63 protein-coding genes (2 of these 63 cut by a window edge) are annotated in these 57,098 nt (G+C 51.2%); 5 read left to right on the top strand and 58 right to left on the bottom strand.

From position 1 onward, the window contains the following. On the top strand, positions 1–1,233 hold the 3' portion of the coding sequence (ilvA, locus tag I8U19_RS08665) for a threonine ammonia-lyase IlvA (RefSeq protein ID WP_198055699.1). 15 nt of this gene lie to the left of the window's left edge; 1,233 of the gene's 1,248 nt are visible here — the last part of the coding sequence; its start codon lies beyond the left edge, outside the window; it ends in the stop codon at positions 1,231–1,233. A 161-nt stretch (positions 1,234–1,394) separates the two neighbouring features. On the opposite strand, the gene I8U19_RS08660 is transcribed toward ilvA, so the two are convergent. The 28 genes from I8U19_RS08660 to I8U19_RS08525 all read right to left on the bottom strand — a co-directional run bounded on the left by I8U19_RS08660 (position 1,395) and on the right by I8U19_RS08525 (position 24,506). Beyond that, entirely contained in the window at positions 1,395–1,868 is a 474-nt protein-coding gene (locus tag I8U19_RS08660; RefSeq protein WP_198055698.1) for an Hsp20/alpha crystallin family protein, read from the bottom strand. Positions 1,869–2,119: 251 nt separating this feature from the next. Next, positions 2,120–2,482 carry a YraN family protein gene (locus I8U19_RS08655; RefSeq protein ID WP_033099748.1) on the bottom strand — a complete coding sequence of 121 codons (363 nt, stop codon included), beginning with the start codon at positions 2,480–2,482 and terminating at the stop codon, positions 2,120–2,122. Further along, positions 2,479–3,288: a ribonuclease HII gene (locus I8U19_RS08650; RefSeq protein ID WP_198055697.1), complete on the bottom strand. Its 810-nt coding sequence runs from the start codon at positions 3,286–3,288 to the stop codon at positions 2,479–2,481. The genes I8U19_RS08655 and I8U19_RS08650 overlap by 4 nt, the downstream gene beginning before the upstream one ends. Beyond that, entirely contained in the window at positions 3,263–4,159 is an 897-nt protein-coding gene (gene ylqF / locus I8U19_RS08645; protein ID WP_198055696.1) for a ribosome biogenesis GTPase YlqF, read from the bottom strand. Before ylqF ends, I8U19_RS08650 begins: the two co-directional genes overlap by 26 nt. Positions 4,160–4,299: 140 nt before the next feature. Next, the gene (gene lepB / locus I8U19_RS08640) at positions 4,300–4,857 is read right to left on the bottom strand and encodes a signal peptidase I (RefSeq protein ID WP_198055695.1); all 558 of its coding nucleotides are present in this window, start codon (positions 4,855–4,857) and stop codon (positions 4,300–4,302) included. An 84-nt stretch (positions 4,858–4,941) separates the two neighbouring features. Next, positions 4,942–5,286 (bottom strand): 50S ribosomal protein L19, encoded by a 345-nt coding sequence (rplS, locus tag I8U19_RS08635; protein WP_033099751.1) that lies wholly within the window; start codon positions 5,284–5,286, stop codon positions 4,942–4,944. Between the two features lie 107 nt (positions 5,287–5,393). Further along, complete coding sequence (gene trmD / locus I8U19_RS08630) at positions 5,394–6,140, bottom strand: tRNA (guanosine(37)-N1)-methyltransferase TrmD (protein WP_033099781.1); 747 nt, start codon at positions 6,138–6,140, stop codon at positions 5,394–5,396. A 10-nt stretch (positions 6,141–6,150) separates the two neighbouring features. Next, complete coding sequence (gene rimM / locus I8U19_RS08625) at positions 6,151–6,717, bottom strand: ribosome maturation factor RimM (protein ID WP_052153968.1); 567 nt, start codon at positions 6,715–6,717, stop codon at positions 6,151–6,153. Further along, positions 6,699–6,926 (bottom strand): KH domain-containing protein, encoded by a 228-nt coding sequence (locus I8U19_RS08620; protein ID WP_198055694.1) that lies wholly within the window; start codon positions 6,924–6,926, stop codon positions 6,699–6,701. The genes rimM and I8U19_RS08620 overlap by 19 nt, the downstream gene beginning before the upstream one ends. A 33-nt stretch (positions 6,927–6,959) precedes the next feature. Continuing rightward, on the bottom strand, positions 6,960–7,232 hold the full coding sequence (gene rpsP, locus I8U19_RS08615; RefSeq protein ID WP_033099753.1) for a 30S ribosomal protein S16: 273 nt from the start codon (positions 7,230–7,232) through the stop codon (positions 6,960–6,962). Between the two features lie 29 nt (positions 7,233–7,261). Further along, entirely contained in the window at positions 7,262–8,611 is a 1,350-nt protein-coding gene (gene ffh, locus I8U19_RS08610) for a signal recognition particle protein (RefSeq protein WP_198055693.1), read from the bottom strand. A 24-nt stretch (positions 8,612–8,635) separates the two neighbouring features. Next, positions 8,636–8,968: a YlxM family DNA-binding protein gene (gene ylxM / locus I8U19_RS08605; protein ID WP_033099755.1), complete on the bottom strand. Its 333-nt coding sequence runs from the start codon at positions 8,966–8,968 to the stop codon at positions 8,636–8,638. Positions 8,969–9,145: 177 nt separating this feature from the next. Beyond that, positions 9,146–10,138 carry a signal recognition particle-docking protein FtsY gene (gene ftsY / locus I8U19_RS08600; protein ID WP_033099756.1) on the bottom strand — a complete coding sequence of 331 codons (993 nt, stop codon included), beginning with the start codon at positions 10,136–10,138 and terminating at the stop codon, positions 9,146–9,148. 10 nt (positions 10,139–10,148) lie between these two features. After that, complete coding sequence (gene smc, locus I8U19_RS08595; RefSeq protein WP_198055692.1) at positions 10,149–13,739, bottom strand: chromosome segregation protein SMC; 3,591 nt, start codon at positions 13,737–13,739, stop codon at positions 10,149–10,151. Positions 13,740–13,932: 193 nt separating this feature from the next. After that, positions 13,933–14,271, bottom strand: coding sequence for a tRNA-binding protein (locus tag I8U19_RS08590; protein WP_033099758.1), 339 nt, complete (start codon positions 14,269–14,271; stop codon positions 13,933–13,935). 333 nt (positions 14,272–14,604) lie between these two features. Continuing rightward, positions 14,605–14,811 (bottom strand): hypothetical protein, encoded by a 207-nt coding sequence (locus tag I8U19_RS08585; RefSeq protein WP_033099759.1) that lies wholly within the window; start codon positions 14,809–14,811, stop codon positions 14,605–14,607. Positions 14,812–15,039: 228 nt separating this feature from the next. After that, entirely contained in the window at positions 15,040–15,765 is a 726-nt protein-coding gene (gene rnc / locus I8U19_RS08580) for a ribonuclease III (protein ID WP_033099760.1), read from the bottom strand. Next, positions 15,752–16,996, bottom strand: coding sequence for a beta-ketoacyl-ACP synthase II (gene fabF, locus I8U19_RS08575; RefSeq protein WP_198055691.1), 1,245 nt, complete (start codon positions 16,994–16,996; stop codon positions 15,752–15,754). Before fabF ends, rnc begins: the two co-directional genes overlap by 14 nt. Positions 16,997–17,091: 95 nt before the next feature. After that, a complete protein-coding gene (gene acpP, locus I8U19_RS08570) occupies positions 17,092–17,325 on the bottom strand; it encodes an acyl carrier protein (protein WP_033099762.1) in 234 nt (77 codons plus the stop codon). 64 nt (positions 17,326–17,389) lie between these two features. Next, positions 17,390–18,133, bottom strand: coding sequence for a 3-oxoacyl-ACP reductase FabG (gene fabG / locus I8U19_RS08565; RefSeq protein ID WP_198055690.1), 744 nt, complete (start codon positions 18,131–18,133; stop codon positions 17,390–17,392). Positions 18,134–18,151: 18 nt separating this feature from the next. Next, positions 18,152–19,099 (bottom strand): ACP S-malonyltransferase, encoded by a 948-nt coding sequence (gene fabD, locus I8U19_RS08560; RefSeq protein ID WP_033099764.1) that lies wholly within the window; start codon positions 19,097–19,099, stop codon positions 18,152–18,154. 23 nt (positions 19,100–19,122) lie between these two features. Continuing rightward, positions 19,123–20,112 carry a beta-ketoacyl-ACP synthase III gene (locus I8U19_RS08555; RefSeq protein WP_033099765.1) on the bottom strand — a complete coding sequence of 330 codons (990 nt, stop codon included), beginning with the start codon at positions 20,110–20,112 and terminating at the stop codon, positions 19,123–19,125. A gap of 15 nt (positions 20,113–20,127) precedes the next feature. Beyond that, complete coding sequence (gene plsX, locus I8U19_RS08550; protein WP_033099766.1) at positions 20,128–21,105, bottom strand: phosphate acyltransferase PlsX; 978 nt, start codon at positions 21,103–21,105, stop codon at positions 20,128–20,130. After that, a complete protein-coding gene (gene fapR, locus I8U19_RS08545; RefSeq protein WP_198055689.1) occupies positions 21,105–21,686 on the bottom strand; it encodes a transcription factor FapR in 582 nt (193 codons plus the stop codon). The genes plsX and fapR overlap by 1 nt, the downstream gene beginning before the upstream one ends. Positions 21,687–21,834: 148 nt before the next feature. Then, entirely contained in the window at positions 21,835–22,017 is a 183-nt protein-coding gene (gene rpmF, locus I8U19_RS08540; protein WP_033099767.1) for a 50S ribosomal protein L32, read from the bottom strand. 53 nt (positions 22,018–22,070) lie between these two features. Continuing rightward, positions 22,071–22,589, bottom strand: coding sequence for a YceD family protein (locus I8U19_RS08535; RefSeq protein ID WP_052153969.1), 519 nt, complete (start codon positions 22,587–22,589; stop codon positions 22,071–22,073). Between the two features lie 77 nt (positions 22,590–22,666). Further along, on the bottom strand, positions 22,667–23,719 hold the full coding sequence (locus tag I8U19_RS08530; RefSeq protein ID WP_052153970.1) for a SepM family pheromone-processing serine protease: 1,053 nt from the start codon (positions 23,717–23,719) through the stop codon (positions 22,667–22,669). Continuing rightward, positions 23,709–24,506 carry a patatin-like phospholipase family protein gene (locus I8U19_RS08525; protein WP_198055688.1) on the bottom strand — a complete coding sequence of 266 codons (798 nt, stop codon included), beginning with the start codon at positions 24,504–24,506 and terminating at the stop codon, positions 23,709–23,711. The genes I8U19_RS08530 and I8U19_RS08525 overlap by 11 nt, the downstream gene beginning before the upstream one ends. Positions 24,507–24,611: 105 nt before the next feature. Between I8U19_RS08525 and ylbJ the strand changes: the two genes are divergently transcribed. Continuing rightward, positions 24,612–25,853, top strand: coding sequence for a sporulation integral membrane protein YlbJ (gene ylbJ, locus I8U19_RS08520; RefSeq protein ID WP_052153971.1), 1,242 nt, complete (start codon positions 24,612–24,614; stop codon positions 25,851–25,853). A gap of 75 nt (positions 25,854–25,928) precedes the next feature. Here ylbJ and coaD read toward each other — a convergent pair whose 3' ends face one another. The 4 genes from coaD to I8U19_RS08500 all read right to left on the bottom strand — a co-directional run bounded on the left by coaD (position 25,929) and on the right by I8U19_RS08500 (position 28,304). Next, positions 25,929–26,408, bottom strand: coding sequence for a pantetheine-phosphate adenylyltransferase (gene coaD / locus I8U19_RS08515; protein ID WP_033099769.1), 480 nt, complete (start codon positions 26,406–26,408; stop codon positions 25,929–25,931). A 15-nt stretch (positions 26,409–26,423) separates the two neighbouring features. Beyond that, positions 26,424–26,981, bottom strand: coding sequence for a 16S rRNA (guanine(966)-N(2))-methyltransferase RsmD (gene rsmD, locus I8U19_RS08510; protein ID WP_198055687.1), 558 nt, complete (start codon positions 26,979–26,981; stop codon positions 26,424–26,426). 299 nt (positions 26,982–27,280) lie between these two features. Beyond that, the gene (locus I8U19_RS08505) at positions 27,281–27,868 is read right to left on the bottom strand and encodes a hypothetical protein (protein WP_198055686.1); all 588 of its coding nucleotides are present in this window, start codon (positions 27,866–27,868) and stop codon (positions 27,281–27,283) included. Between the two features lie 88 nt (positions 27,869–27,956). After that, positions 27,957–28,304 carry a hypothetical protein gene (locus I8U19_RS08500; RefSeq protein ID WP_033099772.1) on the bottom strand — a complete coding sequence of 116 codons (348 nt, stop codon included), beginning with the start codon at positions 28,302–28,304 and terminating at the stop codon, positions 27,957–27,959. Between the two features lie 191 nt (positions 28,305–28,495). On the opposite strand from I8U19_RS08500, the gene I8U19_RS08495 reads away from it, so the two are divergent. Both I8U19_RS08495 and I8U19_RS08490 read left to right on the top strand, forming a co-directional pair. Then, positions 28,496–29,149 (top strand): YiiX/YebB-like N1pC/P60 family cysteine hydrolase, encoded by a 654-nt coding sequence (locus I8U19_RS08495; RefSeq protein ID WP_198055685.1) that lies wholly within the window; start codon positions 28,496–28,498, stop codon positions 29,147–29,149. A 76-nt stretch (positions 29,150–29,225) separates the two neighbouring features. Next, on the top strand, positions 29,226–30,212 hold the full coding sequence (locus I8U19_RS08490) for a hypothetical protein (protein ID WP_198055684.1): 987 nt from the start codon (positions 29,226–29,228) through the stop codon (positions 30,210–30,212). Positions 30,213–30,294: 82 nt separating this feature from the next. Here the strand turns inward: I8U19_RS08490 and recG are convergent, their stop codons facing one another. The 6 genes from recG to I8U19_RS08460 form a co-directional block, all read right to left on the bottom strand. Then, positions 30,295–32,343: an ATP-dependent DNA helicase RecG gene (gene recG, locus I8U19_RS08485; RefSeq protein ID WP_033099774.1), complete on the bottom strand. Its 2,049-nt coding sequence runs from the start codon at positions 32,341–32,343 to the stop codon at positions 30,295–30,297. Positions 32,344–32,349: 6 nt separating this feature from the next. Then, positions 32,350–33,234 carry an L-serine ammonia-lyase, iron-sulfur-dependent, subunit alpha gene (sdaAA, locus tag I8U19_RS08480; protein WP_033099775.1) on the bottom strand — a complete coding sequence of 295 codons (885 nt, stop codon included), beginning with the start codon at positions 33,232–33,234 and terminating at the stop codon, positions 32,350–32,352. 70 nt (positions 33,235–33,304) lie between these two features. After that, positions 33,305–33,961, bottom strand: a complete 657-nt coding sequence (gene sdaAB / locus I8U19_RS08475) for an L-serine ammonia-lyase, iron-sulfur-dependent subunit beta (protein WP_198055683.1) — start codon at positions 33,959–33,961, stop codon at positions 33,305–33,307. Between the two features lie 35 nt (positions 33,962–33,996). After that, positions 33,997–34,866, bottom strand: coding sequence for a DegV family protein (locus I8U19_RS08470; RefSeq protein ID WP_033099777.1), 870 nt, complete (start codon positions 34,864–34,866; stop codon positions 33,997–33,999). 17 nt (positions 34,867–34,883) lie between these two features. Further along, complete coding sequence (locus I8U19_RS08465; RefSeq protein ID WP_370589366.1) at positions 34,884–36,575, bottom strand: DAK2 domain-containing protein; 1,692 nt, start codon at positions 36,573–36,575, stop codon at positions 34,884–34,886. Positions 36,576–36,584: 9 nt separating this feature from the next. Further along, positions 36,585–36,950 carry an Asp23/Gls24 family envelope stress response protein gene (locus I8U19_RS08460; RefSeq protein WP_033099778.1) on the bottom strand — a complete coding sequence of 122 codons (366 nt, stop codon included), beginning with the start codon at positions 36,948–36,950 and terminating at the stop codon, positions 36,585–36,587. A 262-nt stretch (positions 36,951–37,212) separates the two neighbouring features. On the opposite strand from I8U19_RS08460, the gene rpmB reads away from it, so the two are divergent. Further along, entirely contained in the window at positions 37,213–37,401 is a 189-nt protein-coding gene (rpmB, locus tag I8U19_RS08455; RefSeq protein ID WP_033099779.1) for a 50S ribosomal protein L28, read from the top strand. Between the two features lie 47 nt (positions 37,402–37,448). Here the strand turns inward: rpmB and spoVM are convergent, their stop codons facing one another. The 20 genes from spoVM to I8U19_RS08355 form a co-directional block, all read right to left on the bottom strand. After that, on the bottom strand, positions 37,449–37,529 hold the full coding sequence (gene spoVM, locus I8U19_RS08450; RefSeq protein WP_033100295.1) for a stage V sporulation protein SpoVM: 81 nt from the start codon (positions 37,527–37,529) through the stop codon (positions 37,449–37,451). A gap of 130 nt (positions 37,530–37,659) precedes the next feature. After that, positions 37,660–38,313 carry a thiamine diphosphokinase gene (locus I8U19_RS08445; protein ID WP_198059130.1) on the bottom strand — a complete coding sequence of 218 codons (654 nt, stop codon included), beginning with the start codon at positions 38,311–38,313 and terminating at the stop codon, positions 37,660–37,662. An 18-nt stretch (positions 38,314–38,331) separates the two neighbouring features. Beyond that, positions 38,332–38,883: an energy-coupled thiamine transporter ThiT gene (gene thiT / locus I8U19_RS08440; RefSeq protein WP_198055681.1), complete on the bottom strand. Its 552-nt coding sequence runs from the start codon at positions 38,881–38,883 to the stop codon at positions 38,332–38,334. Between the two features lie 23 nt (positions 38,884–38,906). Beyond that, positions 38,907–39,572, bottom strand: coding sequence for a ribulose-phosphate 3-epimerase (rpe, locus tag I8U19_RS08435; RefSeq protein WP_198055680.1), 666 nt, complete (start codon positions 39,570–39,572; stop codon positions 38,907–38,909). Between the two features lies 1 nt (position 39,573). Beyond that, positions 39,574–40,464, bottom strand: a complete 891-nt coding sequence (gene rsgA / locus I8U19_RS08430) for a ribosome small subunit-dependent GTPase A (RefSeq protein ID WP_033100292.1) — start codon at positions 40,462–40,464, stop codon at positions 39,574–39,576. Positions 40,465–40,490: 26 nt separating this feature from the next. Continuing rightward, positions 40,491–42,200 carry a Stk1 family PASTA domain-containing Ser/Thr kinase gene (pknB, locus tag I8U19_RS08425; protein ID WP_232330929.1) on the bottom strand — a complete coding sequence of 570 codons (1,710 nt, stop codon included), beginning with the start codon at positions 42,198–42,200 and terminating at the stop codon, positions 40,491–40,493. A gap of 32 nt (positions 42,201–42,232) precedes the next feature. Beyond that, on the bottom strand, positions 42,233–42,985 hold the full coding sequence (locus I8U19_RS08420) for a Stp1/IreP family PP2C-type Ser/Thr phosphatase (RefSeq protein WP_033100291.1): 753 nt from the start codon (positions 42,983–42,985) through the stop codon (positions 42,233–42,235). Positions 42,986–43,170: 185 nt separating this feature from the next. After that, complete coding sequence (gene rlmN / locus I8U19_RS08415; RefSeq protein WP_033100290.1) at positions 43,171–44,214, bottom strand: dual-specificity RNA methyltransferase RlmN; 1,044 nt, start codon at positions 44,212–44,214, stop codon at positions 43,171–43,173. Positions 44,215–44,372: 158 nt separating this feature from the next. Next, entirely contained in the window at positions 44,373–45,503 is a 1,131-nt protein-coding gene (locus I8U19_RS08410; protein ID WP_198055679.1) for a Ger(x)C family spore germination protein, read from the bottom strand. Continuing rightward, a complete protein-coding gene (locus I8U19_RS08405; RefSeq protein ID WP_198055678.1) occupies positions 45,481–46,644 on the bottom strand; it encodes a GerAB/ArcD/ProY family transporter in 1,164 nt (387 codons plus the stop codon). Before I8U19_RS08405 ends, I8U19_RS08410 begins: the two co-directional genes overlap by 23 nt. Then, on the bottom strand, positions 46,641–48,221 hold the full coding sequence (locus I8U19_RS08400) for a spore germination protein (RefSeq protein WP_198055677.1): 1,581 nt from the start codon (positions 48,219–48,221) through the stop codon (positions 46,641–46,643). Before I8U19_RS08400 ends, I8U19_RS08405 begins: the two co-directional genes overlap by 4 nt. A 210-nt stretch (positions 48,222–48,431) precedes the next feature. Then, positions 48,432–49,796: a 16S rRNA (cytosine(967)-C(5))-methyltransferase RsmB gene (rsmB, locus tag I8U19_RS08395; protein WP_198055676.1), complete on the bottom strand. Its 1,365-nt coding sequence runs from the start codon at positions 49,794–49,796 to the stop codon at positions 48,432–48,434. After that, positions 49,793–50,716, bottom strand: coding sequence for a methionyl-tRNA formyltransferase (fmt, locus tag I8U19_RS08390; RefSeq protein ID WP_198055728.1), 924 nt, complete (start codon positions 50,714–50,716; stop codon positions 49,793–49,795). The genes rsmB and fmt overlap by 4 nt, the downstream gene beginning before the upstream one ends. 23 nt (positions 50,717–50,739) lie before the next feature. After that, complete coding sequence (gene def / locus I8U19_RS08385; RefSeq protein ID WP_033100286.1) at positions 50,740–51,216, bottom strand: peptide deformylase; 477 nt, start codon at positions 51,214–51,216, stop codon at positions 50,740–50,742. Next, positions 51,203–53,683 carry a primosomal protein N' gene (gene priA / locus I8U19_RS08380; RefSeq protein ID WP_198055675.1) on the bottom strand — a complete coding sequence of 827 codons (2,481 nt, stop codon included), beginning with the start codon at positions 53,681–53,683 and terminating at the stop codon, positions 51,203–51,205. The genes def and priA overlap by 14 nt, the downstream gene beginning before the upstream one ends. Next, positions 53,673–54,872 (bottom strand): bifunctional phosphopantothenoylcysteine decarboxylase/phosphopantothenate--cysteine ligase CoaBC, encoded by a 1,200-nt coding sequence (coaBC, locus tag I8U19_RS08375; protein ID WP_033100285.1) that lies wholly within the window; start codon positions 54,870–54,872, stop codon positions 53,673–53,675. The genes priA and coaBC overlap by 11 nt, the downstream gene beginning before the upstream one ends. Before the next feature lie 201 nt (positions 54,873–55,073). Continuing rightward, positions 55,074–55,274, bottom strand: a complete 201-nt coding sequence (gene rpoZ, locus I8U19_RS08370) for a DNA-directed RNA polymerase subunit omega (RefSeq protein ID WP_033100284.1) — start codon at positions 55,272–55,274, stop codon at positions 55,074–55,076. A gap of 15 nt (positions 55,275–55,289) precedes the next feature. Next, a complete protein-coding gene (gene gmk, locus I8U19_RS08365; protein WP_033100283.1) occupies positions 55,290–55,892 on the bottom strand; it encodes a guanylate kinase in 603 nt (200 codons plus the stop codon). 14 nt (positions 55,893–55,906) lie between these two features. Next, positions 55,907–56,173, bottom strand: a complete 267-nt coding sequence (gene remA / locus I8U19_RS08360) for an extracellular matrix/biofilm regulator RemA (RefSeq protein WP_033100282.1) — start codon at positions 56,171–56,173, stop codon at positions 55,907–55,909. Positions 56,174–56,357: 184 nt separating this feature from the next. After that, positions 56,358–57,098: the 3' portion of a YicC/YloC family endoribonuclease gene (locus tag I8U19_RS08355; RefSeq protein ID WP_052154070.1), read on the bottom strand. It continues 171 nt past the right edge of the window; 741 of the gene's 912 nt are visible here — the last part of the coding sequence; its start codon lies beyond the right edge, outside the window — the gene reads right to left on this strand; the stop codon is at positions 56,358–56,360.

The raw sequence follows: 57,098 nt of genomic DNA, 5'->3' as shown, positions 1-57,098 counted from the left end.
ATTGAGGATATTATTATTGCCCATCAAACATTGAAAGAAGTGTTAAATAAAACACCTCTGGAGAAAAACACGTTACTCTCGGAGCAATATGGCTGCAATCTTTACCTGAAACGGGAAGATCAGCAAGTGATTCGCTCCTTTAAAATCCGCGGCGCTTATCATACGATTTGCCGCTTGTCCAGCGAGGAGCTGGGACGGGGCGTTGTCTGTGCCAGTGCAGGCAATCATGCACAAGGGGTGGCCTATTCCTGCCACATGCTGAAAATCAGGGGCAAAATATTTATGCCGACGACGACACCCAGACAGAAGATTTCCCAGGTTAAACATTACGGAGGTGAATATGTCGAGATCATTTTGACGGGAGACACCTTTGATGACTCTTTTAACCAGGCGGTCGCGTTCGCCACAGAGGAAAATATGGCCTTTATTCACCCGTTTGACGATTACCGGACGATTGTGGGGCAGGGCACGATCGGGATTGAAATTTTGAACGACATGAATCAGCCTCCCGATTATGTGTTTGTGGCGATAGGCGGTGGCGGACTTGCGGCGGGGGTCAGTTCCTACATAAAAAGCGTAAATCCGGATACAAAAGTGATCGGGGTCGAACCGGAAGGGGCCGCCGGAATGAAGCAATCCTTTGCAGCGGGCGAAGTGGTTCCGCTGGCACAGATCAACCCGTTCGTCGATGGGGCAGCCGTGCAAAAGGTCGGCAATTTAACTTTTAAAATTTGCCAGGAACATGTGGATGACATTGTCGCGGTCCCTGAAGGAAAGGTATGTAGCACCATCCTTCATCTTTACAACCGCCATGCGATTGTGGCAGAACCTGCGGGTGCATTATCCATTGCCGCACTCGATTTTTATAAAGATAAAATCCGGGGAAAAAACGTGGTCTGCATTGTCAGCGGTGGCAATAATGATATCGAACGCATGCAGGAGATCAAAGAACGCTCCTTGATCTATGAAGGGCTCAAGCATTATTTCATCATCAATTTTCCGCAGCGCGCCGGTGCATTACGCGAATTTTTAGATGATGTGCTGGGGGAGAACGATGATATTACCCGCTTTGAGTACACGAAGAAAAATAACAAAGATAACGGCCCGGCCCTGGTGGGAATCGAATTGAAACATCGGGAAGATTATGCCCCTTTGATTGAACGGATGAATAACAAGGGAATCTCCTATCTGGAGATCAATAAAGACGAACAATTGTTCCACCTGTTGATCTGAAAAAGAGCACCTCAAACGCAGAGGTGCTTCAGCTTGTTTCCTTCTTGCCGCTTGTTCCCGGCTCCTTCGTCGCAAAAATTCCGGCAGAAAAACACCCATCCTCTTCACCAGAGTACGGCGTTTCCGATTTCCGCCCGCTTTCCGAATTGGAAGTGATTCTGTCATGAGCGCCGGTTGCGGTTGATTCTGATCTTCCTCGGCTCTTTTCCCGGAACTTTTGGAACCGTGATCATCAAGACGCCGTTTTCATAATCGGCCGTGATGTGATCGAGATTGGCATCTTCCGGAAGTGTCACCGTCCGGTGGAAAGAACCGTATCTTCGTTCGGAGATGTACATTCGTTCGCCTTGTTTTCTCTCTTCCTGTGTACGTTCCCCTTTAATCGTCAGTTGACGTCCATGTACTTCAATCTCAACGTCCTTTTCCTCAATTCCGGGCATTTCCGCCTCAATTTGATATTGGTTCCCGTCATCTTTCATATTGATCGCCGGCATCATCGCCATGGGATGCGTCCAGGCAGGGTTCTCAAAAAAGCGTTCAAACGCCCGGTTTATTTCGGAATGGATCTGTGCCAACGGATAAGCGAACGGATCGGGGAAACCTCCACGGTCTCCGTAGCGCTCAAGTTTTCCCATCCTTTTTCCCTCCTTACATCCTTGATCTTCTCTATATTCATAGTGTGCAATTTCTGTAAAAAAGTTATTCCCAAAAAAGGGATTAAACAAAAACAAACATCACCTTTCGGGGCGAGGGAAGAAAAACCAAATCAATTCAGGAGCGGAGACCAGCAGGAACCCGGGAGAGTCAGGTGAGCGCCGTCATGCTGCGGCAAAACACTTTCACAAAAAAAGACAACCTCTCCTGCCGGAAAAGAGGTTGTCTTCCTTCAAAAAGCTCCTTCAATATGATCGATTTGCAGCGGCAACAACTCCCGGTTCAACAGGACGGAGACGACGTCAAAACGCACCGGCATGTGCCCCAGCTGCTTCCGTTGAATGTACTGAATGGCCAAACGCCGCACTTTCTGTTGCTTGCGCACATCTACCGACTGAAAACCGTAACCGTATTTTCCGCCACAAGTCGTGCGAACTTCCACGATCACCAATTGTCCGTCCTTTTGCGTGATCAAATCCAATTCCCCAAGGCGGCTGGCCCAATTGCGCTCCACAATCTCATATCCTTTATCCCGCAACATGTCCGCAGCCAGCTTTTCCCCCATCCGCCCTACTTCCTTGCGCCGGTCTTTCATCTTTCCTCCCCGGCCATGGCCAGCGTCATCTCATTTTCCGTAAACCATTCACGAACCGGGGCAAAACTGCGGCGATGTAACGGAGTCGGTCCCCATTTCCTGAGTGCCTCCAGATGCTCCGGGGTTCCATACCCCATGTTTTGGTCAAAACCGTATTCCGGATATTTTCGGGCCGCTTCAATCATCCATTCATCCCTGGTCGTTTTGGCAATGACGGAGGCGGCGGCAATCGAATGGCTGAGAGCGTCTCCCTTGACAATTCTCTGCTGATTGATGGAAATGCTGGGAATGGTCACGGCATCGGCCAAAATTATTTCCGGCACCGGTTCCAATTGCCGAATCGCCGTCCGCATCGCTTCATATGTCGCCTGCAAAATATTATGCCGGTCTATGTACGCGACATCGACCAACCCGATGCCGATTGCAATCGCTTTCTGCTCGATCCGTTGTTTTAACACATTTCGTTCTTTTGCCGTCAGCTGTTTTGAATCATTTAAACCTTCCACGGGAAAATCGGCCGGCAAAATCACGGCAGCGGCAACAACCGGACCAGCCAACGGTCCCCTGCCCGCTTCATCCACCCCGGCAATCCATTTTATCCCCCGGGCGCGGCATTCGCGCTCATATTTCCACATCGCATCCAACCGTGCGCGTTCTTTTTCTCTTCGTTCTTGTTCTTTTATGTAGGAACGAGCGAGTTGACGCACACCCGCCCGTGAATCTTGCAACAGGGCTTCAAGCTCCGCTCCGGAAATCGTCTCTTGGGATTTCAGCCAAGCCTTAATCTCCGCTATCGTTCCCTTCATCCGTTTCCTCCTTTTTCTGCAGGTCTTCCGGCAACTCCAACGTAATCTGCCCAAGCCGTCCCGAACGCAGGTCATTCAGGAGAATCTCCGCTACTTTTTCATAGTCGATCTCTCCTCCGCGAATCAGACAACCCCGTTTCCTTCCGATCATCTCCATCAGTTGGACGCCATCCGCAGCGGAAACTTCGTTCAGGTTATAACGTTTGCGCAGTGCTTCCGGATAACGCTCTTTTAAAAAGCGGATGGTATAAAGTGCGACATCTTCCAGAGGCAAGATCTCCTCTTTGATCGCACCGCTGGCGGCCAGGCGGTAACCCACTTCGGGATCATCGAACTTGGGCCACAAAATCCCCGGGGTATCGAGTAATTCCAAGGTTTTTCCCACCCGAATCCATTGTTGCGCCTTGGTTACTCCGGGGCGGTCGCCCGTCACCGTCGCAGTTCGCCTGGCCAGACGATTAATCAGCGAAGATTTGCCGACATTGGGAATCCCCACCACCATCGCACGAAATTTTCGCGACTGAATTCCTTTTTTCTCCCTCTGCGCAAACAGGGGCGCCAGCAGACGCTCACTGGCGGGAATGATTTGCTTCACCCCTTTTCCCGTCTGTGCGTCAATCGGCAAAACAGTCAAACCCCGCTCCCGAAAATAATCGATCCAGCGCCCGGTCGCCTTCTCATCCGCCAAATCGCTTTTTGTGAACAGAATTAGCCGCGGTTTTTGTTTGAGAATCTCATCCATCATCGGGTTTCGGCTCGAGAGAGGCAAGCGGCCGTCCAATAATTCGAAGACGATATCCACCAGCTTCAATTTTTCTTCCACTTGCCTGCGCGCTTTCGCCATATGCCCCGGAAACCATTGAATCGTCAACTGTCAGTCACCTTCTTCATTCTACAGACCCGATATTCCCGCTGCATGAACCAGGTTTTCGTAAAGGAGAAAAGAGCTTGATATCACAATCCGGAGCGGATGGTTTCAAGCTCTTTCTGCAGCAGTCTGTTATTTGATTTTTACCATAAAAACTGGATGTGATCAAATGGATAGTAAACAAACTCCGCCCGACCGACGATCTTCGAGATCGGAACAGGGCCGATATCCCTGCTGTCCTTGCTGTTGATGCGATTGTCTCCCATCACAAACACATCGCCGGGAGGCACTTTTACCTGATCAAAATCAAGTGTCCGGTTATCTTCGGATATGTAGGGTTCATTGATCATTTTGCCGTTAATGAAAATTTTATTGTTCTTTGCCTCGATTGTCTCTCCTGGCAGGGCGATCACGCGTTTGATAAAATCCTGCTGTTCCGGGGCGTGAAACACAACCACCTCACCCCGGTGCGGTTCACGAAAGTCGTAGATCAATTTATCCACCATCACCAAATCGCCCGTAAACAAGGTATCCTGCATGGAAGGGCCGGAAACATTAAACGGTTCAAACACAAACATGCGAATGAGAACGGCTAAAATCAGCGCCAGCAAAATTGCTTTTGCCCAATCCAATATTTTCTTTTTGCCGTTTTTCTGATCCGGTTGCAGGGACTGTTCTGAACGAGGGACAAATTCATCCATTTGCTTCCCTCCACTTGGCAGAAACATAGATAGATGCGAAGAAAGGGCTTGAACCCGTCCAAGCCCTTCAAACCCAATGGTATATTAGTGAATTTCCTTAATGCGCGCTGCTTTACCGCGAAGTTTACGCAGATAGTACAGTTTCGCACGGCGAACTTTACCGCGGCGGATCACTTCGATTTTTTCAATGCGCGGCGAATGCAACGGGAATGTACGTTCAACCCCTACACCATAGGAAATCTTGCGCACGGTAAACGTCTCGGAAATGCCCCCGCCACGACGTTGGATCACAACGCCTTCAAATACCTGAATACGTTCGCGTTGTCCCTCTTTTACTCTCACGTGCACACGAAGAGTGTCCCCGGCACGGAATTGGGGGATATCTTTTTTCAATTGTTCTTCCGTAATTTCACGAATGATCGGACGCATGCCTCACAAACCCCCTTTCTCATCAAGAATCTTCAACTCCGCATTTCTCCGCACTTCACGGGCGGATAGACGGAGAATATTGTAACACACGACCTGATTGAATACAATTACTGTTCATGGGAATACTTACGCTCCAATTCCCGCAAAAATGCGCGATCCTCTTCCGTCAGAGCCGCCGTTCTCAACAGATCCGGCCGCCGCTGCCATGTGCGAAGCAAGGATTGCTCACGCCGCCATTGTTCAATCCGGGCATGATGGCCGGATAACAGAACATCCGGTACTTTCATTCCCCGAAATTCAGGCGGGCGGGTATATTGCGGATATTCGAGCAAACCGCTGGAAAAGGAATCATCCACAGCCGAGGATTCATTGCCCAGCACACCGGAAATCAAGCGGCTGACGCTGTCCATGAGCACCATGGCCGGCAATTCGCCGCCAGTCAGAACATAATCGCCAATCGAGATCTCATCCGTCACCAGGTGTTGGCGGATCCGCTCATCATAACCTTCGTAATGGCCGCAGAGCAGAACGAGATGAGAATGGCGTGCCAGCTCCTCCGCCTTTGCCTGGGTGAAAGGCACACCCTGTGGCGACATCAGGATTACAGGTGGACGTTCATCAACTTGTGCGAGAATATCATCAACGGCAGCAAACAGCGGTTCCGGCTTCAACACCATCCCCCCGCCGCCCCCGTAAGGGGTATCATCAACCGTGCGGTGTTTATCGGTTGCATATTCCCGGAAGTTGATGAGATTGGTTGCGATCAATCCTTTTTCATGTGCTCGTTTGATGATGCTCGATTGCAAGAAGCCGGTAAACATCTCCGGAAAAAGGGTGAGCACGTCAAAACGGATCTTTGCCACATTAATCCAATCCTTCCATCCACTGAATAGTAATCTGTTGCCGCTGGAGGTCTACATCCTTCACGATCGGCTCAATATAGGGGAGCAAAATCTCCTTATCCTGATCATCAGAACGAACAACCCACACATCGTTGGCCGGCAGAGGCAAAATTTCTTTAACCTTGCCGATCTTCCTGCCTTCCGTGGTGATTACCTCACATCCGATGATCTGGTGAAAGTAGAACTCGCCTTCCTCTTCGTTGAGCGGAGCCAAGTCCTCTTTTGGAACGACCAGCCGGCTGTTTTTGTAAACTTCAGCCTCGTTAATGCTGTTCCACTCCTGAAACTTCACCAGCAGTGCGGATTTATGCGGACGGCTTTTTTCCACAGTCAGCGGCAAAGGCTCATTAAGATCAGACCGGAGGAGCAACAGCCGATTCCCTGGAGCAAAACGCAGCTCGGGAAAGTCGGTATCGCACAGAACGCGAACTTCACCGCGAATACCGTGGGTTCCGACGATACGGCCCACATTCAAGTACCCGGAGCCGAAATCCCCGCCTTTTCTGTGATTCAAACGATTTTCACCCATACGCGTTGCTTCTCCTTCCATGCTGTTGCCCTTACAACCGTGCGAATCGCTCTGATCACCCGGCCTTGTCGCCCGATCACTTTACCCAAATCCTCTTTCGCCACCGACAGCTCGTAAACGATGCCGTCTTCGGTTGTTCGTTCACTGACGTTTACTTGCTTCGGATTATCCACCAGCGCCGTCACCATGTATTCAATCAGTTCTTTCATCGCTTATAATCCTCCAGGGTATGCCCAGAAGTCTTATTTTTGATGTTTTTGCTCATGCACTTTTTGCAAAATGCCTTCCTGGCGGAACAAGCTGCGTACCGTATCGGAAGGTTGTGCACCGTTAGCGAGCCATTTCAGGGCTTTTTCCTCGTCAATTTTCACCGTGGCCGGTTGAGTTGTCGGATTGTAGTATCCGATCTCATCAATGGAACGGCCATCGCGCGGTGCACGAGAGTCAGCCACAACGACGCGGTAAAACGGGGCTTTTTTTGCTCCCATGCGTCTTAAACGGATTTTCACTGCCATCTTTTTTCACCTCCTGCACAAGGTTTCATCTATTGCATAAACGGAAAACGGAAGCCTCGTTTTTTCCTTTTTCCGCCTTTGCTCATCTGCGAAAATTGTTTCATCATTTTTTTCATGTCATTAAATTGCTTCAACAGGCGGTTGACATCCTGAACCGTCGTGCCGCTGCCGTTGGCAATCCGTTTTCGCCGGCTGGCATTGATGATTTCAGGATTCTCTTTTTCCTGCGGGGTCATCGAGCGGATAATCGCTTCGACCCTGGAAAGCTGCTTCTCATCGACTTGCAGGTTTTTCAACCCTTTGATCTGGCCGGCTCCCGGCAGCATGGCAAGCATGTCTTCCAGCGGGCCCATCTTGCGAACCTGCTGCAGCTGATCCAAAAAATCGTCAAACGTAAATGAGAGCGTGCGCATCTTTCGTTCAAGCTCTTTTGCTTTCTCAGCATCAACTGCTGCCTGCGCTTTTTCAATCAGGGTGAGCACGTCGCCCATGCCCAGGATGCGGGAAGCCATGCGATCCGGATAAAAAGGTTCAAGGGCATCGGTTTTTTCGCCCAAGCCGACAAATTTGATCGGGCACTGGGTAACCGCTTTGACGGAAAGGGCTGCACCCCCGCGAGTATCACCGTCCAACTTGGTCAAAACCACCCCGGTGAGCCCCAGTTCGCTGTGGAACGTTTCTGCCACATTGACGGCATCCTGACCGGTCATCGCATCGACGACCAGCAAAATCTCATCGGGCTCCACCTGCTCACGAATCCGCTTCAACTCGTCCATCATTTCCTGATCGACGTGAAGGCGGCCCGCAGTGTCGATGATTACGTAATCCAAATTTTCTTCTTTCGCCTTGGCGACACCGCGCTGTGCGATGACAACGGGATCCTCTTTATCCCCAAGGGAAAAAACGGGTGTATTTAAATCCGCGCCCAAAATTTCCAACTGCCTGATCGCCGCAGGGCGGTAGACGTCTGCAGCCACCAGGAGAGCGCGGCGGTTTTGCTTTTGCAGATAACGTACCAATTTGCCAGAAGTGGTCGTTTTACCGGCACCTTGGAGACCGACCATCATGATCTTCGTCGGCGGCTTTGCGGATTGAACCAGTTTGCTTTGTTCCCCGCCCATCAGCGCAGTCAACTCTTCATTGACCACCTTGATGACTTGCTGTCCGGGGGTTAAGCTTTTCAGCACTTCCTGTCCGATCGCCCGTTCTTTGACGCGGTCGATGAAACTTTTGACAACTTTAAAGTTGACATCTGCTTCCAACAGCGCCAGACGGACTTCCCGCATCGCTTCTTTCAAATCCGCTTCCGTCACTTTTCCTTTGCCGCGCAACTTGCGCATGACCGATTGCAGTCTCTCTGACAATCCTTCAAATGCCATGGGTGCCCCCTCCTCACAAGGCCCTTAATCAAGATCGACCATTTTCTTAATGAGCGGTTCAATTCGCGAACGCGCTTCTGGCTCATCATCCAGGCGCCGCAAAATTTCCTCTGCAATCTGTTGTCGCTCTGTGTGCTTGTGCAAAAGCCCCAGCTTGTTTTCCAAATCCAACATGGTCGCTTGCGCCCGCTTGATCGCCTCAAATACCGCTTGCCGGGAAACACCTTGATGTTCGGCTATTTCTCCGAGTGACCAATCCAACGCATAATACATCTCAAGCAGGGCCCGTTGCTTTTCGGTCAACAGCGAACCATAAAAGTCGTACAACAGATTCATTTCCGTTGTCTGGTCTAGCACGGGAGACACCTCCGCGCACCGTCAAGGCGCTAACCTTTACAGGTGTATACTATACCCCAGGAAAATAATCATGTCAAGGCTTTTTCCTTGATCAATACCCAAAAGGAAGCGGGGGAATGAAAAACCCCCTCTCCCCTCATGCCCGATCGCTCATCCATGCCTGTTGCAAAAAGCCGATTACTCCGCCTGCATCTCTTCTTCCATCGCTTCTTTGAACAAGGCGTGCAAAAACTGATCGGCATCAAAGTCCTGAAGGTCATCCGCTTTTTCACCGAGTCCGACCAGTTTGACCGGCAGGTTTAACTCGTGATTGATGGCGATCACAATTCCGCCTTTGGCCGTGCCGTCCAATTTTGTCAGGACGATGCCCGATACATTGACAGCTTCGCCAAATTGCTTCGCCTGGATCAGGGCATTTTGTCCCGTGGTGGCATCAAGCACCAGAAGCACTTCATGCGGGCCGTCAGGCACTTCCCGTTTCACGACGCGGTATACTTTTTTCAGTTCTTCCATCAGGTTCACCTTGTTTTGCAGGCGGCCTGCCGTATCACAGAGCAGAATATCCGCCTTGCGCGCGCGGGCGGCCTGAATGCCGTCGTAGATCACTGCCGCGGGATCAGCACCTGCCTGATGCTTGATCACATCAACTCCCACACGTTCTCCCCAGGTTTCCAGCTGTTCAATCGCCCCGGCGCGGAACGTGTCCCCGGCCGCCAGCACCACTTTTTTGCCTTCGCTTTTAAAGCGGTGGGCCAGTTTGCCGATCGTGGTCGTTTTTCCGACCCCGTTCACTCCCACAAACAAAATAACGGTTAATCCATCTTCATTCAGGTTTAACTTGCTCTCCCTCTGTTTATCCGACAGCATTTCACTGATCAGTTCCATCAGGAGCGGCTGCAATTCCGAAGGCTCTTTGATTTTTCTCTCCTTCACTTCCGAACGGAGACGCTCCGTCAATTCCATTGTCGTTGTCACCCCGACATCTGCACCGATCAGAATCTCTTCCAGTTCCTCATAGAGGTCCTCGTCGATCTTGCTGCGACCGGCGAACAGGTCGGATATGGCCCCGACAAACTGCGTACTCGTCTTCTTCAGTCCGGTCATAAATTTTTGTGTGACCGAATCGGTTTTTTTGGAAACACTCTCTTTTAATTTCCTGAAAAAACTCATCTTGTTCCTCCTAGCTCTGGCTACTGGCAACTTCCATACTTCCATCATACTCTTCCAGCTTCACTGATACCAGTTTGGACACACCCGATTCCTGCATGGTAATTCCATACAGCACATCCGCTCCTTCCATGGTGTGCTTGCGGTGGGTGATGATGATAAACTGCGTTTTGCCGGAAAACTCTTTCATGTAATGGGTATAGCGGGTCAGATTGGCTTCATCGAGCGCTGCGTCCACTTCATCCAAAACGCAGAACGGCACCGGTTTGATGCGAAGAACGGCAAAAAGAAGCGCCAGCGCGGCCAACGCTCTTTCCCCGCCCGACAGGAGATTGAGGTTTTGCAGTTTTTTTCCGGGCGGTTGGGCGACGATGTCAATTCCCGTTTCCAGCAGATTGTCCGGTTCGCTCAGTTGCAAATCAGCGCGTCCGCCGCCGAACATCTTCACAAATACATCTTGAAATTCGGTGCGGATCATTTCAAAACTCTCGAGAAAACGCCGCCCCATCTCCTCCGTCAACTGGCGGATGATTTCATAGAGTTTCTCCTTGGCTTCGAGGAGATCCGCTTCCTGGGTCTTCAGGAAATCGAGTCGTTCCATCAGACGGTTGTGCTCTTCAATCGCTCCCAGGTTTACATCCCCCAACGATGTGATCTGCGATTTGAGAGAGCGAACCCTCCGCTCCGCTTTGGCAGGTTCGGCAGGGACCTCATATTCTTGTTTGGCCCGTTCGTAACTGATCTCATATTCTTCGGCCAACTTTTGCAAAAGATGATTTAACTCCACATCAAGGCGGTTCACGCGCACTTCCTGCTCATGGAGCCGGTTCTCCTGCTTGCGGTAGGATTGGCTCAAGGTGCGCACCTCTTTTTCTTGCTGTTCGCGACGCTGCAAGGTTTCTTCGCGCAACTGTCTCGTTTCGGCCAGCTGGGACTGAATCTTTTCCTTCTGCTGCCGAAGGTCGTTGATCCTCTGCTCCAGTTGGCCCATTTCCTGCTGATTGAATTCCTGCTGAGAGCCCAAAGACTCCCACTCTTTTTTGGCGATGCCCAGCTGCTTGGACGAACGCTTGTAGTCTTCAGCCAGCCGGCGCCCGATTTCCTCCAGGTTGGCCAGTTCCTGCCTTAGCTGCGCCACAGTGACACGAAGTTCGGTCATCCGCTCTCCGGCTTCTTCTTTATCACTGGCCGCTTGTTTGGCCAGATCTTCCGCTTCGCGGATCATTTGCTCCAAGCGGGTTTGTTCCCTGCGTAGTTGCTCGATCTCCTGCTCCAGTCTTTGAAAATGGCGGGTGAGTTGCTCATTTTTCGCCAACGCCTGTTTCCGCTCGGCGGCGATGCTTTTCAGTTGCTCTTCCACCGCCCGTTTTTGCACGGCGAGTTCACGCTCCCGTCCATGCAGTTCCTGTTCCTTGACGCGTCTCTCCTCCCCGCGCAGGCGAACCCGTTCCCAATCCTGTTCCAGCTTCTGCTTCCGTTCTCTCAAGGCAGCAAATTGCTGTTGGATTTTTTCACTAACCCGTTCCGCCTCTTTTATCTGTTTCTCCAATTCCTCCAACTGACGGGAACGCCCGAGCAGATTGCTTTTGCTTTGTTGCCTGCTCCCCCCCGTCATTGAACCGCCCGGGTTTACCACATCACCGTCCAACGTGACAATGCGATAGCGGTAAGAAAGCGTCCGCGCCATCTGGTTTGCCTGCTCCAGCGTTTTCGTGACGACGACCAGCCCAAGCAAATTTTGCATCAAGGCGCGATAACGCTCATCCGTCCGGATCAGGTCGGCCGCGATTCCGACAAACCCGGGGACTGACCGGCACCGCTCCAATTCGGCCGCGGAGAGCGAGCGAGCTCTCATGACATCGAGCGGTAAAAAAGTGGCCCGCCCCAGCCGCTTTTCTTTTAAGTAAACTATCCCGCTGCGCGCTGTCGCCTCATCATCCACGACGATATGTTGCAACGCTCCGCCCAACGCTGTTTCCATCGCTGCTTCCATCTCTGCCGGAACCTGGATCAGCTCGGCCACGGCGCCGTGAACTCCTTTAAGGGCCGGAATTCCGCGGTCCCGGGCGCGCAAAACCTCTTTAACCCCCTGCATAAAGCCCTGATGTTCCGCCTCCATCTCTTTCATCCACTCCCATTTGGAACGGAGGCGGTTTAATTGTTGCTCCGCTTGGCGGCTTTGCAGGGTGAGAGCCTTCTCTTCCTGCTCCATCTCGGTGCGCTCCCCGGCCAACGTGCGCACTTCCTGTGCCGCCTGCTTCAGATCCTCTTCCACTTCTTTGAGCTGAACGGACAATTTTTCAGCCTGTTTGTCTTGCTCCTGCCTCTCCTGCACGTACTGCTTCTCCTGCGCCTCCAAGGCGTTAATCCGTTCACTCAGTTCTTCCCGCTGCTCGGATACATATTGTTTTTCACTGGTTAGGGCCGCCAGTTTCTGCCCTTGCAGGTTGTGCTTTTCGGTCAGTTCCAACAGCCTCTTGGCCACATCATCGCTGGAGAGGGAAAGTTGCTGTTTTAAAACGGCCAGCTGGTCTTCCGCATGCCGGAGCGCTTCTTTCTTTTCCTTCAGCCGCTCCTTGACCTTGTTTTCTTCCTCGCGCAGCCGGGTGCATTCGCTTTCCAAAACCCGAATCTGCTCCTGAAGGTGTTGCTGCGTTTCGGTTCGGTTACGGACGCGCTCCATGCGCACTTCTTTCTGGCCTTCCGCTTTCTCCAGTTCTTCGCTGACGGAAAGCAGTTGCGTCTGGACTTCCTCCCATCGCTGTTCCTGCTCCTGCAATTTTCCCTTTAATTCCTCGAGCGCAGCTTCTTTGGTGCTCACTTCCGCGGCCAGCGAAACCTGGTTCTCTTTCAGCTGTTTAACCTCCTGTGCCGCTTGCTGCCACTCGTTATGAATCGCCTCAATTTTATGTACGTATAACCCGATTTCCACATTTTGCAATTCTGTTTTTAATTCTTTAAACCGCTGGGCTTTCTCCGCCTGTTCCGCAAGCGGTTCCACCTGCGTCTCCAGCTCATGGATCAGGTCGTGAATGCGGGCCAGATTTTGCTCCGTGTTATCCAGCTTCTTTTCCGCTTCTTTCTTGCGCGTTTTATATTTGCTGATCCCTGCCGCTTCCTCAAAGATAATGCGGCGGTCTTCCGACTTGGAACTGAGGATCTCATCGATTTTTCCCTGCCCGATCATCGAGTAGGCATCCTTGCCAATTCCCGTATCGAGAAACAGTTCGTGAATATCCTTCAGCCGGCAGCTCTGCCGGTTCAGCAAATATTCGCTCTCACCCGAACGATAAACCCGCCGTGTCACCGTTACTTCCGCATAGTCCAGCGGCAGGCGCCGGTCACTGTTGTCAAAGGTGATGGATACTTCACAATAGCCGACGGGCTTTCGGGTATCGCTCCCGGCAAAAATCACATCCTCCATCTTGTTTCCCCGCAGCGATTTGGCGCTTTGTTCCCCCAGAACCCAGCGAATTCCGTCCGTCACATTGCTCTTCCCGCTGCCATTTGGCCCCACGACCGCGGTGATGCCGGGAACAAATTCCAACTCCGTGCGATCGGCAAACGATTTAAAACCGCTCATCTCCAATCGTTTCAGATACATGAACCACCCTCCTCTCACTTAATCGAGGCCTTTTGCTGATTTTTCCATTTCTGCTTCAGCAACAGCCTGTACAAAATCCGGGGAACTGATTTATTTTAGCATAAAAAGAGAAAAATCGTTTTTCTATAAAAAAGGAAGCCAGTTCTCGTTGAAAGAAGGCTCCCTTACCGTTTTTGAAATCAATTGGTACGGCTTAGTAAACCCGTGTTCCAAGCGGAGCCTGATGATCCGCCCGGAGCAAGGTAACGCCGCCTTCGGTTGAATCAACCCCCAAAACCAAGACTTCCGACATAAAGTCAGCCACCTGTTTGGGCGGAAAATTAACGACCGCGACAACCCGTTTGCCCACCAATTCTTCAATTGAATACAAATGGGTGATTTGTGCACTCGATTTTTTGGTTCCAATTTCTTCTCCAAAGTCGATCCACAACTTATAGGCGGGTTTGCGCGCTTTGGGAAACGGTTCGGCGCGCACCACCTCCCCGATCCGCATTTCCACTTTTAAAAAATCATCATACGAACAAAATTTCATCCATCCTTCTCTCCCTTCCCAAGCTCAAACCCTTCTTATTCATTCACCCCTGGAGGCTTAATACCTTTCTTTCAGCAATAAACGAACAGTCACCATATTTTCCCGCGACAGCAACAAACGCGGGGAAACAGGCAGGAACTTCTTCGGGAGATTACATTGAAACGCACTCGGATAAAGCAGGCAGTCCATCGACACTGGAACGACAGCATTTTCCCACAGCACGCCTCCGGGCGCAAAGGGGCTGTTTCAAATCATCTCCTGAATGATTCGTTCTCCGCCGCTCCGTGATCGCCTTCATACCACGGATTCCTCCGTATGATCATTGCGGTGCCGTCAAGTTTCATCGCTTCCCTGTTCCTTCTTTTGTCCCCGCTCTTTCCATTCGACAAGCCGGCTCAAAGACTGGCTGATTCTCTCAAGCGATTTCATGATGCGCCATAAAATGACCAGGGCAAGGACTCCGCCGGCAACCGGCAGAATGATCGCAAGCAGCGAAAATAACTGAAACAAATAGGGAGCGATATAACTAAAAAATCGCAAAATTCCCTTCAGCCCCTTTTTGTAGTTTTCATTTTATTTTAAAATAACATATCCCAAAAGCAACAAAAACATTTTGCTGTCCATGCAACGAATTTGTTTCAAAGTGCGTCTGTATACGTGGAAGGGTTTGCCGGACACTTCATGTTCCAATCCGAAAAAACAAAAATCACCCCTTAAAAGAAACGGTAACCAGTCTGGATTTTCCCGCTCCGATTTAAGGGGTGTGTTTCATTTCTGTTTGGCTTGCCAATTTTTCAATGCTTCCATTGCAGCATGTTGTTCCGCTTCTTTTTTCGATCGTCCCGAGCCCCGGCCAAGCGGCTGGTTATCCAAATACACCTCAGCCACAAAATGCCGGTCATGGGCCGGTCCTTGCATATCGACAATTCGATAGGCAAGGGTTCCGAGCCGTTCATGCTGCACGAACTCCTGCAATTGGCTTTTCGCATCCAACATGCTGGCAAGCCATTCTTCATTTATCTTCGGGAACATGAACGTATGCAAAAAGTTTTTGGCACCGTCCAGTCCCTGATCAAGAAACAAGGCGCCAATAAAAGCTTCAAACAAGTCGGCCAAAAGGGAGGGACGGTTGCGCCCTCCCGTCATCTCCTCCCCTTTTCCGAGGCGCACGTAATTGCCAAACCCCAATTCACGCGCAAAAGAAGCCAATGAAGGTTCACAGACAATCCGGGCCCGCATCCGTGTCAGTTCCCCTTCGCTCATCTTCGGATAGCGTTGAAACAGGTACTCGGAGACAACCAGTTCGAGAACGGCATCACCTAAAAATTCCAACCGTTCATTGTCTGCATGGGTGCCGTTCTTCCGTTCGTGTGCAAAAGATGTATGGGTGAATGCCTGCTGAAACAGTTTTCGATTTTTAAATGCAAAGCCTGTCAATTCTTCCAGGCGCGAAAAATCCATCTCATTCACCCTTTTGCCATTACTTTTCTTCATATTCTTTCAACAAGATCGTAGCGTTGTGTCCCCCGAAGCCAAGCGAATTGGACAGTGCAGTGCGAACGCGTGTTTTGCGCGCTTCATTTGGAACATAATCCAGATCGCACTCCGGATCAGGATTTTCCAGGTTGATCGTCGGCGGGAGAATTTGTTCTTTGATTGCCAGAGCACTGATGATGGTTTCCACGCCGCCTGCGGCTCCAAGCAAGTGACCGAGCATGGACTTGGTGGAGCTGACAGCCAGTTTATAGGCGTGATCCTTGAACGCACCTTTGATGGCCATCGTTTCAAACTTGTCGTTGTATTCGGTCGAAGTGCCGTGCGCATTGATATAATCAATCTCTTCAGGGGCAAGTCCAGCATCCCGCATCGCCATCTCCATGGCCCGTTTTGCCCCTTCCCCTTCCGGAGCCGGGCTGGTTAAGTGATAAGCATCTGCGGTCATCCCGTAACCAACCACTTCGGCGATAATGTTAGCTCCGCGTTTTAAGGCGTGATCCAGCGTCTCCAGCACGAGAACCCCGGCTCCTTCCCCCATGACAAAGCCATCACGGTCTTTGTCAAACGGGCGGCTCGCTTTTTCCGGTTCGTCATTGCGGGTGGACAGAGCCGTCATCGCAGAAAAACCGGCAACTGCCAACGGCACGATCGTTGCTTCGGCTCCACCGGCCAACATCACGTCCGCTTCCCCGCGCTGAAGAATTCTGAATGCATCCCCGACACAATGGGTACCGGTCGAACAAGCGGAAATGGCTGCGCTGTTCGGCCCCTTGGCGCCCAACTGAATCGATACGATACCGGAAGCCATATTGGCGATCATCATCGGGACAAAGAACGGACTGACCCGGCGCGGACCGCGATCCATCAAAACACGATGCTGTTTTTCCAATGTGGCGAGACCGCCGATGCCCGATCCGATGTAGACGCCGACCCGTTCCGCATTCCGGTCATCGATGTTCAGACCGGCATGGCTGACAGCCATCTTGGCAGCGGCGACAGCGAATTGAGCAAAGCGATCCATCCGGCGTGTTTCTTTTTTATCAATAAAATTCAAGGGATCAAAGTCTTTTACCTCTGAGGCAATTTTTACTGCATAATCGCTGGTGTCAAACTGGGTGATATGGCTGATTCCCGACTTCCCTTGAATGAGATTATTCCAGAATGTATCAATATCATTGCCAAGAGAAGAAATGACTCCAAGACCAGTAATCACAACTCGATTTTTCAATCTGGTCCACCGCCTTTCCTCACAATACTGTAGAAAAATGATGTGTATAAAGTCCCGCAAAACACGGGACTTTATCGTAAGTACGGATGGAAAATTTATTTATGTTTGTTGATGTAATCCACTACATCTCCAACCGTCGAAATTTTCTCCGCTTCTTCATCGGAGATCTCCATGTCGAACTCATCTTCCAATTCCATGATGAGGTCGACTACATCGAGGGAGTCTGCGCCCAAATCGTCTTTGATAGATGCCTCCATCGTTACTTCGGACGGATCAACGTTCAGGCGTTCTACAACGATTTTCTTTACGCGTTCCAACGTATCTGCCATATCTCTCACCTCCCTTTCGTATTATACGGAATCGTCAATTGACAAGCAACGAAATTATCCAAAACTAGCTCATCACCATGCCGCCATCCACATGAATCGTCTGTCCCGTGATGTATCTGGCGGAATCCGAGGCCAAAAACTTCACCGTTTCCGCCACATCTTTCGGCTCACCGAAAAAGCCCAGCGGAATGTGGTTGAGCATCTGCTTCTTCAATTCTTCATCCAATACGGATGTCATATCCGTATCGATGAAACCGGGCGCAATCGCATTGACCGTGATCCCGCGGCCAGCCAGTTCTTTGGCCGTTGATTTGGTCAAGCCGATCACTCCGGCTTTGGCAGCCACATAGTTGGCTTGCCCCGGATTGCCCATGACCCCCACGACAGAACTAATGTTGATGATCCGGCCGCTGCGCTGTTTCATCATCGGACGAACTACCGCTTTGGTGGCAAGGAACACACCTTTGAGATTGGTGTTGATCACTTGATCCCACTCTTCCTCTTTCAGGCGCATCAAAAGGTTATCGCGGGTGATCCCGGCGTTATTGACCAGAATATCAATTTTGCCGAAAGTGGACAGCACTTGCTTGATCGCGGCGTCGACTTGCCCGCTGTCGGCCACGTCCACCTGGAGGGACATCCCTTCTTGCCCGGTCTCCTTGATCTTGGCAACCGTCTCTTCTGCTGCGGCGTGATTTCCCGCATAGAAAATGGCCACATTCGCCCCAGCTTCAGCCAAAGTGATGGCGACTGCGCGTCCAATTCCCCGGGAACCGCCCGTCACTACAGCTACTTTCCCTGCAAGCATCGTTCGACTCTCCTTTGTCTATGCGAATACCTTCAATTTTTCGACGGCCTGTTTCAAGCTTTCTTCGTCCTGGATCGAAAGGGTATCTACACGGCGGTTTATTTTTTTCACCAACCCGCACAAGACATTCCCCGGTCCGATCTCAACAAATGTATCCACACCCTGCTCCAGCATATAACGGACGCTGTCCTCCCACAATACCGGGGAAGCCACTTGCTCGACCAGTAGACGGCCGATCTCCGCCGGTTCGGCCACCGGTCTTGCCGTCACGTTGGCAATAACCGGAATCTGCGCAGGGGAGATTTGGATGGATTGCAAATGTGCGGCTAATTGCTCCGCAGCAGGCTTCATCAGAGACGAGTGGAACGGTCCGCTTACGGAAAGCGGAATCACTCTTCTGGCTCCGGCGGCAACCGCCTTTTCTCCGGCATCTTCCACAGCAGCCCGGTGACCCGAAATCACAATCTGTCCGGGACAATTGTAATTTGCCGGCTCTACTACATGATTTTCCTTACTTACCTCTTTACATACCTGATCAAGCAAATCGCGTTGCAAATTCATCACGGCTGACATCGCCCCGCGCCCGGCAGGAACGGCTTGTTCCATATAGGTTCCACGCTTATGTACGGTAAGAACCGCATCAGCAAATGAAAGAGCATTTGCCGCAACCAAAGCCGAGTACTCTCCCAAACTGTGCCCCGCCACAAAATCGGGGACGAGATCCACTTCTTCTCTCAGCATGCTCAACAATGCCACACTGGTGGTCAGGATCGCCGGCTGTGTGTTGGCCGTCAGGCGCAACTCTTCCTCCGGCCCTGCAAAACAGAGGCGGGAAAGCGAAAACCCGAGTACTTCATCGGCCTCGGCAAAGATTTGCTTCGCCCGGGCATTATTTTGGTAGATATCCAAACCCATGCCCACTTTTTGCGATCCTTGGCCAGGAAAGAGAAAAGCGATTTTGCCCATTTGAAAAAACCTCCTTCATACGGTTAGTCAAGCGCCCACTTAAGCACTGTTGCCCCCCAGGTGAGTCCGCCGCCAAAACCGCAGAGAACCAGAGTATCCCCTTTTTTGACTCTTCCTTCTTTCACTGCTTCATCGAGAGCCACCGGAATTGAGGCGGAAGACATGTTTCCGTAGCGGTCGAGGTTGATCACCACTTTATCTTCCGTCAATCCAAAGCGCTTGATCGCCGAGTCGATGATGCGGATATTGGCTTGGTGCGGAACGAGCAGATCGATATCCTCTTTGCTCAATCCGGCTTTTACGAGCGCTTCATCGGTTGCGTTCCCCAAAACGCGAACGGCGAACTTAAACACTTCGCGTCCGGCCATGGAGATGGTGTGCAGCTTTTGCTGAACCGTTTCAACCGATGCCGGCTGCCGGGAACCGCCTGCTTCAAGTTTCAGCAATTCGCCGCCGGAACCGTCTCCACCCAATTCAAAAGAAAGGAAGCCGTAACCTTCTTCAACCGGGCCCAATACAGCCGCTCCGGCACCGTCACCAAACAACACACAGGTATTGCGGTCTGTCCAATCCGTGATTCTGGACAAACACTCCACCCCGATCACGAGCGCATACTTGTAAACTCCGGTTGCAATAAACTGGGAGGCTGTTGCCACACCGTACATAAAACCGGTACATGCTGCAGAAAGATCAAAAGTGGCCGCTTTTTCTGCTTTCAACCGATCCTGAACGAGGCAGGCTGTCGCTGGAAAAGCCATGTCAGGCGTTACGGTCGCCACAATGATCAGATCAATGTCAGCGGCACTGATCCCGGCAGCCTCCAGCGCCTTTTCCGCCGCTTTGACCGCCAAGTCGGAGCTGGCCTCTTCCGGAGCAGCAATCCGCCGCTCACGAATTCCTGTCCGGCTGACGATCCATTCGTCACTGGTATCAACCATTTTCTCCAGATCCGCATTGGTCAGTACTTTCTCCGGAACATAGGCCCCTGTCCCTAAAATCCCTACTGCTCTCATCCTTCCACTCCCCTTTTAATGAGACAGTTCTTCTTCAATTCTCTGGATGACGCCATTTTCGACAAACAGGTGTGCTTGGCGAATCGCATTGTAAAAAGCTTTTTCATCCGAAGAGCCATGGGCTTTAATCACGGGACCCGAGAGACCCAGGAGCGGTGCTCCTCCGTGCTCCTTGTAATCCATATCCCGGGCAAACCGCTTCAGACCCGGCTTCAGGATCGCAGCGGCCAACTTGTTCAGCAGGCTGGCGGTCAGTTCCTGTTTAAAACGTTCGAAAATGGCTTTAGCGACACCTTCCATGTTTTTCAGCAAAATGTTTCCACTGAATCCGTCGCAAACCAGCACATCGCAGGGACGGTAAAGGATGTCCCGCGCTTCCACATTTCCGATGAAAGAAATGGATCTTTCTTGTTCCAAAAGGGAAAATGCTTCCTTGGTCAGCTCTGTTCCTTTGCATGCTTCGGTTCCGATATTGAGAAGTCCGATTTTCGGCTCCTTGAATCCGAGCACCTTATTTGCGTAAATACTTCCCATCTGCGCGTATTGGCGCAAATGTTCCGGTCTGGCTTCGGGATTTGCCCCCACATCCAGCACCAGAATCCCTTTGCCGGTCAGAGTGGGAAAAACGGGAGCCAATGCCGGACGGTCCACACCTCTCATCCGCCCGGTATGGAAAAGACCGGCTGCCATCAGAGCGCCTGTATTTCCTCCGCTGATAAACGCATCCGCTTCCCGGTTTTTCACCATCTGACATCCGACGACGATGGAAGAATCCTTTTTGCGCCGTACCGCTTTGACCGGCTCATCATCAGGTTCAATTTGTTCGCTGACCTGGACAAATTGGAGATTGCCAAATGCTTCAGGCAATAGTTTTTCATCCCGACCGATCAAGATAAAGGTGGTATCCGGCCATTGGGAAGCAGCAAGCCGCAATGAATTCACTACCGCTGTCGGAGCATGGTCTCCTCCATGCGCATCAATCGCAATTCGCATCAATGCTCCTCCTCATTCGCTGGAACAAGTTCATCGTCTTCTAGGCGATAAACGTCAAAAATTCCTTGAAAAACGACTTCTCCATTGATTTTCGTTTTTACATCCACCTGTAAACGGGATGCCTTTTTTTTGATTACCGTGGCATGGGCAATGCACTTTTCCCCCAACCTGGCCGGTCGGATAAACCGGATCTCGGCTGAACCGGTAAGTGCCACTTCCGAGTTCACCAGCGCAACGGCCAGTGAATTGGCCTGTGCAAACAGGATGTGTCCGCGGGCGATTTGATTTCGTGCAAAAACATGTTCCTTCTTGATCTCCAAAACGGAAACACCGCTGTGATCCAATTGCAGATCTACGATATCCCCGATCACTTCTTCCACCAATAATGACCGGACACGGTCAAAATGATTCTCCGCCATGTGTTTGATACGCTCGCGCAATTCCGGAATGCCAAGCTCCAAACGATCCAGCCTGATTGTTTGTATGCTGACCTTGCATCGCTTTGCCATCTCTTCATCCGTCAGAAATGGATCGTCCATAAAAGCTTGTTTGATTCGGCGCTGTCTTTCTCTCTTGGACATGCGCACAGCGGAGCCACCACCTTTTTTATTACCATGTATTAATACCAGGTACTAAATCAGTATATAAAAAAAGGGCGTATTGGCAATATGAAAAAACAAGAGCCAGACCAAGATGCCGGCTCTTGCTTTTACGGCTCCGGCAAATCCATTATTCGTTTGCAACGCCTTCCACTTCAGAGCCTTTGTAATAACCGCACTCTTTGCAGACACGGTGAGAGAGTTTGGGCGCTCCGCATTGCGGGCATTTCACCAAACCTGGCACAGCCAGTTTAAAATGGGTGCGACGTTTGCGTTTGCGTGTTTTCGATGTACGTCTAAAAGGTACTGCCATGCTGTTTCACCCCCTCTAAGAATGTAACACAAGTCGGGGAAGTTTTCATACACCTAAGATTTGTCCTCGAACCAATCCTGCAATGCCGCCAACCGGGGATCGATTTTTTCAATCTGGCAGTTGCAGGTTTCCACATTTTTGTTCGTTCCGCATTTGGGACATAGACCTTTGCAATCTTCCCGACATACTGGAATGTAAGGAAACTGGAGCAGAACTGCCTCCCGGATCATGGGGTCAAGATCCAGCACATTTCCATCAATCAAATGGATCTCTTGCTCCTCTGTTTCTACCGCCCGGTGTGCTTCATCCGTAAAATATTCCTTCCATTTCACATGAATTGGAAGGGTGAATTCCGACAAGCACTTGGAACAGGAAAATGTCGCTTCGGTCGACTGCTCCGTATCGGCTTCGATCAGATGCGGATCCAGGAGCGACACACGGGCTTTTACTTGAACGGGCTCAAGCCGAACCAACCCTGGAACTTCGCCCGGCAAAGCATCCAGCGTTACGGTCTCACGCAAGTCAAGTTGCCCGGCTTTGGCTTGATTTAACTTGTGCAGGGAAATCTGCATGATTCCACTCCTTGTGTAAAAACAGGGTTATTATAAGACACGATTGCAATCCCTGTCAACGTTTTTGACTTGAAAGTCTATGCGGCGGCTTCGGGCAACCGCTGAAGATATTGAACGGCATCGGCCAGAGATTTGACCGGCACCAGCTTCAGATGCAGGCCTTCCTTTTTGATCGTTTCTTTGGCAATTTTTTCATTCTGATCCCCCGGCATCACATCTTCCGGGCAAAAGAAGATTTGGGCATGTGCCCGTTCAGCGGCAACGAGTTTGTGCTGAATCCCTCCGATTTGCCCGACGGTTCCGTCAGCGGAAATCGTTCCCGTACCGGCAATGCGGTGTCCATGAGTCAGATCTTCGGGCACCAACCGGTTTAAAACTTCAAGTGTAAACATCAACCCAGCCGACGGTCCGCCGATCTCGTCGGCTTCAATCCGGACGGGCGGGGAGGTGATCACCTGGATCCGCGGAACCGGAACAATGCCCAGTCCGACATGCGGCTTTTCCCCCGGCTGTGCGGGCAAAGTGTACAGGCTCAGCTTAAGGGTTTGTGCTTTTCTGTCCCGAAGGAGGCTGACGACAACGGTGTCCCCCGCTTTTTTGGCGCTCAGGTATTGAACGAGCTGATCGACGGACTCAACCGGCCGCCCGTCCACCTTTTGAATAATATCCCCTTCCCGCAGTCCTTGCGGCTGTTTTCGGAGCAGCTGAAATACTTCAATTCCGGTCATTTGGACGCGAACCGGCTTTTTGGCATAGCGAAAAGCAGCGATAATCGCCTGATTTTGTGAGGCAGTCATATTTTCCGCCTCTCTTCTCTGATACTCCTCTTCCGATTCATTCTGCGCCAAAATCTCCGTTTCATGCACCAATTCACCGTGCCCGGTCAGTTTCACATAAGCATAATCAAACAGATTTCCGTCTTTTAAGGAAACGGTGGTCAGCATAAATGACCCTTTTTCATGCGGCCTGATCCCGCCAACATGCACCATTGGCGACACATCCTGGGCCGAGCCGGGCGCCATGACAAAATAAGGTATACGGACGAGAAAGAGAACCCCGATTATGATAAAAATCAGTGATATAACAACAACTCCGACGATTCTCTTTCCATTCGAGTCTCTATATCCCATCCCATACTTCCTCTCCTTGCCAGTTTCGGATCAGTTCTTTCAGTTTTTTCACTTTGGCTCTCGCTTCTTCTTCTCCTTTTTGAATACATTCCTCCGCCCTCATAAACGCGGTGGGTCCGATATGGCCGACATCGGGATGAAAAACGAAATCGGCCGCCACAATCCGCTGGCTGGTAATCTCTTTCTCCATGATAACTAAAGTTTGTGCAATCACATCAAAAATATTTTCGATCTTCGCTTGATTCACCCGCGGAATCACATCAACGGCTATAACCAGATCGGCCCCCATCTCCCGCACGACGGAAACCGGAACCCGGTCGATCACCCCTCCGTCCACCAACAGTTGGTTTCCGAGGCGAACCGGTTCAAAAATCCCCGGTATCGAGATGCTCGCTCTTACCGCCAGATCTGCAGGTCCTTCCGTGAACACCACGGGTTCCCCTCTTGTCAAATCCGTCGCGATCACCGCTGTCGGGATCGCCAGTTGCTCCAATCTCTTGTTGTGCGTGAGCAGGCGAATCAATTCTCTCACCTTGTTCCCGATGACAAAGCCCATTTTCGGAATCGTCAGATCGAGCCAATGCTTCCGTTTCAGGGAGATCGCCACTTGCTCGCACATTTCCAGATCCAGCTGATTCGCCAGCAGAACCGCGACAATGCTCCCCATGCTGCTCCCGGCAACAAAATCAATTTCAATTCCTTCCTCTTTCAGGACTTTCAATACACCCAAGTGAGCAAAACCGCGCGCTCCGCCAGAGCTGAGGGCCAAACCGATCTTCGGGTGCAAACAGCATTCGCTCCTTTCGTTTCACTGGACAAACCACCGGCATATATTTCCTCCCCCAAGCGTAGACATGTTATTGATGCTGTTGTCCATGAGGAGAGAATGAATATGATCCGACCCTTTCTCCGAAGTCAATTTAAAACGCTGGCACTTGCTTCTTTCGCTTTTTTTATTGCCATCCTGCTCGTCTTGTATCCTGAACAGGCTGTTAAATCATCGCTTAGGGGGTTGACGATTTGGTGGGATGTCGTCTTTCCTGCTTTATTGCCTTTTTTCATAACAGCCGAAATGATGATGGGCTTCGGAGTCGTCCATTTCCTGGGAGTCCTCCTGGAACCATTGATGCGCCCGATCTTTCGCGTTCCCGGGGCGGGCGCGTTTGTCATGGCCGTCGGCTTGATCTCCGGAAATCCCATGGGGGCAAAACTGACGGCCCGTCTGCGCGAACAGGACCTCATCTCCCGCGAGGAAGGGGAACGCCTTGTCGCTTTTACCAGCACTGCCGGCCCCTTATTCCTGTTTGGCGCGGTGGCAGTCGGTTTTTTTGAAAATGAATCGCTCGGCATGATCCTTGCCACCGCTCATTATGCCAGTGCTTTCCTCGTTGGATTTTTGATGCGTTTTCACGAACCGAAAGCCCCGCCCTCCAATCCAAAAGGAAAAAAAACCGGCCTCATCTTCATTCGCGCCCTGAGAGCCATGCACCGGGCAAGGATTCAGGATGGACGCACACTCGGACAATTGATCGGTCAATCGGTGACTTCCGCTGTGCAAACCTTGCTGCTGATTGGCGGTTTTATCATGATGTTTTCCGTTTTAACCCACCTGATCAACTATGTAGGCATAACCAGGCCCCTGGTGCACGGAATCTCCTGGCTTCTCCACCTTTGTTCCCTGTCCGGGGACCTGGCCAATCCAATTTTAGCCGGATTGTTTGAAATCACTTTGGGCTCCCAGCTGGCCAGTGCCGTCGGTCCCACCGTGCCGCTGATCTATAAATTGGCCATGGTCGGCTTTGTCGTCGGGTGGAACGGATTATCGATCCACGCCCAGGTCGCCAGTATGATCAGCCGGACGGATATTCGTTATTTCCCTTACTTTTTGGCGAAAATCCTGCATGGCGTGCTGGCGGCGGTCATCACAGTCGCTATATTCCCGCTTTTCCGGCCGCGGCTGGATGTCGTCGCCGTGAACAGTTCCCTTCTCGGGGAATCGGTTATTCACTCCCCTCTCTGGCAGACATTGAAAGGGATATCGATTATTATAGCGCTATTCTGGGTTTTCTTTCTATTGTTTGCTGAAATCAAAGATCGCTTGCCGTATAATAAAAACCCGCTCAAACGTCAGTGACAAAACGTAGCGGGCAAAAAAATCGGCCAGAGGGGGGAATTTCCCTTTTTATGTGAGCATCATCCGGGGCACGGATCAAGCTTCAAACTTTTCCTGCAAGGCCTTGGCAACATGTTCCGGAACCAAGTCTTTCACATCCGCCCCATAGCGGGCGACTTCCTTGACCATTGCCGAACTGATAAAAGAATACTGATTGCTCGTCATTAAAAAGAATGTCTCCACTTCTTCATCCAGCTTGCGGTTGGTTGATGCGATTTGCAGTTCGTACTCAAAATCGGAGATGGCCCGGAGACCGCGCAGGATAACATTGGCCTCCCGTTTATGCAAATAGTCGACCAGCAACCCGCCAAAGCTGTCCACTTCGACGACGGGCATATTTTTGGTCGCTTCCCTGATCAGCTCTTTTCTTTCTTCAACCGTGAACAAGGGGTTTTTAGAGGAATTTGTCAGCACGGCCACAATAATTTTGTCAAACACTTTGGCCCCGCGCTTGATAATGTCCAGATGACCATATGTAATCGGGTCAAAACTTCCCGGATAGACGGCGATTTTCATCTCGTCTCCTCCTTCTTACTCGTTTATCTTTTGGTAGAGAGTGATCCCGGTGTCCCCATAAGCGAGACGACGAATTTGAACAAGCGATCCCAATTCTGCCTCCAATTCCTGATCATTCGGGTGCTCCGCGACGACAATGCCGTCTTTTCCAAGCAACTCCGTCCCGACGATCTCCTTCAGCACGGGGAGCAACAAATTTTTATGATAAGGTGGATCCAGCAGAATCAGCTCAAACCGCCAGCCTTTTCCCTGCAGCATCTTCAGTGCCGCTCTCGCATCCCGCCGGTAGATTTCCACCCGGTCCGCCAGTTTCGCCGCTTCTGCATTCATGCGAACAATATCACAGCTTGTCCGTGATTGGTCAACAAAAACTCCCCGGTCAAAGCCCCGGCTTAACGCTTCCAAGCCAAGCGCACCTGTCCCGGCAAATAAATCAAGCACATTTCCCCCGGCAAAAAAAGGGCCGATTACTTGAAACAGGGATTCTTTGACTCGGTCTGCAGTCGGACGCACATGTTTTCCCGGAACCATTTTCAGGCGCGTCCCTTTTGCCGATCCAGCAATGATACGCATAATGGACACCTATCTCTTCTGTCATTTATTAATAAAATAAAACACGTTTAATCCTACCATAAAGAACAGGCAAATGAAAACGCAAAAAAAAACCAAATGCAAGGTATAAAAAATCAAAAGGAGGAAAACATAATAGATGACAGCGTCGATTATGATGTTGTCGAACCGCGGAGAAGACTTACGTTTCCCCATAAGCTCTTCCTCCGGTTTCTCCTCTCCCATTTAGTATTTTTCACAACTCGATTGTGAAAGATACATTGAGGCTCGCGTAACAAGGCGCGAGCCATTTTTTTACTTTCTTATCTGGATCCTCGGCGTGGAATTCTCCTTCTCCTCACGCCATCCAGGGAAACTGTTTCATCGTATGCCGGCGGCCACTCCTCCATGCTCTCTCTGCGATTCTGCCGGGATGTCGCTTCCCTTCTCATCCGGTCCCTCTGTTCTCCCCAGGTATCGCGAAACTCCATCGATTCCGAAAATCTCTCCATCTCCGGATGCGGAGGTCTCCAGGCGGGAGAATACGGGACGTTTCTCCGCCCTTGTCTCTCCTCAGGCGGCCACTCGTCCGGCCTCGGAAACGGCAGGGCATCAGGATGAGGACCCGGTCCAAAAAATCCTCTCGGATCCATCGGGCCCTGCCTCCGCATCGGACCGGGAACAGGCCCGAACAACCAATCATCTTCCCACTCGCTTCTCATCATGCGAGGCGGCATCTCTCTTCTTTCCCGATCGTCAGAAAAATGACGCGGGGGACCCATCGGCTCACCAAACATATCCATTTCGTTAGGATAGAAATATTGGCCTGATTCACGTTCACGATGTTCAGCACTGCGAATTCCTTGCACAGGTTTTTTTCGCACAGGCTGCCTTTTTCTGCTTTTATGCATCATTCTTCCTCTCCCCGATCAGATATTGACCCCATTTTTTAACAGGCACTATACCATATGACGATCACCCTTGCTTTGTCTGTACGGATCACCTATAAGTTCCCGCCCAATTCCCCCAGTTCCGGTAGATGGTGCGTTTGATCATCCGCGCCTCCGTCGGCGTAATCACTTGTTCCACAACCATCGCATCCACCATCTTATCAGACAATTCATATAATCTCGGCGAGTTCTGCAGCTTTTCAAGTTCCTCACGGGTAAAAAAATGCTCGGGAAGCTGTTGGGCATAGGACCATAGCCCCATCACACCGTACTGCATGCGGATGCGTCTCGCTTCGGCGATCAATTGCTTCATTTTCCTCACGCTTACCGCCCGGCGACCAACAGTCTGATTGATGGTATTCACAAGATCCTGATAAAGCGCATCGTTGTTGTTCATTCATTTCCCCCCTGCTTGCGAATAATGTATCTTATGCAGAAGGAAAAGGTCGTGACTTAACAATTAACAAGATTGATACACAAATGTAATCTTATTAAAATATATACTGAATATTCCGTATTATAAAATAATAACAAGGAAAGCAAATGATTATTCACCTGTTTCCGAGAAAGGAGAAGTCAAGGAACATCATGAAATGCTTAAAAAAAATAACCCTGTTTCTCTTCTTCGCTTTTTTGTCCATTGTACCAGTGTTCCCCGACATCGCTTCCGCCTCCTCCCCTTCATTCACCCCCAATCAGCTGAAAGAAATCGCCAAAGCGAAGCAAAAAACCCGGTATGTCGCCACGCACTGGGATGAAATCAAACAAGCAAAGAATCCGGTTTCTGGCACAGTCTCGATTGAATCCGTCGGGCAGGCAGGGGATATTCTCGTCACTTTGGACGGAACGAGCAGTTCATCCATGTGGGCGGGCGGTCATGCGGGAGTCGTTTCCGACGTGAGCGGATATGTCGTCGAATCGTTTGGCAACAAAGGGGATTTGAACGGTGTCCGGCATTGGCCGAATGACTGGGATACACGCTATAATCAGGTAAAAGGGCTCAGAGTGAACGGAGCCGCTTCCGGGGACTATGCTTATGCCGCTTCATATGCAAGACAGCAAATCGGCAAGCCTTATAACTACAATTTTTTCAATATTACAACAACCGGTTCATTTTATTGCTCCCAACTGGCTTGGCGCGCTTTTTACAATCTGGGTTATGATCTGAACGACGGCGGTGCGGTCTGGCCCGTTGACCTGATTGAAAGTCCGCTCACTTACGCCTTTTATTCAAAGGGTTGATGTCAAACGGGGCCTTTTTTCCTCTTTCGGGTGAAAAAAGGCTCCGCTTTCGCTCATCACAATGAAGGAGGTCGCCATGTTTCGGTTTCGTTTTATCCTGGTGCTGGTGTTGGGATTATTGCTTCTTTCCGCTGCCTGTTCCCGAGACGCACTTCCGCTCCGGCATGCAAGACTGGCTGTGATCTACACCAATGCTGCCAAAAAGGAAAGCGCATTGATGCTGCTGGATGCAAAGGGAGAAGCAATCGGCGAGATCCCGATCAAGGCAATGGGGATCTTTCAAATCGAAAAATCAGACAAAAACGGATTGCTTTTACCCGAGCGGTTTGGCCGATCTCTCATCATCCTCTCCCCGGAAGGCAAGCTGCGAACGGAACAAACAAAAGAGTTTCCGATCTTTGTCAAACAAAGGGACGGAGTGACTGTGTCCGCCTTTAATACAACACTCCATTCCAACACCCTGGAAATCGTGCAAAACAACCAGCGCAAACAACTTCAGCTTCCCGGATTCCTGCGAACGGCTACTTGGGATGATACATATGTTTATGTGTTCTCTTCCTTGATTGAAGCGAAAAGGGCCGTTTTGTATGTGGTCGATCGGCAACGCGGAAAAGTAGCCCAAACCGTCCCGCTCGCCATCGATCTGGCTGATGACCTGAAAATCGTCGGTCACGACTTGCTTATCCCCTCAACCGATGAACAGAAAAAAATGGCCATATATGATCTGGAGAAAAAGCGAATCCGCTATATCGAACTTCCGTTTGCCAAACCGCAGTACATTTTGCCCGTCGCCAATGAAATCTGGATTACCCATAAACAGCAGGCGGTTCTCACTGTTCTCGATCCCGATGCTGATCAGGTGAAACGAACGCTTGCCGTTTCACAACCGATATTTCAAGCAAAACAGGATGCCCAACACCTCTATATCCTGTCCCAGTCTGACAGTGCGGAAACAGCCGGCGTACTTGGCGTCTACGATAAAAAACATTTGCATCAGATAAAGCGGATTTCCCTGCCGCGCAAAGGTGAGATGCGCATTCAGGATTTTGCCTTGCTTCCCTGAGCGAAACCGCGGGCATGGCAGATGGCTGGCCACACTTCTTCAGAAAAAACCCTGTTGCTCAAGTGTCAACAGGGTTTTCGCACTAATCAAAGCTTTTCGATTCAAGATTTTCTTCCTGCAGGTACTCGTAAAGTGCCCTTGTCTCCGGATTGCTCGAAAAGTCAGGGCGGTTGACCAACTCCTGGGCATCGGCACGGGCAATCTCCAGTACACGCAAATCCTCATTCAAATCGGCAATTTTAAACTCGGGCAGACCGCTTTGCTTCACCCCGAGAAAATCTCCCGGCCCCCTCATCTCCAAATCGCGCCGGGAAATTTCAAATCCGTCGGTTGTTTCCGTCATGATCCTCATCCGCTCAACACCCGTTTCCGATTTGGGATCGGCCACCAGCACGCAAGTCGCCGTACCGCCGCCCCGCCCGACCCGTCCGCGCAACTGATGCAACTGCGCCAGTCCAAAGCGGTCCGCGTCATATATCACCATCACCGTGGCATTGGGGACGTTGACTCCCACTTCGACGACCGTGGTGGATACGAGCACCTGAACCTCATTGGCGGCAAAATGGGCCATTACCTCTTCCTTTTCGGCAGAGGACATCCGTCCGTGCAGCAAACCGACACGAATCGGGGCCAGGGCCATTGTCAACTGACCATAAACCTCTTCGGCGTTTTGCAGATCCAGTTTCTCCGATTCCTCAATCAAAGGGCAGATCACATATGCCTGCCGGCCCTTCCGGCACTCTTTTTCGATAAAATTGACAATCCTGGGCCAAATCTCCTTTTTTACCCAATAGGTATCGACAGGCTGGCGCCCGGCAGGCATTTCGTCAATGGTGGAAACATCCATCTCTCCGTAGTACGTGATCGCCAGCGTACGCGGAATCGGCGTCGCCGTCATATGAAGAACATCCGGCACTTCCCCTTTTTCGCGAAGGGTAGCCCGCTGTTTGACACCAAAGCGGTGCTGTTCATCGGTGATCACCAGACCGAGATTGTGAAAGGTGACCCCTTTCTGAATCAAGGCATGCGTTCCGACAGCGATATCAGCCAGGCCCATTTGGATCTGCCCCAAGGCATCCCGCCTTTCCCGGGCCGTCATCCTGCCTGTCAAAGCGACAATTTGCAAACCCAGCGGGGAAAGCAGCTGCTTGAGCGAGGCAGCATGCTGATCTGCCAAAATCTCCGTCGGCACCATCAGTGCTCCCTGATAACCGCTGAGATAATTGGCGTAAAGGACAATGGCTGCCACCACGGTTTTTCCGGAACCTACATCTCCCTGCAACAGGCGGTTCATCTGAGACGTGGAGCGCAGATCAGCCAAAATTTCCTGCACCACCCGCCTTTGCGCGTTGGTCAGCGGAAAGGCCAGCCGGTCGATAAATTCCTCCACCTTTTCCTCGGCAAAGGAATGGGCGATTCCTGTGTTCTCCATCCGTGCCTGTTTCTTCAGCCACATCATCTTCAATTCATATAAAAAAAGTTCCTCATACACCATCCGGCGGCGCGCTTGCCGGCCTTCTTCCCTCCCTTTTGGAAAATGAAGGAAGTACATCGCCCGCGGCCTGGAAATCAGCTTGTAGCGCCGCCGCAATTCCTCAGGCAGGATCTCCTCAATCCGGTTTCCATAACGGATAAACGCTTCATGAATCAGCTTGCGAAGCCCGTTCACTTTCACGGAACCGGTGACGGAATAAACCGGTTCGAGCCGGCCGACATGCTTTTCCTGTTCCGCTTGGGAGAGAAAGGTGCGATCAACCGTAATCTGCAACCGATGCCGATCCCATTTTCCTGATACAACGATGATTTGTCCCGGATTGATTTTTTCACGCAAATAAGCCTGATTAAACCAAATCAGGTTTACATGAATTCCGTTGACATCAATTTTGGCGGACATGCGCGATTTTTTCTTTCCATACCATCTCACGCTGGGCTGTCCGTAGACAATCCCCCGGACGGTAACCCGCTCATCCTGCTCCGCTCGCGTCAAATCACTGATACGGTAATCCTCGTAGCGGTATGGGTAGTACTCCAACAGGTCGGCGATGGATTCGATTCCGAGCTCGGACAGATTCTCTTTTCGCTGCTGACCGACACCGGGCAGGTTTTCCACTGGAATTTCCGTCAGTTTCATGATTGCTTATTTTCCCGCTCCAAAAATTTTTCGTTCCAGCTCCTGCCCTGTCGGGGTGGCAGCCAATCCGCCCAACGCCGTTTCTTTAAGCGCAACCGGCATCATCTGCCCGATCTTGAACATCGCCCCGATCACCTCGTCGGTCGGAATGATGCTTTTCACTCCGGCCATGGCCATATCGGCTGCAACCATGGCAATCGCCGCCCCCATCGCATTTCGTTTGACACAAGGCGCTTCCACCAAGCCCGCCACCGGATCACAGACGAGTCCGAGCATGTTTTTCAAAGCAATCGCCACCGCTTCCCCTGACATCGTTGGCGTTCCGCCCGCCATCTCCACGACAGCTGCCGCTGCCATCGCCGTTGCCGAACCCACTTCGGCCTGGCAACCCCCGGCTGCACCGGCGATGCAAGCGTTATTGGCGATACAAAACCCGATCGCTCCCGCCGTAAACAAAGCACGTACCTTTGTTTCCCGATCGGAGCCCAGTTTTTCGGCCGCGGTGGAAATCGCCCCCGGCAAAATGCCGCAAGCTCCGGCCGTCGGTGTTGCCACAATCGTCCCCATCGCTGCATTCACTTCGGAGACTGCCGTCGCTCTTGAAACCGCATTCAGAATGGTCGAACCCGATAACAGAACGGGTGCGTTTTCTTTATATTCGTTGATTTTACGGGCATCGCCGCCGGTCAATCCGCTATGTGAGCGAATCTCTTCGGTCAACCCCCGTTCGATTGCCTGTTCCATTACGGTCAGGTTGTGTTCCATCCCCGCAAAGATCTCTTCCCGCGGACGGTTCATCACTTCGATTTCGTGCAAAATCATGACTTCGGATATTTTGAGTCCTTCCTTTTCTGCTATTTCCACTAATTCAGCTACTGTGCGAAATTTCATCTTTTCCCGACCCCTTTTCCCACAGAAAACCGCCGGTCCTTCCTGAGGCGGCGGTTTTTATTCCATCATATTATAAGATCGTTACAGCATGAATCCCAGGCAAATTGCCAATTTTATGTTGCACTTCCATTTCCACCGGCTGATCGGTCTCAATGGACATCAAAGCTTGTGACCCTTTCTCTTTGCGTGACACTTGCATAAACGCAATATTAATCTCGTGTTCGGCCAACACACTTGCAACTTTGGCCACCGCACCATACTGATCCTGGTGCAATACCAGCAAAACCGGATCATTGCCGGACAAGCTCAGTTGAAAACCGTTCAGCTCGACGATTTCCATTTTTCCGCCACCGATGGAAATCCCGACCACTTCAACGCTTCCCTGCTCATCTTCCAGATAGATTCGAGCAGTATTGGGATGATCCGGCACTTCATCCGATTCGACAAAGGTGATCTCGATTCCCTCTTCTTTCGCGATCTCAAGGGCGTTCACAATCCGCTTATCGAATGTATCAAAATCGAGCAAACCGCCGGCAATGGCCACATCCGTACCATGGCCGCGATACGTTTGGGCGAATGATCCGTACAAGGTGATAACGGAGCGCTTCGGCTTGCGGCCAAAAATGGTTCTCGCCGCCCGCCCGATCCGGGCCGCTCCCGCCGTATGCGAACTTGAAGGCCCGATCATCACCGGACCGATAATATCAAATACGGTACGATATTTCATATGACATCCCAACCTTTTGCGACAACGTTCCCAGATTAAAGCTGCTCCAGCGGCACCAACAGGCATCCGACTGTCCCCGGACCCGCGTGGGTTCCAACCGCCGGTCCGATGTCAACCACAATCTCTTCTCTTACATCATACATCATTTTTACCTTGTTCAGCCAGGTCTTGGCATCTTCTTCCTGATCCGCATGCAGAATCGCCGCATAGACCGGGCCGACCGGAACTTTCTGCTGCAAAAGTTCAAACACTTTGCTGAAGGCCTTGTTTTTGCCGCGCGCCTTGTCAATCGCCGTTACCTCACCATCTTCGCTGATGGAAATGATCGGCTTGATACTGAGAAGCGAACCGACCAGCGCGGCCGCTTTCCCGATCCGGCCGCCCTTCTGCAAGTATTCAAGCGTATCGACCAGCGCCACCAGGCCCTGCTTTTCGCGAACCCGATCTGCCAGCTGCACCAGTTCATCCAGTGTTTTTCCCTCTTTTGCGGCCCGGGCGACCAGCACGACAATCACCCCGAGAGCATAGGCAACCGATTTGGAGTCATATACCATAATCTCCGCATCGGGATACTCTTCCTGGACTATCGCTTTGGCCAGCATGCAGGATTGGTAAGTGCCGCTCATTTTCGAAGAAATATGAAGGGAAAAGATTTGCTTTGCCCCGCTTTGAATCGCTTTGCGATAAAACTCGGCAATCTCCAGCGGCGAAGGTTGGGAAGTGGTTGGCAACTCGGTAATCTCTCTCATTTTTTGATAAAATTGCGACGGAAACAAATCAACCCCGTCCAAATAAGATTGCCCCGCCAGATGAACTTTGATCGGGACAACGGAAATGTCCAAGGCTTCCGCCAGATCTTTGGGAATATCGGCAGTACTGTCGGTTATGATTTTCACCTGCCCCATCAAACACCCTCCTTTCTTTACTCAACGGCAAACAGGTAATAATAAACCGGTTGTCCTCCCTGATGCACTTCAAATTCGATCTCGGGATAGATTTGCGAAAGTGACTCAACCAGTGCATGCGCCTGTTCTTCGGTCACATCCCGGCCGTAGATCACTGTCACCACATCCGCTTCCTCGCCGATCATTTTTTGCAGCAGGGCTTTGGCCGTTTGCACCATGTCCTGGCCGACGATTTCGATTTTGCCCTCTTGAATGCCGAGGAAATCCCCTTTCCTGATTTCCTGCCCATCCACTTGTGAATCGCGGATCGCATAAGTGAGTTCCCCCGAGCGCACCGCCCCAGAAGCCGTCGTCATGTTCTGCTCGTTCTCCTCGGGGCTTCGCTCCGCACTGAAAGCGAGCAGTGCAGCCAAGCCTTGCGGGATGCTGCGGGTAGCGATCACCGTGACGGGTGTATCAACAATTTGGCTCACCTGCTTTGCCGTCAAAACGATATTCTTATTATTCGGCAAGATCACAATATGTTCAGCTTCAATTTTTCTCACTGCATCGACCAGTTCTTCCGTACTCGGGTTCATCGTCTGGCCGCCTTCCACCACCTGATCGACGCCCAATGAACGGAAAATGTCGACAATTCCTTTTCCGGCCGCCACTGCCACAATGCCGTACTTTTTCTTTTCCGCCTTCTGCTCCCCACCGGTCTGCACAGGGGTGGAGGCAGCGCTTTTTCCTTCCGTCACGCTGGCGTATTGTTCGCGCATGTTGTCGATCTTGATGCGGATCAAATCGCCGAATTTCATGGCAAAATTGAGTGCATCCCCCGGGTATTCGGCATGGATATGTACTTTAACCAATTCATCATCAGCTACGACCAACAGCGAATCCCCGAATTGCTCCATGCTTTTGCGGAATTTGGCTTCATCAAACGCTTCGGTTTTGCGTCGCGTCGTTTTCAAATTGATAATAAATTCGGTGCAATACCCGTGTTCGATTTGCGAAGCATCCATTTTCGACTGGGCGTTATCGTGAGCAAGGGAAGCGAGCGATTCCGTGTCGAGTTTCGCTTGCGGAGCATCGGGGGCAATCTCTTCACCCTTCAAGGCAGCCAGCATTCCCTCATAGATATAAACCAGGCCTTGTCCTCCGGCATCCACTACTCCCGTCTGCTTCAAAACGGGGAGCATTTCCGGGGTGCGGGCAAGCGTCCGCCGTGCTTCATTCAACACCGTCTCCATAATCACAGCGGTGTCTTCCGTCGTCCACGCTTTTTTCATACCGGCGTCAGCCGCTTCGCGCGCCACTGTCAAAACTGTGCCCTCCACCGGTTTGATCACTGCCTTGTACGCAGTTTCAACTCCCCGCTGAAAGGCATCAGCCAATTGATGAGCGTTGATCTCCTTTTTATCGGAAACAGCCTTGGCAAATCCGCGAAACAGCTGGGACAAAATCACACCGGAATTACCGCGTGCACCCATCAGCAATCCTTTTGAAAGCGCCTCCGCCAGTTTTCCCACCGTGCCGGATGCCGCCTGTTTTTCCATCTCTTTCACACCGGATGCCAGCGTCAAATTCATATTGGTTCCGGTATCCCCGTCCGGTACGGGAAAAACGTTCAAAGCATTGACCGATTCCACGTGTTTATTCAGATTCCCGGCACCGGAACGCATCATTTGTAAAAACAGAGCTGCATGGATTTGCTGTGTCAACAGTGTTCCTCCTTACTCTTCATTGACCAGGCGAACTCCCTGCACATAGATGTTCACCTGACTTACTTTCAATCCGATCATCTGATCCAGCGTATACTTCACCTTGGATTGCACATTGTGTGCCACTTCGGAAATTTTGGTTCCATAGCCCACGATGATGTACAGATCGATCACGACTTCTCCGCTCTCCGTGCGCACTTCGATCCCTTTGCTTAAATTCTCCCTGCCCAAAAGTTCCGTAATTCCGTCTTTTAACTGGCTGCGCGAAGCCATCCCAACCAAGCCGTAGCAGTCCATGGCCGCAATTCCGGCAACCGTTGCAATCACTTCATTGGCCACTTGGATTTGACCGAGTTCCGTCGAAACTTCCAAGCTCATTCCAATTCCTCCCAGATGAGGTTTTCCATGCTTTGCTAGGACAATTGTACAATAATACCTAAATGAATAAAAGCTTAACAACATTCATCATACTGGACTCGCTCTCTCCTTGCAAGTAAAGTTCAGGTATGCTAAAATGTGCTGGTGTTTAGTCCTTATTCCGTTACCGTAAAGAGAAGAGTCCTCTCTTGCCTGAAATGTACCCTGACGGAAGATACTTTCGGCAGGGGATGATGGTATGGAACGAAGAGGAGGTGTAAGAATGGCTCGTCGTTGCTTTATCACTGGAAAACAAGGCCACACCGGAAACAAGGTAAGCCACTCCAACCGCAAAACGAGAAAAAAATGGGGTGCCAACGTACAAAAAGTGCGCATTCTCGTTGACGGCAAACCGAAACGCGTATATGTGAGCACTCGTGCCCTCAAATCCGGTAAAGTGACTCGCGTATAACCGAAAAAGAAAAAAGCACCGATTGGGGTGCTTTTTTTATTTGGCCATTAATCTTTTTTGAATGCCGCTAGCAAAACCTTAACGAAACCGCCCAGGAATTTCGGTAGCTTTATGGTATAGAACTTCACCAACATTCACCCCTTACGCTGCAATGATAAAAGATAATGACCGTGTTTTCTTCATCTTATTTATATTCTATAGAGTTCAATGTGTACCTAGAACAGGAGAAAAAATTGCTTGGGGTGAACGCCATATTCCTTAGCGGTCGCGGCTTTCGACCAGCAGGCATTTTCCCGAACGGATCGAGACCCAGCCGGATCCGCTTGCCAATTCATTGCTGATCCCGCGTGTGAATCCGCGATAAAGCGTTTCATTTTTCAGAGGGTATTTTAGCCCGTCTGTCACAATTCCCGTCACTTCTCTGGAAACCGGAATCAAAGAAATGTAGGGGAATTCTCCTTGCCTCAACTCGATTTTACCCGGGCCGGAAAAAAAGCGGACCCGGTTGCTGGAATGGAGCAAAACCCCCCGGGTCCCACGGGCCTCCAGCCATTCCAGAAGCCCCACATTGGCAAGCAAATGATCGAGGCGGGCTCCACCCAGCGCTCCCAAAATGAGCACTTCCCCTCCGGTTTGGTGCTCAAGCGCCTTTGTGAGGGCATAATGCAGGTCGGTTTCCTCCTTTTCCGCCGGCAATCGCTCCACCTCGATCCCCGACTGCATCAGTTCATCGGCAAACTCCTCACCGGCGGTATCAAAGTCACCCACGGCCAGGTGGGGAGTGATTCCCGCCTGAACCAGCTTTTTCGCACCGGCATCCGCCGTAATGATATAATACTTTTCCGGATCGATCAGGGCGATCTCCTCCGCCGTCAAATCTCCCCCCGCCACCACCAGCACTTTTTGCTTCAACATGATTCACTCCCGCTTTTACGATTGCCGTGTGATCAATTGCGGAGCGGAATATAGGATCAAAAGAACGGCAACGAACGAAATGATCACTTCGGGCAACAAATAGGTGACATTGTAGAGGAGTGAATAGAGGTAGACGGACTGGCCTGCCGGAGCGTATTGTTTAAAAAAGACAACCCCGGAAATAAAGTGGGACAACAGGCGAAACGCGCCGGCAAACAAAAGCCCGAAACCGGCCAGTGAAGCTTTCCATTTGCGCGCATAATGTTCGCGAATGCGAAAGAGCCCGGCCAGCCCCAAAGCGGCAAAAGCGATCGGATAATCAAGCGCCGCCTGCACCGGATGGACCACATAACCGCCGGTAATGAGCAGCAACAATCCGGACAGCAAGCCACAGGACAGTCCTGCTTTCACCCCGCGCCGGAACGAAACGGCGGCGATCGGGATCATCACCAGGGTAATCGAACCGCCGTTTGGCATTTCAAACAGTGTCAGCTTATCCAATACAGCTGCGACCGCTGTCATGATCGCCACTTCCAGCATCGTTACCAATCGTGTGGATGAATTCATGGTGTTTCTCTCCTTCTCACTGCTTAACTGCGGCTTCCCGTCCCGGCACGGCGGATGGCAGCGATGGCGGCCTCGCGGTCTTTTTGGCCAAACACCGCCGATCCGGCCACCAGCACCGTCGCTCCCACTTCAACTGCCAGCTGTGCCGTCTCCTGATTGATGCCGCCGTCCACTTCAATTTCGACCTGAAGAGATTGGGCATCGATCAGCCGGCGCAATCCGCGAATCTTGTCGAGTACGTCCGGGATAAACGCCTGCCCGCCAAATCCGGGATTGACCGTCATCAGCAAAATCAGGTCAACATCGCGCAAAATCGGTTCAATCATCGCGACCGGTGTCGCCGGATTGAGGACAACACCCGCCTTCACGCCCTGCTCCTTGATCAGGTGGACGGTGCGGTGCAAATGCCGGCACGCTTCCTGGTGAACCGAAATCAGATCAGCGCCGCTTTTGGCAAACCTTTCAATATATCGGTCCGGTTCCTCAATCATCAGGTGAACATCGAGCGGCAGTTTCGTATGAGGGCGAATCGCCTCCACTACCAAAGGCCCCATCGTGATGTTGGGTACAAAATGACCATCCATCACATCAATATGAATCCAGTCAGCCCCTGCCCGTTCCACGTCGGCAATCTCTTCCTGCAACCGGGCGAAGTCGGCCGACAGAATCGATGGCGCAATCTTGATCATGCTAATACCTCCTCGCCAGCGCATCTTTGATTTCTGCCAAAAACTGCGTATAGTTTTGATAACGCTTTTCGTCGATTTCTTGCTGCTCCAGCGCCGCTTTTACTGCACAACCCGGCTCCCCGGTGTGCAAACAGCCGCGAAACCGGCATTCCGGTGCCCGCTCGCGAATTTCGGGAAAATAATCGCCGAGCTCTGTCGGTTCAAATCCCTGAAAAGTCAATTGGCTGAAACCGGGTGTATCCGCCACTTGTCCGTTTGTCTCCATGGGCAACAATTCCACCGTTCTCGTTGTATGGCGCCCGCGGGCGATTTTTTTGCTCACTTGTCCGGTCAAAAGCTGCATTCCCGGCAACAGATGATTGAGGAGTGAACTTTTTCCCACTCCCGATTGGCCGGCGAACACGGATACCTTTCCGGCCAGCACCGCCTTCAGTTCATCCATGCCTTCTCCTGTGACGACGCTGGTCGCGATTACCTTGTAGCCGGCCGGCCGGTAAATCGCGCTGATCCGTTCAATTTCGCCGTTGTTCTTCAATAAATCCCTTTTTGTGAGAACTATCACAAGATCCAGTCCTTCACGCTCCCCGTGCACGAGGAAACGATCGACCGGCATTTGCTGAAACCGAGGCTGCCGCAAAGAACAAACAACCACCGCCTGATCGACATTGGCGATGGGTGGACGAATGAGTTCATTGCGACGGGGCTGAACGGAGGTCACCACGCCTTCGTTCTGCCCCGTCTTTTCAAACTCGACGATATCGCCGACCAGCGGGGTCAGCTTCTTCTTGTCAAACTTGAACACCCCGCGCGCCCGGCACTGGAGCATATCGCCCCCGTCCGTGCGCACGTAGTAAAACCCGCTGATGGCTTTTACAATTTGCCCGACAGGCATATAAGACCTCCTTTGTCAAAGTTTGATTACCAACCTGGAACCAATTCACACTTTGGTTCATTCGCAATATAACTGTAAACCTTCACGACTCCGCCCTTTTTAATGAAAGTACCCGCTTCCGGCTCCTGCCTAAAGATATGGGCATGACCTACACTTTGCCCGGCCGGATCCGGACATCTGTACAGTTCGACTTTATAGGGCTTATCTGCCAATTTGCTGCTGTGAACGGCAGATTCAAACTTTCCATAATAATTGTCGACTATAGCCCCCTCCACACCTACATAAATTTTCACTTGCGTGTTTGCGGGGTCGTCTACCATCGTTCCGTTCCGTGGCTCTTGATCCCAAATTTGCCCCGGTTGGACTCCTTCTTTCGGTTTTGGTATGATTTTGGGCTCTGGAAAACCGTTGTCCGCCAACCATTTTTTAGCTTCATCCAAGTTCGTGAACAATTCCATTTTCACCGGTTTTCCAGTATTTTCCGTCACCGTCTGATCTTCACTTCCGCCTGAGAATAAGCCCCAGATCGTGTCAAAGCCCCATATGGTCAAAACCAGGATGATGATAATTGTAATGAGGCCAAACAAAAGTTTTTGCCACCAAGGCAGATTGGCTTGCACATTTTCCAGCCAAACGACCGTGCGCTGGAACATGGTACGCTCGCTGTCGTTGGGAGCACTCTTCAGCCGTTCGAGATTGGCCAGCGTTTTGTCACCGAGCGCGTTGGAAGCGACCTGCCCTTTACGCTGACCGCTGCGAATTTCCGGACGCTGGATCGGCGAGTGATAAGAAGGTGGTTCAACAGCGGTTGCCACCGGGGATTCGCCTTCCTCATCCTCCGAAAGCGGAATGGTTTGATAAAGATCGCGCTGTGTCGGTTTGGAACGGGTTCCGGCCCAGTTGGCTTCCAGGCGGGGCCCGATATTGGCTGCCTGCTGGATCGCCTTCAGCATCTCGCGGGCGGAGCTGAAGCGTTTGTTAGGGTCTTTGTCCAATGCGCACAGGATCACTTCCGCCAGCGCATCGGGAATGTTCGGATTGATTGAGCGCGGATCTTCCGGAATCTCCTGCAGGTGCTTCAAAGCAATGCTGATCGCGGAGTCGCCGTCAAACGGCAGGCGGCCTGTCAGCATTTCATACAGGACAATCCCCAAGGAGTAGAGATCGGATTTTTCCCCGATCACACCTCCTCGCGCCTGTTCCGGTGAAAAATAATGGACAGAACCCATGACGGAACCTTCTTGGGTAATCGTAGAGGAACTTGCCGCCCTGGCAATCCCGAAGTCGGTCACTTTCGCTCTTCCATTGGCTCCGAGCAGGATATTATGCGGTTTGATATCGCGGTGGACAATCTGATTTTCATGGGCATGAGCCAAACCGTCGCAGATTTGGATCGCGATGGCGGCCGCTTCCTGCGCCGGGAGCGGTCCCCGTTCCTGAATGTATTGTTTCAGCGTCGGCCCTTCAACCAGCTCCATGACAATGTAATGAGTATAATGATCCTTCCCCACATCATACACATTGACAATATTGGGATGGGACAAGCTCGCGGCAGCTTGTGCTTCCCGGCTAAAACGACGTATAAACTCCGAGTCATTACTGAGGGAATCACTTAACACTTTAATCGCGACATAACGGTTTAACAGCAAGTCTTTTGCTTTGTATACGACCGCCATTCCACCGCCGCCGACACGGCTGACTATTTCGTAACGTCCCCCCAGCTTCTTCCCTTCCATCTGCATGGTCACCTGTTCCTCCTTGAACCCAATTAAGATGTAGCTGACCCACCTGTATGTCTTAGAAGAATTAGGGAAATGTTATCCGCCCCGCCGGCTTCCAAAGCTAATTCGATCAATTTATCGGCTTTTTCGTCCAGCGTCATGGATGTAGATGAGAGGACAAGTCCAATCTCCCTTTCGCTAACCATCGTGGTGAGTCCATCGGAACACATGAGGAAAATATCGTCCTTGCTCCATGGTGTATTTATCAGATCGACTTCGACATCTTCATTTGTACCGACAGCTCGAACGATCATATTGCGCAGGTGATGGTTGCGCGCTTCTTCGGCCGTGATTTGTCCATTCTTTCGCAGAATGTTGACATACGAATGATCCTCGGTCAGTTGATACAGCCCGTTTTTGTGCAGCATGTAGGCGCGGCTGTCCCCAACATGAGCCAGAACCACTTCGTGTTGATCGACGATCGCGGCGATTACCGTCGTGCCCATGCCGGATAACTGGCTGTTCTGCTCGGCCATCCTGAATACTTTCTCATTGGCCTTTCCTACGGCATGCAGAAGCAGATCGCTTTTTTCATCAGTCGAAACATCCAGGTTTTCCGCCCGGAGCACCTTTTCAATGGTGTCGACCGTTTCGCGGCTGGCTACATCGCCAGCTTGATGACCGCCCATTCCGTCGGCGACGATCGCGATCACAGTTCCCGATTTGGTCAAAACCAGGCCTGTGCTGTCTTCATTCAGGTCACGCACACGACCGATGTCAGTGCGCCGTGCAAGCTCCATTCCGGTTACCCCTTTCCCTTTCTAGTATTCCCTGTATTGACCTTTATCAAGAGGAAATCCCGTAGACCGATTCATTGCCGGATCGATTGCTGCCTTTTTTCTTTTGTTGAAAAAGGTATTCATATCATTTCTGTTGAAAAAGGTGATAGGCGAAACGAAATCGTCAGAAAACCGCTGAAGCTCTCCTAGCTCAGACGACTGTGTTTGGCACGAAGTTGTCCACACGCTGCATCGATATCATGCCCGTGTTCCCGGCGAATCGTGGTATTCACATGATAGGAATCCAGGATTCGCTTAAATTCGAAAATTTGCTTTCTCGGTGTACGTGTGTAATTTCGCTCCGGAACATAGTTTACCGGAATGAGATTGACAAGGCAATTCATCCCTTTAAGCAGTTTGCCCAGTTCATGAGCATGTTCGCTTTGGTCGTTTTTCCCGCCGATCAGGGCATACTCAAAAGTGAGTCTACGCCCGGTTTTTTCCAAATAGTACCGGCATGCGTCCAATAATTCCGCCAATGGATAACGCCGGTTGATCGGCATGAGCTTGGACCTGAGTTCGGTATTGGGAGCATGAAGGGAAATCGCCAGGCCTACCTGCCAATTTTCGTCGGCAAACCGGTAGAGATTGGGAACGACTCCGCTGGTGGATACCGTGATATGGCGCTGGCCAATATTGAGTCCGTGCCCGTCATTGATTATGCGAACAAACTTCATCGTCGGTTCATAATTTTCAAATGGTTCACCCGAACCCATCACCACAACCGATTTGACCTTTTCAGATGACGGATCAAGATATTTCTGCGCCATAACCACTTGTGCCACGATCTCGCCGGCGCTCAGATTTCGCTTCAATCCTCCGAGTGTCGAAGCGCAAAAAGTGCAACCGACCCTGCATCCCACCTGTGTCGTCACACAGACGCTGATCCCGTAGTTATGACGCATAATCACGGTTTCAATCGCATGTCCGTCGTGAAGACCGAACAGAAACTTCACCGTTCCATCGCGGGATACCTGAGTCGTAATCACTTGAAGCGGCATCAGGTGAAAGAATTCACTTAATTCTGCACGCATGTTTTTCGGCAAATTTGTCATGTCGCCAAACGAATCGACGCGTTTGACATAGAGCCAATCCATGATCTGGTTGGCTCGCCATTCGGGGTGACCGTGGCGAGTCATCCAATCTTTCCATTCCTGATAAGATAAATCATATGCAAAAGTTTTCACCATTCATTCTCACCAATTCTTCGAAAACTGCCTTACGTCAATAAAAAGCAGGGTTCTCCCTGCATCAAAACTTTTCTTATTATATCATAGTACAATCCAAAAAAAAGGGACAGGTCGTGAAGATTTTTTCGCACCCTCCATGTCCCTGCGCTGTTCATCCCCTAACTGGATTCCAGGCCGATGCGTCTGAGCGTAACTTTGTAATGAATTTGGATCGGTATGTTTGCATATCGGCTTCTCCATTGCATTTTCTCATAGAATTTCGGATAGAAGGCGTGCACATAATTCCCGATCCCCATCACATCGACGCGAAACTCTTTTTGTGAACGCTCGACCAGTTTTTTGGCAATCTTCTCATATTCCCTGGCAACCAATTGGCTCAGTTGTTGGTAGGTTGATTTTTCTGTGATCTGGATCGGACAAGTTTTTTCATTAATTTCTCCTTCTATTTTCACCTGTATGTCAACTTTCCCGTTTTTTACTGTGATCTTTCTGCGGGCATTTTCCGGATGAAAAAAGAAGGTTCCTTCTGCCTTCCCGCAAGGGACGGACAGATCAGCTCCGGAGCGCTGTCTGCGGATATGCATGATCGGGGTGAGCAATCTCTCATCTAATACTCCGACCATGCGATCCCCGCGAAACACAGCCATCCCTTCCCAGTCAAACTGCTCTTTCTGCGCCTTAAACATATTGATCAACGGATTTCGCTTTTGCGGATTGGACAATTCAATCATCACTTGGCCCAGCTCAATCGTCGGGAGTTTTCCTATTTTCACTCCGGTATCGATCTGATCACGAAGGTAATCGGTCGGAATCGGTTCCAATCCGACCTGCGTTTTCATGGCTTCCCTCGCTTTGCCATCGATCACAATCGGCCACATGTGCCTGCGGATTTCCGGGCTGCGGCGCAAAGCGTCCAGATGCCTTGAAATCCCTTCTTTTGCCACATCCTTGCTTAACAGCAACGTTTGCAAATGCCCCAGGAAGATCGGATTGTTTACCTTGCTTTGCAATTCGCTTAAGGCATCTCTCAGCGTTTCCCCCTCAGCGGTGAACGATTGAACGGCGCCGGGGCCGCCTTTTCCCCCACCGCCGCCACCTCCGCCACCTCCGCCGACAATTTGCCCGGGACTGGGGACTTGTGCGGTTACCTCATATCCCTTTTTTCCTTTGTCAATTGCCAGGGAGACAATCACCGCCCGCTTTTCAATTTCAATACTGTCCCAACAACCCGTCAGCAAGAACAAACTGAGCAAAACGATAAACCCCTTAGCGCGAAGAAGATATTTCACGCGGCATTTCCCCTTTCTTGCGACGCAGGATGGCAATCACAAGCAGCAAAATGGGCAAACAGTCCGTAAGAAAACCGAAAATTCCAACTCGTTCCGCATATTTGCCCACTTCCCCCATATTTTCTGGAGCCATAGCCATAACATAAAGAACCGGGGCAAAAGCAAAGGCGATCCAGCGGCGATACCGTCCTTTCAGTCGGAAAAATTCGATCACCATCTGCACAGTACAGGCATACAGATTTAACACTGACGTAAATACGAGCACCAGCCAAATCGACAGAATGGCCGACTCCAACCGTTCAAACAGCATGGCATGAAGCCGGATCACTTTTCCTGTTTCCAATACGGGATACATGACCCGAACCAGTTCATCTTTGCCGAAAATGGATAATGTACCCACACATTTTATCCAGTAAAGGACAATAATTGTTCCAATGGCGAATAAATGGGCTTTCCACGCTTTCATCGGTTGTTTGTAAAATCCGGAAAACATCAGGAGCACACTGTACCCGGAGTAAGCAAAAGCGCCGCTTAGCATTGCTTTGGGCAACTGTGAAGTGTTCATTTGCAGCAAAGGCAGGAGATTGGTACTCTCTCCCCGTTGAATGAAAGCAAATATTTCGATGACTAATGGGAGGAAATTCAGCAACATCAATAGCTCATTATATTTGGCCACGATCCCGAATTCACTGCCCGCCGCAATGGCAACCGAAATAAGCAGAACCAAGATTACCGCTTCAATTGGCGTATTCACCAAGACCGCATTCACCATCGCTTCTCCAAATATACGGACACTCATGGAGATGCCCGATACCAAGTAAAGGGCGATGATCAACAAGACAATGATAGTCAGGAATCTGCCCAACCAGTGGCTCCTCCTGCTTCCCAAGATCTCGGGAGCAAACTGGACAATGGTCTGCCCTGGAAACCTCATGCAAAGAGCAGTCAGCAAGGCGATGATAATTCCGACAAAAATCCCGCTGACGATAATAATCCAGCTCATGTCATTACCACTGACTTCCGCCACATCGCGCGGCAAACTGAGTACACCAACCCCATAGATGGTGGAAACAACTATGGTAAAAGCCTGATACACTGTAATACTGTATCTCGTACCATCTGTTAATTGCTGTTGATTCATTTTTCTCCCCCGCCTTGTCTTACAACATCGTTTACCTTGTAAATCTCCGGCCGTTTTTTCATCCAGGGCCACGGAACACGGATCAAAGTATCTTTCAACGCTTTTAAATTAAGCGGTGCAAACGGGGACATATAGGGAACGCCAAATGAACGGAGCTGCACCAGGTGAAGGATGATCAGCATCATGGCGATCATGATCCCGTACAGTCCAAAGGCTGCGGCAAACATCATCATGGGAAAGCGCAACAACCGAACCGAGATGGCAGCGCTGTAACTCGGATTGGCATAGGAACTGATGGTGGTCAGCCCGACGACAATGACAAACGCAGGTGAAATCAATCCGGCCTGTACCGCCGCCTGTCCGATGACCAAACCGCCGACAATTCCGATGGTCGGCCCGATCGGCGAAGGCAAGCGGATACTCGCCTCACGCAAAATCTCCACACTGATTTCCATCGACAACGCTTCCAAAATCGGTGAAAAAGGCACGGTGGCCCGGCCGGCCGCCATGGCGATCAACAGCTTTGAAGGAACCATTTCAGGATGGAAGGAAACGAATGCGATATACAGGGACGGCAGCAAAAGCGCAATAAACAGACTGAGTAAGCGGATAAACCGCAAAAAGGTAGCGATCAGATACCGCTCATAATAATCTTCCGAGCTGTAATAAAACTGGCTGAATACAGCCGGGGCAATCAAAGCATAAGGGCTGCCGTCCACAAGGATGGCAAACTGTCCTTCCAGCAGATGGGCGACAACCGAGTCCGGACGCTCCGTATTTTGGATCAGCGGAAACGGCGTCCACATCTGATCGACTATAAACTCTTCAACATAGCCGGACTCGAGGATTCCGTCAATCTGGATATCCTGAATGCGCTTTTCAGCTTCTTTCACGACTTCTTCATCGCAAACACCTTCGATATAAAGAAGAGCGACAGTGGTCTTGGTTCGTTTCCCTTTGGTAAAGTACTTGACTCTCAGGAACGGATCGCGCAACCGGTGGCGGATCATCGACAGGCTGCACACTACGGTTTCACTCATCCCTTCACGGGGGCCCCGCACGACGGATTCCGCATGGGGCTCACTCACACTCCGGGTAGTCCACCCTTTGGTTCCGACCACCAAAGCCTTACGGAAATTATCCAAAAAAACAACCGTATCCCCGGAGAGAATGGCATCAAGTGCACTCTTCATATCTTCGATCTCTTTGACCTCACCCGCCTGAACCAGATGGTTGTACACCTCATCATACAAGTCATTGACTGATTCTCGTTTATCGCTGTATTTCATCAGGGGGCGGATGATAAAGTTGTGATTGATATCTTTTTGCACCATTTCATCGAGATAGACAACCGAGGATTTCAAATCTTTCGGCACATCGATCACAAAGGTGCGCACGACCAGGTCGGAACACTCTTTCAGGATATTCTTGATAAACTCCACATTTTTGGCCTCTGTGTCAAAAATGTGCGTTTCCTCCTGAACCGCTTTGCTCAGCTGGCTTTCATTATGCTGTTCCAGCTTTTTCTGCTTCCTGCGCTCTTTTAAGCGCAAGATTCGATACGACGCTTTCTTCATTCACATCACCATTCATAACCTGCCCGACATGCATGAAAAACATGCAAAATAATACGGAATATGGAAAATGAAGACAAAAAAAACCATCCACCTGTTGCGGTGAATGGTTCAACTTGATCACACAGCCTCCATATGCCGGTTCACGCCGCCTTTTTGGTCATTCTCTTCGCTCCGGCTCCTTCCGTCGTCGTCCCGTTTCGGGCCATGTCTTCACGATGGCCGTTTGATCATCCGGGCGATAAAAAAACCGTCGCTCATAAAATGATGCGGCAGGATTTGCAGCCATCCACCGGCGATGATGGCACGCTCCCGCACGAGCGGAAGCAGGTTTTCCTGCCATTTTTCATCGGCAAAAAACTCCGGATGGCGGGATAAAAAGGCCTCGACCTGCTCCTGGTTTTCACGCGGTTCAATGGTGCAGGTGCTGTAGACGAGCACTCCGCCCGGTTTCAGAAGCGGCGCAACTGCTTCCAGCAACTCCTTCTGCATCTGCACCAGCGTGTCGATCATCCTGGCTTCTTTGCTCCATTTGATATCGGGTTTGCGGCGAATCACCCCCAGCCCGGAGCAAGGAGCATCCAGCAGAATGGCATCAAAAGTCTCCCTGGCGATCTCTTTGCCCAGCTCCCTTCCGTCCGCCTTTTTCGGAGTGACAATGGTAATCCCCAGCCGGTTTGCATTGGAAGAGATCAGCTCCAATTTATGCTCATGAATATCACAAGCCAAAATGGAACCTTCATTCTTCATCCGTTCCGCCATATGCATCGTTTTCCCGCCCGGGGCCGCACAAACATCGAGCACCTTCATCCCCGGCCGCGGATCAAGCGCCGGAGCGACCAACATGGAACTTTCATCCTGAATTGAACAGTCTCCTTCCCGGAACAGCAAGGAGAAAGCCGGATTCCCGCCTCGCTCGATCCGGATGCCGTCGGGTGAAACAGGAGAGGGGAGGGCCTTCCCCTCCTGCTGCCTTCCCCATTTTTCAATAAATTGATCCCGCGTCAGGCGCAGGGAGTTGACGCGAATGTTTACTTTGGGCGGAACATGATTGGAAGTGAACATCAGGCGGGATTCTTCTTCACCGTATACTTCTTCCATCCGGCGCACCATCCATTCCGGATGGGAATAATAAAGGGCTTTTTCCTTGATGTTCTTCGGAAAGGCGGAAGGCGTCAGTCTCTCCTTCTGCCGCAGATAGGACCGCATCACTCCGTTAACCAATCCGGAAATCCCCTTATGTCCTCTCTTTTTGGCGATCTGTACGGTTTCGTGAACGGCTGCACGGGAAGGAATTTTATCCAGATAGGCCAGTTGATAAATTCCCAGGCGCAACAGCTGGCCCACCCAGGGCTCCAATGAACCGGTTCCTTTTTTAACCAGGGAATTTAATATCCAATCAAGCGTATTCATCCGCTGAATCGTCCCGTACACCAGCTCGGTCACCAGGCGCTTGTCCCGGTCATCCAGCCCGCTTTTTTCCAGAGCATGGTTTAAGAGAAGATTGCTGTATGAGTGCCTTTCTTCATATTCAATCAGAATATCAAGCGCAACTTCCCGGGCTGTGGCTTTCTTCATTTCCGATCCCCTAACTGTTCTCCAACCGTCATCTGCCGCCCGCGCACGAATTCAGCCACCGGCATCCTGCGTTTTCCCGCCGGCTGCACCTCCTGCAACAGCAAATGTCCGCCTCCGGTCGCGACCAAAATCCCGGCTTCATCAATCTGCACCACTGTCCCGGGTTCGGCCGTGGCCTGTTTTTCAACCGGCTTCGCCCGCCAAATTTTAAACGGCTGATTCTTCCAAGTGGTAAAGGCGACAGGCCAAGGATAAAGGCCTCGCACCTGATTCCAAAGTTCCATGGCCGTGCGTGTCCAATCGATTTTTTCATCATCACGCGTAATATTGGGCGCATAGGTTACCTGACTTTCATCCTGTTTGACCGCTGTTATCTTGCCTTCCAGAAGCAGAGGCAACGTTTCCGTCAACAGTTCAGCTCCGAGGACGCTCAGCTTCTCATGCATGGTTCCGACATCATCATCATCCGTGATCGGAATGGAGCGTTGTGAAATGATATCTCCCGCATCCAGCGCTTTGACCATATACATGATCGTGATGCCGGTTTCTTTCTCCCCGTTGATGATCGCGTGATGGATCGGGGCTCCCCCACGATATTTCGGCAGGAGGGAAGCGTGGACGTTAATGCAGCCGAATTTGGGTTCCTTTAAAATAGCTTCCGGCAAAATTTGCCCGTAGGCGGCTGTGACGATCAAATCCGGCTTCAGCGACAATACTCTTTCCACCGCTTCCGGATCGCGCAACTTTTCCGGCTGGTAAACGGGCAGTCCCAGCTTTTGCGCCGCCATCTTAACCGGGGGAGGAGTCAATTCTTTCTTGCGGCCCTTGGGCCGATCAGGCTGGGTCACCACCCCGATCACATGATAGCCTTCCCGTACCAGCGATTCCAAGGAGGGAACGGCGAAATCCGGAGTTCCCATAAACAAGACTTTGACTTGATCCGTCAATCCTCTTCCTCCTCTTCATCCGGGCGGAACACGCGTTCAGCCACATCAATAAACAAAACGCCGTTCAGATGATCGATTTCATGTTGGAAGGCACGCGCCAGGTATCCTTCCGCCTCGATTTCCACCGGATTTCCGTGGCGATCCTGCCCTTTGACCTTGATCCAGTTGGCCCGGCGCACTTCCCCGAGCAGATTGGGAATGCTGAGGCAGCCTTCCGGCGGAGAAATCTGTTCTCCCTTTTTCTCGACGATTTCCGGATTTACCATTTCAATCAGCCCTTCTCCGACATCGACCACAATTGCCCGCTTCAGGATTCCGACTTGCGGCGCAGCCAATCCAACGCCACGAGCGTCATACATCGTCTCCGCCATATCATCGAGCAATTTCGCCAAGCGCGCGTGAAATTTGGTCACCGGCTTTGCCTTTTGTTTCAGGACGGGATCGGGATATTGCACAATTTTACGAATGGCCATTTTCATGAAAACTCCTTTCCCAAACAATTCCATCTCGATCTATGCTGAACCTTAAATCCCCGTCATCGATCCGCATCTCCAGTTCCCGCAAGCAAATTTTGCACTTTTCTGCGGTTACTTCATCCAAAGGGGGATATTTAATCAACATTTGCAAACGATAACGATCTTTCAGCCTCGGAATCGGCGCGGGAACGGGACCCAGGAGCCGCGTCCGCTTCGGTAAATTCTTTCCCAGAAAACGCGCCATTTCCTGTCCCTGCCGCATCAGGGAAACGCGATCCGGATGGCTTAACAAGAGGGTAAACAAGCCGTAAAAAGGAGGATATCCATGCTGTTTCCGAATGATGCTTTCCTGTCGGTAAAAACCGTCGCTGTCATGCTCAACGGCCCGTTCAATGCTGTAATGGTCAGCGCTGTATGTTTGAATGATCACCCGGCCCGGCTTTTCATGCCTCCCGGCCCGGCCGCTCACTTGCGTCAACAATTGAAACGTCCGTTCGGCAGCCCGAAAATCCGGAAGATGCAGCATGGAATCGGCGGCGATCACCCCGACCAGCGTCACCTGCGGAAAGTCCAATCCTTTGGCGATCATTTGCGTTCCCAGCAAAACATCCGCTTTTCCGGAGCCAAATGCGTTGAGCAACCGTTCGTGCGCCCCTTTCCGGCTGGTGGTGTCCACATCCATGCGAATCACACGCAGACCGGGAAAACGCCGTGCCAGTTCTTCTTCGACCCGTTGCGTACCCGTGCCGAAATGACGGATATGTTTGCTTTGGCAATGCGGACACGCCCCCGGCATCCGCTGGGCAAAACCGCAATAGTGACAACGCACCGTCCGGTTGGTCTGATGGTAGGTAAGCGAGATGTCACAGTGGGGGCAGACTAGCGCTTCGCCGCATTCCCGGCACATGACAAAAGTGGAAAAACCGCGGCGGTTGAGGAATAAAACCGCCTGTTCCCCCCGGTTGACACAGGAAAGCAATTCCTCCTTCAACCGCTCGCTGAACATGGTACGGTTTCCTTTGCGCAATTCTTCCCGCATATCGACAATCTCCATCTGCGGAAACGGTCTTCCTTTTACCCGCTCTTTCAACTGCACCCACTCATGCCATCCCTGCTGTGCGCTCACAACCGTTTCCACCGCCGGAGTGGCCGAACCGAGAACCAGGACAGCCCCATGGTGTTGTGCCCGCCACAGGGCAACGTCCCGCGCGTGATACTTCGGATTCTCTTCTTGTTTATAAGAGGATTCGTGTTCTTCGTCGATGATGATCAGCCCCACATTTTGGAATGGGGCAAAAATCGCCGAGCGGGCTCCTATTGCCACTTTAACCTTACCCAACCGGATTTTGCGCCATTCATCATAGCGTTCTCCGCCGGAAAGCCCGCTGTGCAACACGGCCACCAGATCGCCAAACCGGCTTTTAAAACGGTCGACCATCTGCGGTGTCAACGAGATTTCCGGAACCAGTACAATCGCTTCCCGCCCCTGCTGCATCACTTCGGCGATCGCCTGCAGGTAAATTTCCGTTTTTCCGCTCCCCGTCACCCCGTGAAGCAAAATGGAGCGGAAACAGCGTTCCCTGATCGGGGCCACGATCGACGCAAAGGCTTGATACTGCTCAGGCGTCAGTGGCAAAGGAGCGGTCCGCTCAAACTGGCGATGGGCAAAGGGATCGCGATACAACTCCCGTTCCTCCCATTCAAGAAATCCCGCCTCGACCAGCGTTTTTACGGTGGAACGGGCGACACCCAGTTCTGACAGCAAATCGGGCAACGCGATCTCTTGCGGCCTTTTTTCAAAAAAACGAAGCACTTCTTTTTGTCTGACCGCCCGGGCCGACAGGGAAGCAGCGGCGTTTGCCAATTCCTCCGGTTTTTTGGGCCGGACGAAGATCACTTTTTGCTTCGTGACACGATCGCCGACTCTCTCCTCCAAAACCACCCATTTCTCCTCGCTCAGTTGCCTCAGGAGAGAGGCATCCACTCCTGCAAAACGGAGAGCATCCTCCCATGCGCACTCCCCCTGCTCGCGCAGGTGAACCAATAATGACTTGGCAGAAAGGCTGAGCAGCGTTTCTTCTTTTCGCCCGGCCTCCGGGTGCAGACGGACGACTTTTTGGTAGGTTCCCTTCAGTACGGCAGGAATCATCGATTGGAGAGCGGTAATCGTACGGCACAAATACTCATTGGCCATAAAAAACCCGAGCTGCACCAGTTCCGGAGTGAGCGGGGGCGCAAAATCCATTACCTCCTGAATCGATTTCAGGCGTCCGGCAGCGGGCCGTTCTTTGATATTGACCACATAACCGATCCGTTTCTGCGGGCCAAACGGCACTTTTACCCGGCTGCCGATCTGCACCTCCGTAAAAAGTTCAGTCGGAATCCGGTAATCATAGGGACGGTCGGTGGCTTTGGCCGGTACATCGACAATCACTTCAGCAATCAAACCGGCATCAGTTCCCATGCAAGCGTTCTCCGATCAGCCGGATGATTTCCGCTGCCACTTCGGCCTTGCTCATCAGCGGCAACGACAGAACTTTTCCCTGCCGGTCATAAACCGTCACGATATTCGTTTCCGTTCCAAAGCCCGCTCCCGGTAAGGTCACATCATTCGCCACAATCAGGTCCATCCCCTTGCGCTCGAGCTTCTCTCTGGCATAATCCTCAACCCGCTGTGTTTCTGCGGCAAATCCCACGAATAGTTGATGCTCTTTTTTTCTCTTTCCCACTTCGCTGGCGATATCTTCCGTTTTCGTCAGCGTGAGGGTCAGTTGATCCGCCGTTTTTTTCAGCTTTTGCCCATGTTCCTGCAACGGCCGGTAATCGGATACAGCGGCTGCTTTTATTATAATATCGGCTTGCGGCAAATAGTGTAAAACCGCTTCTCTCATTTCCAAAGCCCGCACGACGTCGATTCTTTTCACCCTCTCCGGTGTTTGCAGCGAAACCGGACCGGCGATCAAGATGACTTCCGCCCCGGCCTTGGCGGCTGCTTCCGCCAGGGCAAATCCCATCTTGCCGGAAGAGTGATTGGAGATATAGCGCACCGGGTCGATCGGTTCCTGCGTCGGTCCCGCCGTGATCAGCACCGTTTTTCCGGCGAGCGGTTTCCCTCCGGCAAAAAACGTTTCCACCCACGAGATGATTTCCTCAGGCTCTGCCATGCGTCCTTTTCCCACATAACCACAGGCCAGATGCCCTTGCCCCGGTTCAATGAAAAAGACGCCCCGCTCTCTCAGGGTCGCGAGATTTTTTTGCACGACCGGATTTTCGTACATATGTACGTTCATCGCCGGTGCAACCACGATCGGGGCCTGCGTGGCCAATAAGGTTGTCGACAGCATGTCATCCCCGAGTCCAAGGGCCATTTTGGCAATGATATTGGCCGTCGCCGGGGCAATGATAAACAAATCGGCGTGATCGGCCAGATCGATATGGTTCACCACTTCGGGATTATATTCATCAAAGGTGTCGACTGCCACATGATGCCGGGACAAGATCTGCATTGTAAGAGGGGTGATAAATTGAGTTGCCGACTTGGTCATAATCACTCTCACATCATATCCGCGTTGCGCAAGCCCGCTGGCGACAGAAGCGGCTTTAAAAGCAGCGATCCCACCTGTGACACCGAGCACGATCCGTTTTTCCTTCATGGCAATCCCCCTCTCCCTTCCTTCGTTCCCCCGGAAAAACTGTTCGCGCTATTCATTCGGGAGATATGACATTCCGGGGTTTCAGCGCAATCCGCTTCTTCTCACAAAAAGAACAACCTTTTAAACAGGTTGCCGTCAAAAACAAGCAAAACGATCAGGGGAACCGTTTCCTCTTTGCACGTTCCCCTGATCGGCATGCCTTTATCCTTTGTGCGGATGTTCCGGCACGAGGAGATCATCGGCGATCTCTTCCAAAGCCATCCCCACATATTTTTTCGAATGCGGCTTGATTTGGGGCTCCTGCCCGTCGAGCAGTTGGCGCGCCCGCTTTGCCGCCAAAACGACCAACGAATATTTGCTGTCCGCTTTTTTCATCAACAAATCAATGGATGGATAAAGCATTTTCCTTCCTCCCATCTATTCGCTTAAGATCAGGCGGTCTTTCCGGCAATGTTCGGCCGTGATGATCGCCCGGATTCGTTCACAGGCTTGCTCCACCTCATCATTGATCACCACGTAATCGTAGCGCTCGATCTGTTTCAGCTCATCGGTTGCGGCATCCAAGCGGTGAGCCAGAGAGGTTTCCGTTTCCGTGCCCCGGTTTAAAATGCGGCGCTTCAAATCTTCAAAGGAAGGAGGTACCAGAAAAATGAAAATGCCCTGGGGAAATTTCTCCCGCACCTGCATGGCTCCTTGTACCTCAATCTCCAGTAAAATGTCCTGTCCGGAAGCCAGCGTTTCCTCGACAAACCGCCGGGGAGTTCCGTAATAGTTTCCCACATATTGCGCCCATTCAATCAGTTCGTCGTTTTGAATCATCTTTTTAAACTCGGGTACGGTCTTGAAAAAATAGTTGACTCCGTCCACTTCCGATTCACGCGGCGGGCGGGTCGTAGCGGAAATGGAATAGGTCAGTTCCGGCATTTTTTTGCGAAGTGCCGAACAAACCGTTCCCTTTCCGACACCGGACGGGCCCGAAACCACGATCAACAGTCCTTCACGCAGATAATTCGCCTTCATAGAAAAGTCCTTTCCTATTCAACAATCTCTTCATGATGTTCTTTGCTGGCCAGCCGGTGAGCCACCGTCTCCGGCTGTACCGCTGACAGGATCACATGATCGCTGTCCGTGATGATGACCGCACGCGTTCTGCGGCCATATGTAGCATCGATCAAAACACCCCGTTCGCGCGCTTCCTGAATGATCCGCTTGATCGGGGCGGAATCCGGACTGACAATGGAGACAATCCGGTTGGCCGAAACAATATTGCCGAAACCAATATTAATTAATTTGATACCCAAGTTTGAGTACCTCCTCACCCAATTTGAGATCAATCGTATTTCGAAGCAGGAATGGAAAACATTCCCGGCTCTGAAAGTTGCGCTTCATAAGGTAAAAAATACCAAATTAAAGGAATGAAAGAAAAAAAACGCATTTCCAGCCTACTAGGCTATTTTAGATCGTTTTTCCGTCCGAATCAATGTTTTACTCAATGTTTTGCACTTGTTCTCTGATTTTTTCCAGAACACTCTTACAGTCCACAACCCGGGAGCTGATGCTTGGCAGGTTCGCCTTGGAACCGATGGTATTCACTTCGCGATTCATTTCCTGCACAAGAAAATCGAGGCGGCGCCCAACCGGTTCACTTTGGGAAAGAGCCTTTTCAAACTGGCTCATGTGGCTTTTCAGTCTCGTCAACTCTTCAGTGATGTCTGCTTTTTCCACCCAGATCGCCACTTCGGTAAGCAGGCGGTCCGGATCGGTTTCCAGATCCCCCAGCATCTCCTCCAGCCTTGTCTTCAACCGTTTTTTCACATGTTCGGCCACGATCGGCGTCTCCCGTTCGATTTCCTCCACTATTTTACTCAATGTTTGCAGGCGCCCGGTCAGATCTTGCCCCAAATGATTCCCTTCCTGCTCCCTCATTTGTCTCAGCTCCTTCAGCGCCCCGTCAACCGAAGAGAGAAACGCCGCACGGTACTTTTCCACATCCCATTTCACTTCATCGATCAGCCAAAGCTCCGGCTTTTGAAGCAAATCAGCCAGGGTCAGTTCTGCCCGGATGCCCCACTCCTGTTCGGCGATTTTGCCGGCCTGCAAAAAGCCGCGCAGCAAATTCCAGTCCAATTGCACGTTGCGCTCAGGCGGCCGGATTCCTTCAATCGTGATGAAGACATCAATTCTTCCCCGCCGTGCAACCTTTTGCACCTGTTTTCGCACGAGGTC

The sequence above is a fragment of the Thermoactinomyces sp. CICC 10523 genome (genome assembly GCF_016055105.1).
In the GTDB taxonomy this organism is placed as follows: Bacteria; Bacillota; Bacilli; order Thermoactinomycetales; family Thermoactinomycetaceae; genus Thermoactinomyces_A; species Thermoactinomyces_A daqus.
The sequence above is the reverse complement of the archived record's forward strand: the minus strand, read 5'-3'. Positions and strand labels throughout refer to the sequence as shown.

Coding starts and splice junctions, on each gene's coding strand:
- I8U19_RS08655 (WP_033099748.1), bottom strand. CDS start 2,482: ATGAAAGACCGGCGCAAGGAAGTAGGGCGGATGGGGGAAAAGCTGGCT.
- rpmB (WP_033099779.1), top strand. CDS start 37,213: ATGGCTCGTCGTTGCTTTATCACTGGAAAACAAGGCCACACCGGAAAC.
- I8U19_RS08530 (WP_052153970.1), bottom strand. CDS start 23,719: ATGGGATATAGAGACTCGAATGGAAAGAGAATCGTCGGAGTTGTTGTT.
- I8U19_RS08555 (WP_033099765.1), bottom strand. CDS start 20,112: ATGAGAGCAGTAGGGATTTTAGGGACAGGGGCCTATGTTCCGGAGAAA.
- coaD (WP_033099769.1), bottom strand. CDS start 26,408: ATGAAAATCGCCGTCTATCCGGGAAGTTTTGACCCGATTACATATGGT.
- rpoZ (WP_033100284.1), bottom strand. CDS start 55,274: ATGCTTTATCCATCCATTGATTTGTTGATGAAAAAAGCGGACAGCAAA.
- rimM (WP_052153968.1), bottom strand. CDS start 6,717: ATGGGTGAAAATCGTTTGAATCACAGAAAAGGCGGGGATTTCGGCTCC.
- plsX (WP_033099766.1), bottom strand. CDS start 21,105: ATGCGAATTGCGATTGATGCGCATGGAGGAGACCATGCTCCGACAGCG.
- I8U19_RS08505 (WP_198055686.1), bottom strand. CDS start 27,868: ATGCATAAAAGCAGAAAAAGGCAGCCTGTGCGAAAAAAACCTGTGCAA.
- fapR (WP_198055689.1), bottom strand. CDS start 21,686: ATGTCCAAGAGAGAAAGACAGCGCCGAATCAAACAAGCTTTTATGGAC.
- I8U19_RS08500 (WP_033099772.1), bottom strand. CDS start 28,304: ATGAACAACAACGATGCGCTTTATCAGGATCTTGTGAATACCATCAAT.
- fabG (WP_198055690.1), bottom strand. CDS start 18,133: ATGCTTGCAGGGAAAGTAGCTGTAGTGACGGGCGGTTCCCGGGGAATT.
- rplS (WP_033099751.1), bottom strand. CDS start 5,286: ATGCGTCCGATCATTCGTGAAATTACGGAAGAACAATTGAAAAAAGAT.
- sdaAB (WP_198055683.1), bottom strand. CDS start 33,961: ATGAAATATCGTACCGTATTTGATATTATCGGTCCGGTGATGATCGGG.
- acpP (WP_033099762.1), bottom strand. CDS start 17,325: ATGGCAGATACGTTGGAACGCGTAAAGAAAATCGTTGTAGAACGCCTG.
- rpe (WP_198055680.1), bottom strand. CDS start 39,572: ATGATCAAGATTGCGCCATCGATTCTGTCGGCCGACTTCGCCCGGTTG.
- rnc (WP_033099760.1), bottom strand. CDS start 15,765: ATGAAGAAAAGTAATGGCAAAAGGGTGAATGAGATGGATTTTTCGCGC.
- I8U19_RS08660 (WP_198055698.1), bottom strand. CDS start 1,868: ATGGGAAAACTTGAGCGCTACGGAGACCGTGGAGGTTTCCCCGATCCG.
- rpmF (WP_033099767.1), bottom strand. CDS start 22,017: ATGGCAGTACCTTTTAGACGTACATCGAAAACACGCAAACGCAAACGT.
- I8U19_RS08460 (WP_033099778.1), bottom strand. CDS start 36,950: ATGAGCTTGGAAGTTTCGACGGAACTCGGTCAAATCCAAGTGGCCAAT.
- rsmB (WP_198055676.1), bottom strand. CDS start 49,796: ATGAAGAAAGCCACAGCCCGGGAAGTTGCGCTTGATATTCTGATTGAA.
- I8U19_RS08650 (WP_198055697.1), bottom strand. CDS start 3,288: ATGAAGGGAACGATAGCGGAGATTAAGGCTTGGCTGAAATCCCAAGAG.
- I8U19_RS08420 (WP_033100291.1), bottom strand. CDS start 42,985: ATGGAGCTTGCACGGCGCACTGACATCGGTCGTGTGCGTGACCTGAAT.
- ylbJ (WP_052153971.1), top strand. CDS start 24,612: ATGATCCGACCCTTTCTCCGAAGTCAATTTAAAACGCTGGCACTTGCT.
- fmt (WP_198055728.1), bottom strand. CDS start 50,716: ATGGGAACTCCGGATTTCGCCGTTCCCTCCTTGGAATCGCTGGTACGG.
- rlmN (WP_033100290.1), bottom strand. CDS start 44,214: ATGGTGAAAACTTTTGCATATGATTTATCTTATCAGGAATGGAAAGAT.
- I8U19_RS08470 (WP_033099777.1), bottom strand. CDS start 34,866: ATGGGGCAGGTGAAAATCATAACCGACAGTACTGCCGATATTCCCAAA.
- I8U19_RS08620 (WP_198055694.1), bottom strand. CDS start 6,926: ATGAAAGAACTGATTGAATACATGGTGACGGCGCTGGTGGATAATCCG.
- gmk (WP_033100283.1), bottom strand. CDS start 55,892: ATGAAGGCGAATTATCTGCGTGAAGGACTGTTGATCGTGGTTTCGGGC.
- I8U19_RS08490 (WP_198055684.1), top strand. CDS start 29,226: ATGTTTCGGTTTCGTTTTATCCTGGTGCTGGTGTTGGGATTATTGCTT.
- def (WP_033100286.1), bottom strand. CDS start 51,216: ATGGCCATTCGTAAAATTGTGCAATATCCCGATCCCGTCCTGAAACAA.
- I8U19_RS08405 (WP_198055678.1), bottom strand. CDS start 46,644: ATGAATCAACAGCAATTAACAGATGGTACGAGATACAGTATTACAGTG.
- fabD (WP_033099764.1), bottom strand. CDS start 19,099: ATGGGCAAAATCGCTTTTCTCTTTCCTGGCCAAGGATCGCAAAAAGTG.
- ffh (WP_198055693.1), bottom strand. CDS start 8,611: ATGGCATTTGAAGGATTGTCAGAGAGACTGCAATCGGTCATGCGCAAG.
- rsgA (WP_033100292.1), bottom strand. CDS start 40,464: ATGCCTGTCGGGCAAATTGTAAAAGCCATCAGCGGGTTTTACTACGTG.
- priA (WP_198055675.1), bottom strand. CDS start 53,683: ATGGGAACTGATGCCGGTTTGATTGCTGAAGTGATTGTCGATGTACCG.
- sdaAA (WP_033099775.1), bottom strand. CDS start 33,234: ATGAAATTTCGCACAGTAGCTGAATTAGTGGAAATAGCAGAAAAGGAA.
- thiT (WP_198055681.1), bottom strand. CDS start 38,883: ATGAATTCATCCACACGATTGGTAACGATGCTGGAAGTGGCGATCATG.
- pknB (WP_232330929.1), bottom strand. CDS start 42,200: ATGGAAGGGAAGAAGCTGGGGGGACGTTACGAAATAGTCAGCCGTGTC.
- lepB (WP_198055695.1), bottom strand. CDS start 4,857: ATGGATGAATTTGTCCCTCGTTCAGAACAGTCCCTGCAACCGGATCAG.
- ftsY (WP_033099756.1), bottom strand. CDS start 10,138: ATGAGTTTTTTCAGGAAATTAAAAGAGAGTGTTTCCAAAAAAACCGAT.
- I8U19_RS08590 (WP_033099758.1), bottom strand. CDS start 14,271: ATGAAATTTTGTTCGTATGATGATTTTTTAAAAGTGGAAATGCGGATC.
- I8U19_RS08535 (WP_052153969.1), bottom strand. CDS start 22,589: ATGCAGATTTCCCTGCACAAGTTAAATCAAGCCAAAGCCGGGCAACTT.
- I8U19_RS08495 (WP_198055685.1), top strand. CDS start 28,496: ATGAAATGCTTAAAAAAAATAACCCTGTTTCTCTTCTTCGCTTTTTTG.
- coaBC (WP_033100285.1), bottom strand. CDS start 54,872: ATGAAGGAAAAACGGATCGTGCTCGGTGTCACAGGTGGGATCGCTGCT.
- recG (WP_033099774.1), bottom strand. CDS start 32,343: ATGAAACTGACGGAAATTCCAGTGGAAAACCTGCCCGGTGTCGGTCAG.
- rpsP (WP_033099753.1), bottom strand. CDS start 7,232: ATGGCAGTGAAAATCCGTTTAAGACGCATGGGAGCAAAAAAAGCCCCG.
- smc (WP_198055692.1), bottom strand. CDS start 13,739: ATGTATCTGAAACGATTGGAGATGAGCGGTTTTAAATCGTTTGCCGAT.
- I8U19_RS08400 (WP_198055677.1), bottom strand. CDS start 48,221: ATGAAGAAAGCGTCGTATCGAATCTTGCGCTTAAAAGAGCGCAGGAAG.
- rsmD (WP_198055687.1), bottom strand. CDS start 26,981: ATGCGTATCATTGCTGGATCGGCAAAAGGGACGCGCCTGAAAATGGTT.